The sequence below is a fragment of the Paenibacillus sp. OK076 genome (assembly GCF_900110055.1).
Taxonomy (GTDB): domain Bacteria; phylum Bacillota; class Bacilli; order Paenibacillales; family Paenibacillaceae; genus Paenibacillus.
In genome coordinates this window covers 3,171,752-3,229,422 of record NZ_FOCH01000001.1, presented here as the reverse complement: position 1 = coordinate 3,229,422, position 57,671 = coordinate 3,171,752, and the positions used below count along the sequence as shown (strand labels likewise).

56 protein-coding genes and 1 pseudogene (2 of these 57 running past the window's edge) are annotated in these 57,671 nt (G+C 44.2%); 39 read left to right on the top strand and 18 right to left on the bottom strand.

Annotation, left to right across the window (positions count from 1 at the left end; translation table 11 throughout):
- On the top strand, window positions 1-580 hold the 3' portion of the coding sequence (locus BMY78_RS14180; protein ID WP_090899674.1) for a cation diffusion facilitator family transporter. 323 nt of this gene lie to the left of the window's left edge; the window shows 580 of its 903 coding nt (coding positions 324-903); its start codon lies off the left edge, out of view; its stop codon occupies window positions 578-580.
- A gap of 78 nt (window positions 581-658) precedes the next feature.
- On the opposite strand, the gene BMY78_RS14175 is transcribed toward BMY78_RS14180, so the two are convergent.
- Window positions 659-1,522 carry a helix-turn-helix domain-containing protein gene (locus BMY78_RS14175; RefSeq protein WP_177185739.1) on the bottom strand — a complete coding sequence of 288 codons (864 nt, stop codon included), beginning with the start codon at window positions 1,520-1,522 and terminating at the stop codon, window positions 659-661.
- Between the two features lie 233 nt (window positions 1,523-1,755).
- Here BMY78_RS14175 and BMY78_RS14170 point away from each other — a divergent pair, with 233 nt between their 5' ends.
- The 4 genes from BMY78_RS14170 to BMY78_RS14155 all read left to right on the top strand — a co-directional run bounded on the left by BMY78_RS14170 (window position 1,756) and on the right by BMY78_RS14155 (window position 5,591).
- Window positions 1,756-2,976 carry an MFS transporter gene (locus BMY78_RS14170; RefSeq protein ID WP_090899668.1) on the top strand — a complete coding sequence of 407 codons (1,221 nt, stop codon included), beginning with the start codon at window positions 1,756-1,758 and terminating at the stop codon, window positions 2,974-2,976.
- A gap of 428 nt (window positions 2,977-3,404) precedes the next feature.
- Window positions 3,405-4,613, top strand: a complete 1,209-nt coding sequence (locus BMY78_RS14165; RefSeq protein ID WP_090899665.1) for an MFS transporter — start codon at window positions 3,405-3,407, stop codon at window positions 4,611-4,613.
- A 35-nt stretch (window positions 4,614-4,648) separates the two neighbouring features.
- Entirely contained in the window at window positions 4,649-5,008 is a 360-nt protein-coding gene (locus BMY78_RS14160; protein WP_090899662.1) for a GIY-YIG nuclease family protein, read from the top strand.
- 103 nt (window positions 5,009-5,111) lie between these two features.
- The gene (locus BMY78_RS14155) at window positions 5,112-5,591 is read left to right on the top strand and encodes a DUF6530 family protein (RefSeq protein ID WP_076289188.1); all 480 of its coding nucleotides are present in this window, start codon (window positions 5,112-5,114) and stop codon (window positions 5,589-5,591) included.
- Window positions 5,592-5,685: 94 nt separating this feature from the next.
- On the opposite strand, the gene BMY78_RS14150 is transcribed toward BMY78_RS14155, so the two are convergent.
- The gene (locus BMY78_RS14150) at window positions 5,686-6,099 is read right to left on the bottom strand and encodes a MerR family transcriptional regulator (RefSeq protein WP_076289189.1); all 414 of its coding nucleotides are present in this window, start codon (window positions 6,097-6,099) and stop codon (window positions 5,686-5,688) included.
- A gap of 182 nt (window positions 6,100-6,281) precedes the next feature.
- Here BMY78_RS14150 and BMY78_RS14145 point away from each other — a divergent pair, with 182 nt between their 5' ends.
- Complete coding sequence (locus tag BMY78_RS14145) at window positions 6,282-7,322, top strand: NAD(P)-dependent alcohol dehydrogenase (RefSeq protein WP_090899660.1); 1,041 nt, start codon at window positions 6,282-6,284, stop codon at window positions 7,320-7,322.
- Between the two features lie 148 nt (window positions 7,323-7,470).
- On the opposite strand, the gene BMY78_RS14140 is transcribed toward BMY78_RS14145, so the two are convergent.
- The 6 genes from BMY78_RS14140 to BMY78_RS14115 all read right to left on the bottom strand — a co-directional run bounded on the left by BMY78_RS14140 (window position 7,471) and on the right by BMY78_RS14115 (window position 12,283).
- A complete protein-coding gene (locus BMY78_RS14140; protein WP_090899657.1) occupies window positions 7,471-7,893 on the bottom strand; it encodes a hypothetical protein in 423 nt (140 codons plus the stop codon).
- A 218-nt stretch (window positions 7,894-8,111) separates the two neighbouring features.
- Window positions 8,112-8,507 (bottom strand): cupin domain-containing protein, encoded by a 396-nt coding sequence (locus BMY78_RS14135; RefSeq protein ID WP_090899654.1) that lies wholly within the window; start codon window positions 8,505-8,507, stop codon window positions 8,112-8,114.
- A 21-nt stretch (window positions 8,508-8,528) separates the two neighbouring features.
- Window positions 8,529-8,846 (bottom strand): carboxymuconolactone decarboxylase family protein, encoded by a 318-nt coding sequence (locus BMY78_RS14130; protein WP_090899651.1) that lies wholly within the window; start codon window positions 8,844-8,846, stop codon window positions 8,529-8,531.
- A 356-nt stretch (window positions 8,847-9,202) separates the two neighbouring features.
- Complete coding sequence (locus BMY78_RS14125) at window positions 9,203-10,033, bottom strand: carbohydrate ABC transporter permease (RefSeq protein WP_076289194.1); 831 nt, start codon at window positions 10,031-10,033, stop codon at window positions 9,203-9,205.
- A 1-nt stretch (window position 10,034) separates the two neighbouring features.
- Window positions 10,035-10,907, bottom strand: coding sequence for a carbohydrate ABC transporter permease (locus BMY78_RS14120; RefSeq protein WP_090899648.1), 873 nt, complete (start codon window positions 10,905-10,907; stop codon window positions 10,035-10,037).
- 68 nt (window positions 10,908-10,975) lie between these two features.
- On the bottom strand, window positions 10,976-12,283 hold the full coding sequence (locus BMY78_RS14115) for an ABC transporter substrate-binding protein (protein ID WP_090902447.1): 1,308 nt from the start codon (window positions 12,281-12,283) through the stop codon (window positions 10,976-10,978).
- A 212-nt stretch (window positions 12,284-12,495) separates the two neighbouring features.
- Here BMY78_RS14115 and BMY78_RS14110 point away from each other — a divergent pair, with 212 nt between their 5' ends.
- From BMY78_RS14110 to BMY78_RS14095, 4 genes are all read left to right on the top strand, one after another.
- Window positions 12,496-14,259 (top strand): cache domain-containing sensor histidine kinase, encoded by a 1,764-nt coding sequence (locus tag BMY78_RS14110; RefSeq protein WP_090899645.1) that lies wholly within the window; start codon window positions 12,496-12,498, stop codon window positions 14,257-14,259.
- An 18-nt stretch (window positions 14,260-14,277) separates the two neighbouring features.
- Complete coding sequence (locus tag BMY78_RS14105) at window positions 14,278-15,786, top strand: response regulator transcription factor (RefSeq protein ID WP_090899642.1); 1,509 nt, start codon at window positions 14,278-14,280, stop codon at window positions 15,784-15,786.
- A gap of 185 nt (window positions 15,787-15,971) precedes the next feature.
- Window positions 15,972-16,487, top strand: coding sequence for a spermidine/spermine N(1)-acetyltransferase (locus tag BMY78_RS14100; protein ID WP_090899639.1), 516 nt, complete (start codon window positions 15,972-15,974; stop codon window positions 16,485-16,487).
- Between the two features lie 168 nt (window positions 16,488-16,655).
- On the top strand, window positions 16,656-17,789 hold the full coding sequence (locus BMY78_RS14095) for a serine hydrolase domain-containing protein (protein ID WP_090899636.1): 1,134 nt from the start codon (window positions 16,656-16,658) through the stop codon (window positions 17,787-17,789).
- A gap of 97 nt (window positions 17,790-17,886) precedes the next feature.
- Here the strand turns inward: BMY78_RS14095 and BMY78_RS14090 are convergent, their stop codons facing one another.
- Complete coding sequence (locus tag BMY78_RS14090) at window positions 17,887-18,852, bottom strand: DMT family transporter (RefSeq protein WP_256222112.1); 966 nt, start codon at window positions 18,850-18,852, stop codon at window positions 17,887-17,889.
- 472 nt (window positions 18,853-19,324) lie between these two features.
- On the opposite strand from BMY78_RS14090, the gene ppsA reads away from it, so the two are divergent.
- Window positions 19,325-21,940 carry a phosphoenolpyruvate synthase gene (gene ppsA, locus BMY78_RS14085; RefSeq protein ID WP_090899634.1) on the top strand — a complete coding sequence of 872 codons (2,616 nt, stop codon included), beginning with the start codon at window positions 19,325-19,327 and terminating at the stop codon, window positions 21,938-21,940.
- 70 nt (window positions 21,941-22,010) lie between these two features.
- Here ppsA and BMY78_RS14080 read toward each other — a convergent pair whose 3' ends face one another.
- Entirely contained in the window at window positions 22,011-22,436 is a 426-nt protein-coding gene (locus tag BMY78_RS14080; protein WP_090899631.1) for a MaoC family dehydratase, read from the bottom strand.
- 327 nt (window positions 22,437-22,763) lie between these two features.
- Here BMY78_RS14080 and BMY78_RS14075 point away from each other — a divergent pair, with 327 nt between their 5' ends.
- From BMY78_RS14075 to BMY78_RS33305, 10 genes are all read left to right on the top strand, one after another.
- On the top strand, window positions 22,764-23,753 hold the full coding sequence (locus tag BMY78_RS14075; RefSeq protein ID WP_090899628.1) for a LacI family DNA-binding transcriptional regulator: 990 nt from the start codon (window positions 22,764-22,766) through the stop codon (window positions 23,751-23,753).
- Window positions 23,746-24,627, top strand: a complete 882-nt coding sequence (gene rbsK / locus BMY78_RS14070) for a ribokinase (RefSeq protein WP_090899625.1) — start codon at window positions 23,746-23,748, stop codon at window positions 24,625-24,627. The genes BMY78_RS14075 and rbsK overlap by 8 nt, the downstream gene beginning before the upstream one ends.
- The gene (gene rbsD, locus BMY78_RS14065) at window positions 24,624-25,025 is read left to right on the top strand and encodes a D-ribose pyranase (protein ID WP_090899622.1); all 402 of its coding nucleotides are present in this window, start codon (window positions 24,624-24,626) and stop codon (window positions 25,023-25,025) included. Before rbsK ends, rbsD begins: the two co-directional genes overlap by 4 nt.
- A gap of 15 nt (window positions 25,026-25,040) precedes the next feature.
- A complete protein-coding gene (locus BMY78_RS14060; RefSeq protein WP_090899618.1) occupies window positions 25,041-26,522 on the top strand; it encodes a sugar ABC transporter ATP-binding protein in 1,482 nt (493 codons plus the stop codon).
- Between the two features lies 1 nt (window position 26,523).
- Window positions 26,524-27,495 (top strand): ABC transporter permease subunit, encoded by a 972-nt coding sequence (rbsC, locus tag BMY78_RS14055; RefSeq protein ID WP_090899615.1) that lies wholly within the window; start codon window positions 26,524-26,526, stop codon window positions 27,493-27,495.
- Between the two features lie 14 nt (window positions 27,496-27,509).
- On the top strand, window positions 27,510-28,439 hold the full coding sequence (rbsB, locus tag BMY78_RS14050; protein WP_090899612.1) for a ribose ABC transporter substrate-binding protein RbsB: 930 nt from the start codon (window positions 27,510-27,512) through the stop codon (window positions 28,437-28,439).
- 185 nt (window positions 28,440-28,624) lie between these two features.
- Window positions 28,625-28,993, top strand: a complete 369-nt coding sequence (locus BMY78_RS14045) for a hypothetical protein (protein ID WP_090899609.1) — start codon at window positions 28,625-28,627, stop codon at window positions 28,991-28,993.
- 106 nt (window positions 28,994-29,099) lie between these two features.
- Window positions 29,100-29,672, top strand: coding sequence for a TetR/AcrR family transcriptional regulator (locus tag BMY78_RS14040; protein ID WP_090899606.1), 573 nt, complete (start codon window positions 29,100-29,102; stop codon window positions 29,670-29,672).
- Window positions 29,673-29,983: 311 nt separating this feature from the next.
- Complete coding sequence (locus tag BMY78_RS14035) at window positions 29,984-30,739, top strand: SDR family NAD(P)-dependent oxidoreductase (RefSeq protein WP_090899603.1); 756 nt, start codon at window positions 29,984-29,986, stop codon at window positions 30,737-30,739.
- A 135-nt stretch (window positions 30,740-30,874) separates the two neighbouring features.
- Complete coding sequence (locus BMY78_RS33305) at window positions 30,875-31,003, top strand: DUF6254 family protein (protein ID WP_240343196.1); 129 nt, start codon at window positions 30,875-30,877, stop codon at window positions 31,001-31,003.
- 105 nt (window positions 31,004-31,108) lie between these two features.
- Here BMY78_RS33305 and BMY78_RS14030 read toward each other — a convergent pair whose 3' ends face one another.
- The gene (locus BMY78_RS14030; RefSeq protein ID WP_090899600.1) at window positions 31,109-31,720 is read right to left on the bottom strand and encodes a TetR/AcrR family transcriptional regulator; all 612 of its coding nucleotides are present in this window, start codon (window positions 31,718-31,720) and stop codon (window positions 31,109-31,111) included.
- 177 nt (window positions 31,721-31,897) lie between these two features.
- Here BMY78_RS14030 and BMY78_RS14025 point away from each other — a divergent pair, with 177 nt between their 5' ends.
- The 5 genes from BMY78_RS14025 (at window position 31,898) to eis (ending at window position 37,773) form a co-directional block, all read left to right on the top strand.
- Window positions 31,898-32,635, top strand: coding sequence for an SDR family NAD(P)-dependent oxidoreductase (locus BMY78_RS14025; RefSeq protein ID WP_090899597.1), 738 nt, complete (start codon window positions 31,898-31,900; stop codon window positions 32,633-32,635).
- Between the two features lie 193 nt (window positions 32,636-32,828).
- On the top strand, window positions 32,829-35,408 hold the full coding sequence (locus BMY78_RS14020) for a glycosyl hydrolase (RefSeq protein WP_090899594.1): 2,580 nt from the start codon (window positions 32,829-32,831) through the stop codon (window positions 35,406-35,408).
- A 161-nt stretch (window positions 35,409-35,569) separates the two neighbouring features.
- Window positions 35,570-36,007 (top strand): ribonuclease, encoded by a 438-nt coding sequence (locus BMY78_RS14015; protein WP_090899590.1) that lies wholly within the window; start codon window positions 35,570-35,572, stop codon window positions 36,005-36,007.
- Window positions 36,008-36,022: 15 nt separating this feature from the next.
- The gene (locus tag BMY78_RS14010; RefSeq protein ID WP_090899587.1) at window positions 36,023-36,298 is read left to right on the top strand and encodes a barstar family protein; all 276 of its coding nucleotides are present in this window, start codon (window positions 36,023-36,025) and stop codon (window positions 36,296-36,298) included.
- A 260-nt stretch (window positions 36,299-36,558) separates the two neighbouring features.
- Window positions 36,559-37,773 (top strand): GNAT family N-acetyltransferase, encoded by a 1,215-nt coding sequence (eis, locus tag BMY78_RS14005; RefSeq protein WP_090899585.1) that lies wholly within the window; start codon window positions 36,559-36,561, stop codon window positions 37,771-37,773.
- 195 nt (window positions 37,774-37,968) lie between these two features.
- Here eis and dapA read toward each other — a convergent pair whose 3' ends face one another.
- Window positions 37,969-38,865, bottom strand: a complete 897-nt coding sequence (gene dapA, locus BMY78_RS14000; RefSeq protein WP_090899582.1) for a 4-hydroxy-tetrahydrodipicolinate synthase — start codon at window positions 38,863-38,865, stop codon at window positions 37,969-37,971.
- Window positions 38,866-38,976: 111 nt separating this feature from the next.
- Between dapA and BMY78_RS13995 the strand changes: the two genes are divergently transcribed.
- Complete coding sequence (locus tag BMY78_RS13995; RefSeq protein WP_090902440.1) at window positions 38,977-39,849, top strand: LysR family transcriptional regulator; 873 nt, start codon at window positions 38,977-38,979, stop codon at window positions 39,847-39,849.
- Between the two features lie 40 nt (window positions 39,850-39,889).
- Complete coding sequence (locus tag BMY78_RS13990) at window positions 39,890-40,501, top strand: DUF4304 domain-containing protein (protein WP_090899578.1); 612 nt, start codon at window positions 39,890-39,892, stop codon at window positions 40,499-40,501.
- A 154-nt stretch (window positions 40,502-40,655) separates the two neighbouring features.
- Here BMY78_RS13990 and BMY78_RS13985 read toward each other — a convergent pair whose 3' ends face one another.
- A complete protein-coding gene (locus tag BMY78_RS13985; protein ID WP_090899575.1) occupies window positions 40,656-42,962 on the bottom strand; it encodes an MMPL family transporter in 2,307 nt (768 codons plus the stop codon).
- A 48-nt stretch (window positions 42,963-43,010) separates the two neighbouring features.
- Window positions 43,011-43,634, bottom strand: a complete 624-nt coding sequence (locus BMY78_RS13980; protein ID WP_090899572.1) for a TetR/AcrR family transcriptional regulator — start codon at window positions 43,632-43,634, stop codon at window positions 43,011-43,013.
- Window positions 43,635-43,932: 298 nt separating this feature from the next.
- Between BMY78_RS13980 and BMY78_RS13975 the strand changes: the two genes are divergently transcribed.
- Window positions 43,933-44,502 carry a protein kinase family protein gene (locus BMY78_RS13975; protein WP_339853214.1) on the top strand — a complete coding sequence of 190 codons (570 nt, stop codon included), beginning with the start codon at window positions 43,933-43,935 and terminating at the stop codon, window positions 44,500-44,502.
- A complete protein-coding gene (locus BMY78_RS33750; RefSeq protein WP_371129138.1) occupies window positions 44,394-44,798 on the top strand; it encodes a phosphotransferase in 405 nt (134 codons plus the stop codon). Before BMY78_RS13975 ends, BMY78_RS33750 begins: the two co-directional genes overlap by 109 nt.
- A gap of 30 nt (window positions 44,799-44,828) precedes the next feature.
- On the opposite strand, the pseudogene BMY78_RS13970 reads toward BMY78_RS33750, so the two are convergent.
- The 3 genes and pseudogenes from BMY78_RS13970 to BMY78_RS13965 all read right to left on the bottom strand — a co-directional run.
- Window positions 44,829-45,479 (bottom strand): annotated as a pseudogene (locus BMY78_RS13970) (alpha/beta hydrolase family protein); the annotation flags it as partial.
- A gap of 52 nt (window positions 45,480-45,531) precedes the next feature.
- On the bottom strand, window positions 45,532-45,804 hold the full coding sequence (locus tag BMY78_RS33300) for a hypothetical protein (protein ID WP_256222111.1): 273 nt from the start codon (window positions 45,802-45,804) through the stop codon (window positions 45,532-45,534).
- A gap of 72 nt (window positions 45,805-45,876) precedes the next feature.
- On the bottom strand, window positions 45,877-46,635 hold the full coding sequence (locus BMY78_RS13965) for a helix-turn-helix domain-containing protein (RefSeq protein WP_256222110.1): 759 nt from the start codon (window positions 46,633-46,635) through the stop codon (window positions 45,877-45,879).
- Window positions 46,636-46,771: 136 nt separating this feature from the next.
- Between BMY78_RS13965 and BMY78_RS13960 the strand changes: the two genes are divergently transcribed.
- The 7 genes from BMY78_RS13960 (at window position 46,772) to BMY78_RS13930 (ending at window position 55,585) form a co-directional block, all read left to right on the top strand.
- Entirely contained in the window at window positions 46,772-47,158 is a 387-nt protein-coding gene (locus BMY78_RS13960) for a DUF3888 domain-containing protein (protein WP_090899569.1), read from the top strand.
- A gap of 235 nt (window positions 47,159-47,393) precedes the next feature.
- On the top strand, window positions 47,394-47,663 hold the full coding sequence (locus BMY78_RS13955; RefSeq protein WP_090899566.1) for a CD3324 family protein: 270 nt from the start codon (window positions 47,394-47,396) through the stop codon (window positions 47,661-47,663).
- A 148-nt stretch (window positions 47,664-47,811) separates the two neighbouring features.
- A complete protein-coding gene (locus BMY78_RS13950) occupies window positions 47,812-48,783 on the top strand; it encodes an alpha/beta hydrolase fold domain-containing protein (protein WP_090899563.1) in 972 nt (323 codons plus the stop codon).
- A gap of 368 nt (window positions 48,784-49,151) precedes the next feature.
- On the top strand, window positions 49,152-50,078 hold the full coding sequence (locus BMY78_RS13945) for an AraC family transcriptional regulator (protein WP_090899560.1): 927 nt from the start codon (window positions 49,152-49,154) through the stop codon (window positions 50,076-50,078).
- 95 nt (window positions 50,079-50,173) lie between these two features.
- Window positions 50,174-52,078: a class I mannose-6-phosphate isomerase gene (locus tag BMY78_RS13940; RefSeq protein WP_090899557.1), complete on the top strand. Its 1,905-nt coding sequence runs from the start codon at window positions 50,174-50,176 to the stop codon at window positions 52,076-52,078.
- On the top strand, window positions 52,075-53,043 hold the full coding sequence (locus tag BMY78_RS13935; protein WP_090899554.1) for an ROK family protein: 969 nt from the start codon (window positions 52,075-52,077) through the stop codon (window positions 53,041-53,043). Before BMY78_RS13940 ends, BMY78_RS13935 begins: the two co-directional genes overlap by 4 nt.
- A 25-nt stretch (window positions 53,044-53,068) precedes the next feature.
- The gene (locus tag BMY78_RS13930) at window positions 53,069-55,585 is read left to right on the top strand and encodes a glycoside hydrolase family 38 N-terminal domain-containing protein (RefSeq protein WP_090899551.1); all 2,517 of its coding nucleotides are present in this window, start codon (window positions 53,069-53,071) and stop codon (window positions 55,583-55,585) included.
- A 157-nt stretch (window positions 55,586-55,742) separates the two neighbouring features.
- Here the strand turns inward: BMY78_RS13930 and BMY78_RS13925 are convergent, their stop codons facing one another.
- Entirely contained in the window at window positions 55,743-56,507 is a 765-nt protein-coding gene (locus BMY78_RS13925) for a hypothetical protein (protein WP_090899548.1), read from the bottom strand.
- A gap of 161 nt (window positions 56,508-56,668) precedes the next feature.
- Between BMY78_RS13925 and BMY78_RS13920 the strand changes: the two genes are divergently transcribed.
- Together BMY78_RS13920 and BMY78_RS13915 are read left to right on the top strand one after the other, a co-directional pair.
- Entirely contained in the window at window positions 56,669-57,385 is a 717-nt protein-coding gene (locus BMY78_RS13920) for a response regulator transcription factor (protein ID WP_090899545.1), read from the top strand.
- Between the two features lies 1 nt (window position 57,386).
- On the top strand, window positions 57,387-57,671 hold the start of the coding sequence (locus BMY78_RS13915) for a sensor histidine kinase (RefSeq protein ID WP_090899542.1). It continues 1,176 nt past the right edge of the window; the window shows 285 of its 1,461 coding nt (coding positions 1-285); the start codon lies at window positions 57,387-57,389; its stop codon lies beyond the right edge, outside the window.

Sequence of the window (57,671 nt, the reverse complement as noted above, 5' to 3'; positions counted from 1 at the left end):
ATTTGAGGGGAAAAGCGAATCTCCGGATCTCATCGCAGCCTGGACTGGCATTTTTTGTGCCGTTGTGATGTATCTGGTTTACAGATATAACAAAAGACTTGCTTTGAAAATCAAGAGCCAGGCGGTTATGGCAGCTGCAAAAGACAATATCTCGGATGCCTGGGTTAGCATAGGGATAGTTGTAGGGATTATTGGTTCCCAATTCGGCCTGCCATGGCTCGACCCATTAACAGCTGTAGCGGTGGGCTTTCTAATATGTAAAACCGCCTGGGACATTTTTCGTGAAGCAACACACCATCTTACTGATGGATTTGACGAAGAGCTCATCAAGGAATACAGGAGTACAATTGCCAATGTGGATGGGGTAGAGGCAGTTAAGGATTTAAGAGCACGGAATTATGGTAATAATGCCGTTGTCGATGTGGTCATTCTGGTACGATCGGATTTGGATCTGCAGAAAGCTCATGATATTTCAACAAATGTAGAAGACGAGCTGTTAAAAGAGCATGAGGTGTACACAGTTCATGTTCACGTTGAACCAGACTCTGACGAAGCCTCTAACGAAGCACTTATATTATAAAATAGGAGCGGCACATATGAGAACATGCCAGTAAACATAAACTATGACAGAACAGGTAGCCCTCAGGCTACCTGTTTTTTAGTTGGAAGGGTCACCGAACATATCTTTTTGGTTTCTTTTACGGAAACTTCTCGGAGATTCACCGACCGTTTTGGTAAATAGAATCGTAAAATAATTCGGATTCTCGTACCCGACCAACTTGGAGATTTCCCATACTTTTTTCTTGGTTGAAACCAACAATCGGGTGGCTTCTCCCATTCTTCGCTGAATGAGGTAATGATAGGGGGAGATCCCATAGCAATTTTTATACATATGAATCAAGTAATAGAAGTCGATATGGAATTGGTCAGCCAAGTCTTTCAGCTTAATATTTTGACGATAGTTTGTGTCCAAATAATCTTTGATACTTTCAGCGAGGGTATTACTCCGAACGATCTCATTGGCTGCGCGCTGATGCTGAGACATGCGATCGATAATCAACAGAACGGCATTCAACAGATGATGAGAGATAGAGTTGTATCCTTCTTCCCGGATTGAAAATTCATTGAACATGGTCTGCATTAACGAACGGATCTCTTCGGAATAACGATTGGCACGAACAACTGGATCACTACCAGGAGGAACAACCCAATCGTTGTTGGCACGAGTACCCTCTTTGAACCGAAAGCCGCAATAAAAGGTGGATAAAGGGAATTCCGGGTCCGATCGTTCCTCGTGAAGCGTTCCCTTATTGTATACAAGAACATCTCCCTTTTGAGCCGAGTGCTTTGTCCCATCAATCGTGAACGAGCCCTGACCCTCATTAACATAAATAATCTCATGCAAATCGTCATGCTTATGGGTCGGAAAACTCCAATGGGGATTATCTGCCAACTTCCCTACATAAATAATAAGGCAATCTTGATCTTCATGCAGTCGGTCGGGCTCATGGCGTGTATTCATTAATGTCCTCCCTTCAAGATTCTGTGGTGAAATGACAACATACATAATGTTTTGGATGAAGATCACAACAACCTTGATTGTCGCTTAGCATGTCTGACAGTACAATTTCACTATTCAATAATATGTACTATATATCGAATGGAAGGGATGTGAAAGCAAAATTTGTTAAGAATGGAATCCATTTAAGAAAATGAAACGCTTGCAACATTAGAGAGAATTGTGAGGGCTTATTCTTGACTAGAAAAAGAGAAAATTTACTTATTTTAACACTTACATTGGTTAGCTTTGTATTGGGAACAACCGAATACGTAATTGTAGGCGTATTAAAGGAAATCGAAACCTATATGAAAGTATCGCTGGCTGCCGCAGGTGCGCTCGTATCCGGCTTTGCCATTGCCTATGCGATCGGAACACCGTTTGCCGTTGCGTTCTTGGCCAAAATTCCCCGAAGAAATTCCATTTTAATCGGGTTTGCAGTCGTGTTGGCCTTGAACGTACTTACCATTTTCTCAACGACATTCTATTCCTTGATGGTTATTCGGATCGTTTCAGCCGTAGCATGCGGACTTACGATATCGCTTTCGATCTCAATTGCAAGCGATGCAGTCAACCGGGAACGAAGAGGGGAAGCGATCGCCTGGATACTGGGCGGCTTTTCCATTGCCAATGTGCTTGGCGTTCCGCTTGGCACCTTCATCGGACAGCATCTGAACTGGTCCATGACGTTTGTTGTTACGGCATGCATCGGGGCCGTGCCATTCCTATTCATGTTTCGGATACTTCCAAGGCAAACAACGACCATTGCCGGTTCATTCAGTGATCAGATGGCGCTATTTATGAAGCCGCGCATATTGCTGGCCTGCTTGATTCCGGTTCTTGGAAACAGTTGTATTTTTGTAATCTTTACGTATATTACTCCGCTGCTGGGGCAGTCCATGGGTATACCTGCACGCTGGATTAGCGCTGTACTCCTCATTTACGGTGCCTGCAGCATACTAAGCAATTGGATCGGTGCCAAAATAGCCAAAGGCGATTTCTTGCCCAAGCTCAAGTGGCTTTTCGTCATTCAGGCAGTCATCTTTCTTGGACTCAGCTTCACCGTGTCTCACCAGTGGCTGGGCTTGGCGTTCCTGTTCCTGATCGGTTGCCTGTCGTCATCTATGAGCGCGGCGTCCCAGCTCTATCTGTTCGACGTCTCTGGAGCAATCGCGCCGAATTCCAGACCGTTCGCATCCACGCTGCTGCCCGTGGCGGCAAACGTGGGGATAGCCCTCGGCTCCGGAGTTGGCGGGCTTGCTGTCAATTTAGGTGGTGTGAAGTGGGTGCCACCAGTAGCTGTGATACTAGCTCTGTTGGCTTTTGTGATCACAGCGATCTGCCAGCGATCCATTCAATTGAAGCCAGAGGGAGCCACCGCTCCTAAAGTAGACTACTCGATTCCAAGTACCAATTAGTAACCCCTGAAGTCTGCTTCTTTGGTCAAGAAGTGTGACTTTTCATTTAGTAACCTAATTGTAACGACATAATCATATTTGTTCGAGCACGGAAAGCCGCTAATGTAGCGGCTTTTTTTGTTTTTCAGATACATTTCTTTAACAAAAATTACAGTGTAAATAAGCTAAACAGCGTCTTTCTTCCATGGATCACTTTTTTGTTCAAAAACAGAAGTGAAAAGGAATCATTCGAAAAAAACGGTTGACGAAGGAAGATATCCTGTATAGAATGAAGCCGTAATTTAGTAAATTAGTAATTTAGTAAATTACTAAATAAAAAGTTGGGGAATAGGAGGAATAAAAATGAAAGAAGCAGTTGCTTTATGATGAAATGAATAGTGAACGGATGCGTACGTTAGCAAAAATCTTAAAGGATATGGGGTATTAACATGTTTGCCAATCCATATGTTCGAACAATTATCCTTTCCCGGGTACTCTTGCAGCTCGGAATTTGGATCCGGAATTATGCCGTTCTTCTTTATGTTTCCGAATTGACGCATAATAACCCGGTTGATATATCACTGATTTCGGTAGCGGAATTTTCACCGATCTTTATATTTGGCTTGATTGGTGGTACTTTTGCCGATCGATGGCGACCGAAAAAAACAATGGTATGGAGCGATTTATTATCAGGTTTGTCCGTTGGTATTGTACTGCTAGCGGTCATGAATGGTGGATGGATTGCACTTCTAATTGGATCTTTCGTTTCTGCCAGCTTGTCACAGTTTTCTCAGCCTTCGGCGATGAAACTGTACAAACGCCATGTACCAGCCGAACAATTACAGGGCGTCATGGCCATGTCCCAAACGCTTGTTGCTGTTTTTATGGTTTTGGGGCCGGTCATCGGCACGTTTATTTTCATTAAGTTTGGCATTAGCGTATCCCTCATCCTGACAGCGATCATGTTTCTGGGCTCTTCGCTTGTATTATTATCGCTTCCCCGAGATGTAGAGGAGAAGAAATCAGGGAATAGTGGAGGTTTCGTTAAAGAGCTGACGGATGGCCTGCGTTATATCGGGGCGAATAAAACCTTGAGAACACTTGGATTAACCTTCTCGGCAGTTGGTTTGGCATCAGGACTGACTCAGCCGCTTCAGCTCTTTCTTGTCATTGAAAATTTAGGTCAGGATAAAGAATTCTTACAATGGCTCGTAATGGCAAATGGGGCGGCCATGTTGGTCGGAGGAGCTGTAATTATCGCGATCGCTAAAAAAGTCAAGCCACAGGTATTGCTTTTAGTTGGCTTACTTGTTAATGCCATCTGTACGGTTGGAATGGGTGCATCAACACAAATTTGGTTAACCATTATTCTGCTCGTAATCAGCGGTTTGTTCTTCCCATGTATCCAAGGTGGAATTCAGACGCTTCTTGTGCGGAATACGGAAGGGGCATTTATTGGCCGGGTATCCGGAGCGATCATGCCGATTTTTATGGGAATGATGGTAATTGGCATGCTTACCTCCGGATATCTCAAGGATATGTTTTCCTTGCTTAGTGTATTTATAGCGAGTGGTTTTTTTGTGATAATCGGTGCGTTATTATTGCTACCTATTGTCATTGAAAGAAGAAATAAAGCCGAGGAAACTCCATCATCATGACGGAAAGGGAAATGAAACGATAAGGAGAGAGACACATGGATATGAATAAGCGCAGGGAGCTGCTGGAGGAGTACAAACAGATCAAGACATATATGGGCGTAGCCCAAATTAAAAACAAAATTAACGGTAAGATCTATATCGACAGCTATCCCAACTTGAAAAACAAATGGTTTACTCTGCAGATGCAGCTGGATCAAGGACGATTTGCGAATGCCGAGTTACAAAAAGAATGGAGAGAATTTGGAGAAGAGGCATTCACTTATGAGGTTCTGGAACAGAAGGACATCGATAAGGTGATGGATATGCGTTGGGAACAAAAACAAATCCTGAAGCCGTGGCTTCAGAAGTTACAGCCTTACGGAGACAAGGGCTATAATAGACCTCCAAAGAATTAAATCATCTAAGAGGAAACTGATTTGACTAACGCTTAAAATCAAGATAAGATGAAACCGTCGTTTAGTAAATTAGTAAAAAGGTAAACGGAATGAGGGAATGAAATTGAAAATACCTACAACGTTAAAACATAAACCTGTTGTCGTATCGGATAATTATGAAAAGGTTGACGGCCGGATGGCCGGGAACACCGACGCCAAAGGTCTTTCCCTGGGATTGGCCCAGTGGAACGATAGAGGAAAGGTTGATATTTCAGCCAAGGTATGGAGATACACCGGAGAAAAGTGGTCCAGACAATCCGAGGAACTACCTCTCCATCGCGTGCTGGATTTGTCCATTCTGATCTGTCGGTCTTTGGAACATTTTCGCGAGGCTTATAGATATGAAAATTTATATGACCCAGAGCAGCCTGTCATCGATCGTGTTGGACTGCAAGGGGACGCAATGTCCGTGGAAATCTGTACGGACAATGAGAGAATAAATGAAGATATTAAGCTGTTCAGCCAAGCTCTGAGTGATGACGATGAAATGATCGGCGAGCGTTTGCGTACATTATCCAAGATATTAAAGGATATGGGTTATTAAAAAGGAAACGTCATCCTCAAGTGGATGGAGTAAAAAGAGCCTAGACGTCTACAGATGTTTAGGCTTTTTGTTATGAGTCGAATACAACGCGTAATTAGTTAGCAATGAAATTACCCATTCGATTGCTTTTATGAATCTCTTCCGTTCCAGCATCGAGAGCAGTCCTGTAATAAGCACGTTTATGTTCAATGACTTCCATAGTTTTTCTAAGTTCTTCCATCTGCGCTTCTACACTCGCCTTGCGTTCTGTAAACATGTCATATCGCTCCTGCAAAGTAGAATCCCCCTCGGAACACCATGCAATAAAATCTTTGATATCCTTAATCGGCATCCCGGTAGATTTCAGACACTGAATGATCTTTAAAAAATCGATGTCCGATTCTTTGAAGTTTCGAGCTCCGCCAGGGGTACGTTCTACAAAAGGCATGAGTCCTTCCTTGTCGTAGTAACGCAAGGTATATACGGTTAGATTCAATTCTTTAGCAACTTCGCTAATTGAATATGTCATTTATTTTCCCCTTTTCTTACTAGTATAGACTTCGAGCTAACTCTAGGATTATCTTTTGGGATTCTACCACGCAGTTTGCAGGATGTCAAAGTTTCTAAAAAGGGTTGACTTAGAGTTAACTAGAGGGATTAAGATCGTTTTGCAAGAGAAAAGGAAGAATGACAATCTTAGGAGGTTTTATGATGATAACTGCTAAAGCACGAGCTGTTGATGGTCCGGACCAATCGTTCCGGGCAGCTGAGATTAAACGACGCGATCTTGATTTGCACGATGTCCTGATCGAGATTAAATATGCCGGCATCTGCCACTCTGACATCCATACTGCTCACGGCGAATGGGGTCCCGTAAACTATCCGCTCGTACCTGGACATGAAATCGCAGGAATTGTTACCGATGTAGGAGCCGAGGTTTCAAAGTATAAAGTTGGTGACCGAGTAGGGGTTGGATGCATGGTTGACTCCTGTGGCGAATGTGAAAACTGCCGCCAAGGAGAAGAGCAGTACTGTCTCAAAGGAAATGTTCCCACCTACGCGGGTGTTGATAAATACGGCGAACCTACTCAAGGTGGGTACTCCACTCACATCGTCGTAACCGAGGAGTTCATCGTTCGTATTCCGGACAACATTGAGCTGGATGTCGCTGCACCACTCCTATGTGCAGGTATTACAACATACTCGCCGTTAAATCATTGGGGAGCTGGACCAGGTAAAAAAATAGCGATTGTAGGTATGGGTGGTCTAGGTCACATGGCGGTTAAAATTGCACATGCCATGGGCGCAGAAGTAACCGTCCTGTCACAATCATTGAAGAAAAAAGAGGATGGTTTGCAATTCGGTGCAGATCATTATTATGCCACAAGCGAACCAGAAACGTTTGCCAAACTCGCCGGGTCGTTTGATCTGATTATTAACACGGTCAGTGCAAATATCGACATCAATGCTTACTTCTCACTGCTCACTCTGGATGGCACACTGGTTAATGTAGGTGCTCCTGGGGAGCCGTTGGCAGTAAACGTAATGTCCCTCATCGGTCACCGTCGTTCATTTGCAGGTTCAATGATCGGTGGCATCCGTGAGACTCAGGAAATGCTTGATTTCTGTGCAGAACATAATATCGTTCCTATGATCGAAGTCATTTCAGCTGACCAAATTGACGAAGCATACCAACGTGTATTAGCTTCAGATGTGAAGTACAGATTCGTAATTGACACGAGCACAATTTAAGTTGTTTTTAAGTAGTCAGTAAAGACCTTTACCATGTGCTCTATAACTAGAAAATAGAAAATCCAATCGCTAATAACATGCGATTGGATTTTTTTTCTTTTATGATGAAGGAGACTGTAAGGAAGCACTAGAAAAATGAGCTGTTGTATTAATCAGAAACGATGAATCCATCAAAGTTCTCAGGGCCTACACGGATTGTACCCAGCAAGTTGGAGCTTACGAATGCAGTGTATGTCAATTGAGGGGTAATTGGCGGATTGAAATCGTCCGCAGAGAACGTAATGACCTGAGGCGCCAAAATACTCAAATTAAATGTGGAAGTTGCTGAGTAAATGACCGGGTCAGTGGACAAGGTACCTCTTACAATAGTAATCGTAATTCCGACAAGAGCTAATGGTAATTGTACAGAAACCGTTCCTTTAAATTGAACTCTGGGGTTAGCACCTGCACCTTCGGTCTGAAGACCAATTTGTCCGAACAATTGCGGCGTGTTGATTACCAGAATCGGAATAGCAATCGAGTTAGCCAAACTTGCGTTTTGCGATGTTCTCGCATCAAGAAACGTTGTCATTGAATCTACCTCCTAGTCAGTGGGATAGGATAGTATATTCGTAGGTTACTAGTGTGCTTGGACTTCTGGATATAATCAAAAAAAAGGCATCTTATTCAACTAACGGGCAGAATCGGTTGAAGTGTGTTACTGGATGCGCTTGTAAGAATTACAACTTTACCCGCAATGTTAGATATATTCAATTTCATTCCTTTCATTTAGATACAGATTCTTTCGCCTTAGAGCGCGTTGTACCACTCATCATTCACAGGTTCTAACCATTCCGTTTGTCCAGGTGTCATAGCCAGATGTACAAACCAGCTATCGGCTGTTGCCCCATGCCAGTGCTTAACGTTCGGAGCAATATTTATAACATCTCCGGTTTTGAGCAGTTGTGCGGGTTTACCTTCTTCTTGGTACCAGCCTTCACCACCTGTAATGAGTAATACTTGACCTACAACGTGTGAATGCCAATTATTGCGTGCTCCCGGCGCGAAAGTGACATTTCCAATGCTAGTGTTAAGTGGAGTTTCATCTGTAAAGACCATCTCCAGATATGCGTCTCCAATAAAATTGGCTTCTACTTTTTTTCCCAGCGGGAAGATAGTGCTGTTACTCAAATGTTCGTTTGTCATAATGGTTACCTGCTTTCTATTTTATTTATAAATGTCTTTTGCAATATTGAACGCAGACCATGCCTTAGGCCAGCCCACATAGAAGGAAAGGTGAGTAATCATTTCAGCCACTTCATGACGAGCTATTCCATTTTCCTTTGCTTTATGAAGGTGGGGGGTTAATTGTTCAAAATTTCCGCCGGCAATAAGTGCAGAGAGGGTAATCATACTGCGATCACGACTGGATAATTCTTCTACTCTTGACCATACCTCGCCAAACAGAATATCGTCATTCAACTCTGCAAATTTGGGGGCGAATTCACCCAATATATCTCGTCCAGCAGTTTGTTTTTTTTCCATAGCTACGTGATCCTCCATTCGCTATTCGTTTGAGAATTCTTTAGAATTTCCTTCTACTCGATAAGTCATCCGCAATCCGTTATGTTCCATTTGTTCGACTCTTATCCATTCAAAATGAACGGAGGTGCGAGATAAGCATCGGGCACTATTAATTTACATTCATACAATAATGAACATCTATCTATTATTATATAAGAGAGAAGCGTATAATCAATTGTTAGATTCATTGAATTTGTTCATTAATAAACAGAGAGGTATGTGTTGTAAATAAACGTTAAGAGAGCATGAACAAAAAACGCTTTGGGAGTTGAATCCCCAAAAGCGCCCTAAGTTTATTTCTATTTAAATACCAATGGTCACCCTTTGACTGCTCCCGCAGTAAGTCCGCTAACGATATATTTTTGTCCAAACAAGTAGAGGATAAACACAGGGAGTGAAGTCAGTACAAGATTCGCAAAAATCAAATTCCAATCTCGGCTGTATTTGCCGTAAAAATTATAGATCGAAAGCGGCATCGTCCACGTTGAGCTATTCGTAAGGAAGTACACCGGAATCGTAATATCATTCCATACCGACATAAACACCATGATCGCTACCGTTGCGTTAACGGGCAGAATAAGCGGTGTAACGATACGGAAAAACACGCCGAATACGCTGGCACCTTCGAGAAATGCAACCTCGTCCAGTGCTTTCGGAATGGTTTTGATAAATCCACTGTACAAAAATACGCTAAAAGCGGTATTAAGCGCCGCGTAGATCAGGATGACACTTGATATGCTGCCGTAAAACCCCAAGCCCTGCACAACCCGAATCGTCGTAATGATCGACATTGGTGCAATCAATCCCATGAAGAAATACATATATATTGTGTTTGAAAGTTTGGTGTCCCGGCGTGCCAGAATGAAGGACGCTGCTGAGGAAGCGACAATGTTGATGATGGACGATATTCCCGTAATCCAGATGCTGTTCAGGAATGCTCTGGACAGACCGCCTTCTTCAAATACCCGGACATAGTTTGAGAACTGCCATTTATCCGGCAGACTCAAGGAGAAGCTGAGCACTTCAGCACTTGTTTTGAATGAACCCAGAATTAGAATTACCAGCGGCAACAGAATGAGCAAAGAGGCGAGCAGCAGAAATCCTTCAACAACATAGTTGCGAATAGCGAGTTTGCGAGTATATCCCATGTTATTCCGTAACCTCCTTACGCCGCATGAAGATCAATAGCGGTATAGCAATAATCGTAACGACCACAAACAGAAGTGTGTTGACTGCGGTACCCAGACCCCAGTTTCCTTCACCGAAAGAACGGAGAATGATGGTACCCACAACTTGTGAAGCGTTGCCTGGGCCACCGCCGGTCATGACATACACTTCCGAGAATACTTTAAGCCCGCCAATCAGTGTCAACATCAGATTAATATTGATGGCTGGCAGCAGCAGAGGCAGCGTAATTTTGAAAAAACTTTTCCAGGAGCTTGCTCCGTCAATCTTAGCGGCTTCATAATATTCTTGAGAAATAGATTGCAAACCAGCCAGATAGATGGCCATTTGGAATCCGGCGCTTTGCCAGATGGATACGATCGCAATCGTCCAGATGACAAGGGAAGGATTGGTCAACCAAGCTTGGCTTAATGAATGTAATCCGACTGCTTCCAATACATGATTGATCGTACCTTCTGTACGCAGCATTGGTGTGAACAGGATGCTGATGACCAGAATACTCAGTATGGAAGGGGAGTAGAAAATTGCGCGCAGCAGGTTCTTCGTTTTTAATCTCATGTTTAGCGCCACGGCAAGCAGCAGACCAATAATGTTTTTGCCAGCAACCGTAACAACGGCAAAAATGGCTGTATTTTTAAGCGCCAAAATAAGCGTTTTGTCCGAGAAAATTTTCTCGAAATTATCCCATCCAATAAACTTCAGATCAATCCGATCCAGCCGCCAATCCGTAAAAGAGTAATAGAAAGCAGCAATAGCTGGAACGACAAAAAAGATGGAGTAGATAAGCAGTGCCGGAAATACCATGTAATACGAATATAAATTTTTAGCCCTTTTCATGTCTCACACTCCGTTATGGCTAGGCAGCACATCATTCAGGAATGACATACTGCCCTGTATTTCAATTCTTAGAAACCGGAAACGCCTTTATCCTGCATCAGTTGACTGAACTTCTCATCCCAGGATTTTAATACTTCCTCCGGTGTCAAACCGCCAGCGAATTGATCCTGTAACAGCCTATACAGCTCACTGCGATCAACCAGCATGTAAGCATCGGTGGTTAATACGGTTTTCTTAGGCAGAATGTAATTGTCAACGATATCCTGTTTGTAAGCAGGCAACTCCGGTGTAGTAACATCGCTAAAATTAGATACATATCCTTTGGCATCGACGATCTGTTGAGCAATTTCCTTGGAGGCGATAAAGTCTAGGAACTGTTTGGCTTCGTCCAAATGCTTAGCCTTTTTCGGAATGAACAGCTGTCCTCCAAGCGGACTTGCACCCAGTTTGGCATCATCGGAAGACGGAATCGGGAATACGCCGAGTTCCATGCTTGGATCCTGCTCTGCTACGCCTTCGATTAACCAATCTCCCATAAACATCATGGCGACTTCCTTGTTCAGGAATTTGCCAACGGCCATGTCATAGCTGTCGCTAAGCACATCCGTATTGGTATATCCTTTGGTGTACACTTCATATTGCTGCTCCAAAAACGTTTTAAACTCAGGAATATCGGACCATTTTTTCTTGTTGCTGTTGAGCTCATCGAAAAAAGAAGGATCGTTTTTGGCTACAAAATCGGCAAATGCTGCCGCAGGCCAGATGTTCGCAGCCCAAGCATCTTTATAGGGCATGAATACCGGAGTAATGCCGCCAGCTTTAATTTTTTCACAAATCACCAAAAACTGTTCGTAACTTGTAGGGATGGACAGACCCAGGTCAGCAAAAATCTGTTTGTTGTAAACAACACCTTGCATGCCCGTGTCCTGGCTGACATGGAAGCTGTAGATATGGCCGGCAGCGGAGAGCACATCTTTGTTTACAATTCTGCTGGCCCAGGACTCGTTATCCAGAATTTCAAAATTTCGCTCAAGATTCAGATCCGTAATCGCACTGGCCAAATTGTATTGAATGATGTCGGGCGTTTCATCGACAGCCAGCTTGGTTTGCAGCACGGTCGTTGTTTGCTCAGCCGGAATGAGCTGCAGATTGACAGAAATATTTGTCTGCTTTTCAAACTCATCGAGAATATCCTGCTGGATAAAGGCAGAATCCTGTGAACTCTTCGAAATCGCTAATTCCAGTGTGACCTTGCTGTTCTTATTGCCATTGCTTGCGGACGTGCCGGAATCAGTGCCACCTGATCCGCAAGCGGTCAGTGAAATGGACAACAAGCTTGCCAGTACCATGGATGCTGCTTTTTTTCTTTTATGCATTTTCAACGCAAATCCCCCTCTGAAACATGTAATGAATCCGTTTACAAGTCCAATTATAAAATCCACTTCTTCTCCGGTACATGTCTGTGCTTGAATATTTATGTGTAAAATCCTGAACTTGAAATCGCTATCATTTCATTCAAACCCATGCTACATTAAGACATGATCCAGACGAGTTGTACGGCATGACAAGACAGGAGGCTTCGCGAAGCATGGCTAAACTTATACATAGAGCCACACAATTCAGCTTGCAGACAAAAGTATTTTTGACATTTCTGGCCCTTCTTTTATTCGTGCTGGGCTGTTTTATCGTTTACGTGAACCTGGTCGTTATCCGCCCGCTTACACAAAAAACGGAGGAGGATACACTGATCACGGCCACCAAGGTACGAGAACAGGTTGACCTGTACGTAGAGCAGCAAAACCAGATGTCCCAGCGCATATTGTCCAATAAGGACATCTTCACAACGATGGACAAGAGCTCTTCAGCCCCAAGCAATTATGAACGACTGAACCAGATTCGGAAACTAAAAGATATCATGTTTCAAGCCATTGGCCCCAGCATGAACATCAAGGACATGTCCATTTATGATAAACAAGGTGTGCTGCTCACATCGTATCTGGGTTCAGGTCATCCTCCAACGATTCTGAGTACCCTGACGGAAAAAAGCAGGAGTGGACGAGCGTGGACCGGGAACGGTTTTATCCTGCTTCGAGAGGCAGACACGATCTCATTTCTCCGTACGGTCAACGATCAGAATGGCAAGTTATACGGATATCTTAGTATTCAAATGGATCAAGCTTACATTCAAAATCTCACGGAAGGAATTACAGCAGGAGATGTATTCATTTTGAACAAGCAAGGTGAACAAATGACTGGATCGGAAGCGAGAAAGAACGCTTTGACATGGAAAGAGCCTTTATCCGAAGAAGGACTGGCAGTTGATGAACAAAATAATTACGTTACACATTCTACATCTCACCAGACGGGTTGGATTACTTTTATAATAACGCCGAAAGATTCGGTTTTAGGCTCGATCCGTTCCGTACAAAGCATGTCCATTTTGCTGATTACTGCCTTAATGCTTATTTCTTTCGTGTACATTTTCTTCTCTACACGCAACCTGTTGCTTCCTATTCGCAAGCTTCGCAGCCAGATTTGGCGCATTAACTACAGCAATATGAAACTGAAAGTCGATGATCGGCCTAAAAATAACGACCTGCTGCTATTGAATGAAGCTTTTCAGGACTTGATGGAGCGTTTACAGCAGTCCATTGACCGTGAGAAGAAGGCATTACATGAAGAAGTCACTGCACGGAATTCCGCATTACAAGCTCAGATTGCTCCCCATTTTCTTCATAACGTCCTTTATTTGATCAGTATTGCTGCTCAAGAGGGAAGAACCCGGGTCGTGTCTGATATGTGCAAACATCTGTCAGACAGTTTACGTTATATTGTTTCATCCCCTTATGCACATGTGACGATGACGGAGGAGCTTGAGCATACGAGACATTATTTGTCGTTGGTACAGCAAAAGTATGAAGAGGATTTGGAATGGAGCATCCATGCTGATGATCTGACGAGTGAAATCCGGCTGCCGCGGCTGGTTATTCAGCCTTTCGTTGAAAATTGCATTGAGCATGCTTTCTTCAATACTACGCCTCCCTGGCGTATCCAAATTACCGTAAAGCAGTATAACGGATTATGGGCTCTGGAGATTAAAGACAACGGAGAAGGCTTCCCGCCAAATAAAATAGAAGAGATTTTGTCCAATATTCAGAAGTCCGGCTCCGGAATGAATCAATCCTCCGATCGTCAGACAGCTCTTGGCAACATGGGGATCGTTAATAGCGTCAATCGGCTTAAACTGATGTATAGCAATCGACTTTTATTTAATATGTACAACAGTCATTCTGACGAGGAAAAAGGAGCAACCATTCAAATCATCGGATCGATGACGAGCGATTTTTACTGAGCACAGGAGGGATAGACCATGTACAAAATCATGATTGTTGAGGATAGCAAACCTATATTGCGCAATATTAAAATGCTGTTGGATAAGCTGAACTTTCCCGTTCACGTGGCAGTTACAGCCACGAATGGGGAAGAGGCGCTGGAAGCACTTCGGAAGCAGCCAATCGATCTTTTGTTGACAGACATACGAATGCCCAAGATGGATGGTTTATCACTAATTGAGCAGGCAAAGCTTGCCCAGCCGGAGTTGAAGGTTATTCTAATTAGCGGGTATAGCGATTTTGAATATACACGAAAAGCATTGAATTTACAGGTGTTCGACTATTTGCTGAAGCCCGTCGAACCTGATGCTCTGGAGGAAGTCATGGGCAGAGTTATTAAACATCTCGATCAATCGAGGTCCAGAAACTTTCATGAGCTGCAGGAGATCGTTGATCCCCATAGTTATGCTGAACTTAAGCCAGGAGAACATGCTGCTTTTCTGGCCCCAATGATGATTATTCTGCGCAGACAGCCCTTCACCTCGGAACGGGAACGATGGGGACAAAAGACGTTACAGGCTTCTTTAGAAGAGTTTTTTGCTCCTCGTCCATTTAAAGTGTTTCTAAGTCAAACTCCGCAGCAATTCATCGTTTTTGTAAACAGAGGAATTCTTGATTTGTATTCTTCTGTACATGAATGTCTCGAATCGTTGCGGCGTCATTTGGTTGCACAAGGTATGGACACAACCATTGGTGGGCAGCTGCTATGGTCGGAATCTGTTAATCTGTCGGAGCTTTATCACCACATATCGTCCATTTTATCGATGCATCAGCGATTGAATAATGGATTGGTGCTGGATAGCGGAAATCCCGTCTCCATAGCAAGAACTGAGTCAGGTTGCCTGGATGCTGCATTGGAATCTGCTTTTGTCCACATGATACAAGCTCATCAGAAGGAACAGTTTGTCCTTAAGCTGTCCGAATTGATGAATCAATGGTCAGAGGAAAACGTGCATGTAAAAGAATTGGAACGATTTATCAATTTAGTAATAGATACATTCGCACATTTGCTTGAAGAGCAAGGGGCGGGAATTAGGCTTGGTTTGGAGCTTAGAGCAAAAAAACTGTTTGATGAAGAAACATATGGTGATTTTTGCAGTGAATTAACGGAATGGATTGGACAATGTTTTGATATGCTTCAATCCCATGGTCGGAAAAGCAGAGAAGATCTGTTTGTGCAAATGGATGAGTACATCAAACGGAACAAGTACACCCAGATATCCATCAATGACATTGCAATGAAGTTTCATGTCAGCCCCTCTTACGTTAGCAGAGTCATTAAAAACGCAACACAAGTTACGTTTGTTCAGTATTATACAAACCTTAGAATTAAGGAAGCCTGCAGACTGATGGAATGCCAACCCGAGATGAAGTTTAAGGAGTTATCGGATGTGCTATCATTCAGTGATCAGCATTATTTCTCCAAGGTATTTAAGGAATACACGGGATTCAGTCCCACAGAATACAAAGAAAAATTGCTTAAATAGTCCATTCAAGGAAAAGCACATTAAAATTTCGAAAACGTTTGCTATGTATTTTGATCTGCTTGGTCTCACTATTTTATGTTGCAAACGATACAAATTAGGAGTAGATTAAGATTATAAATTATGTTGTATTTGCGACAAAAAAATATAAGTATGTTGTGGATTCATAGAAGGAGAGATACATCACAATGACAGTTGAAATACGAGCTTGCCGTCGCGAGGATTTACAAAAACTGCAAGAAATAGGTATAGAAACATTCAACGATACATTTAAGGATCAGAATTCCCCTGACAATATGAGAGCTTATCTGGAAAAAGCATTTAACGCTAAACAATTGGAAGATGAACTGTCTAATAGCTGTTCAGACTTCTTTTTCGTCTACTACAATGATGAACTTGCCGGATATCTAAAAGTGAACAGAGATGGCGCCCAATCCGAAAAAATGAGTGATGCTTCACTAGAAATTGAGAGAATTTATATCAGGAAACCATTTCAAAAAAATGGACTGGGTAAATATCTGTTAAATAAAGCCATGGAGACCGCTTTGGAGCACAACAAGAAGCAGGTCTGGCTAGGAGTATGGGAAAAGAATGACAATGCCATTGCTTTTTACAGGAAGATGGGGTTTGTTCAAACGGGCTCTCACTCTTTTTATATGGGGGACGAGGAACAATTCGATTTTATCATGATCAAAACCCTGTAGTAATCGTACCGATCCTAAAAAAATTGTATGAATTGTTTAAAGTTGCTTTCTATTAGATATGGTCAATGCATGTGAATGGTCGTATATTAATACTATGTGGGTTATGTGCATAAACACAGATTCACGATGTGCAATGATAAACGATTCTACATTAAAGGACGGGGAAATATGGACTTTAAACCGCTTGCTTCATTTATTGACCGCATCACATCATGGAGAATTCCGTGGGCAGAGGTCCTTGTGATGCATCAAAATGATACCGTTTTCCGTTACCGCAATGGTTACGCCAATCTGGAGGAGCAAACGCCCATTGGTGATGGGGCGATCTTCAATCTCTACTCCATGACGAAAATTATGACCTGTGTGGCAGCGCTTCAACTTGTAGAGAGAGGGCAAATGCTGCTGAGCGATCCGTTGTCCGACTATCTGCCGGAGTATGCCGAGATGACGGTGAAGAAAACATTATCGAACGGCGAGGTCAGACTGGAAAAAGCGACAAGGGCGATTACGGTACGCGACTTGTTTACGATGACTGCCGGGTTCTCCTATGACATTGGCTCGCCAAGCATTCAGGAAGCTGTGCAAAGCACCAATGGTACATTACCGACAAGAGACTTTGCGAAAGCGCTCGCCAAGGAACCCCTTTTGTTTGAGCCAGGTACGCATTGGAACTATAGCATGTGTCATGATGTGCTCGGAGCTTTGGTGGAGGTTGTGAGTGGCAGACGATTTGGTACATATCTGCAAGAAGAAATTACCGGACCGCTAGGTATGAACGATACGGCATTCGATCTGAACGAGGAACAGAAGACGCGTCTGATTCCACAGTATGCTTACAATGATGAGCTTGAAAAAGCCGTACGCATGGACGGAAACGGGTTCCGGGTAGGCACGGATTTGGAGAGCGGCGGTGCCGGGCTGTTGTCTACCGTTAGCGATTATGCACTGTTCCTAAATGCGCTGACTGGACGCGGGACGAGTCCGCAAGGCGTGCGCATTCTGTCACAGGCTTCAGTGGAGCTTATGCGCACTGACCATCTGAACGATCTGACCCGTGGTGATTACTCATGGGATCATATGGGCGGGTATGGTTACGGGCTGGGTGTACGTACGCATGTCTCCAAGGCGGGCAGCGGTTCGTTAAGCCCGCTTGGTGAATTTGGATGGAGTGGGGCTGCCGGCTGCATGGCCATTATTGATCCAGATTCCGAACTCACTGTCATGTATGCGCAGCATTTGCTCAACAGTCAGGAGCCTTACATTCAGCGCCGTTTGCGTAATGTTGTTTACTCCTGCTTGTAAGACGGAAGTGGAATCTGACGAGTATTCGTACAATAGGAAACAAACAGGGACGCGACCAATGTCGCGCCCCTGTTATTATTTTTTTATTTTTTTTAAACTACGATTCGAGGGTATTTGAGAACTTTCGAGAGCTTACGCGATTAACCATATAAATGCCGATGGACACGAACAGCAATGCGATTAGGTTTTTGAGTTCCATAATCGTTTCTCCCAAAAACAACGCCGATAGCAATGCACCAAACACTGGGATAAGGAAGTTATAGACAGATACTTTTCCCACTTTGTTATATTTCAGAAGCAGATTCCACAAGCAAAATGCAGCTGATGAAAGTAAAACTAAGTAAATCAAGATGCCTGTTGATTCAAGTGTAAAATGCGTAACCCGACCGCCAAGCAGAAGTCCAAGTATGGTGAGTGCCAGTCCGCCGACAAACAGGCTAATTCCGGTAATAACGAGGACGTCGATGGAGCCTGTTAAGTGCTTTGCATAGATGGCCGTAATGGAAAAAATAAGAGCCGCAATAATAACGAAACCTTCACCTGAGAGAGAGAAAGAGAATTCCAGCAGATTGGAGTGAAAATTAACAATAACTACGCCAATGAATCCTAGCAAACAGCCGACTACTTTATTTTTGCTGAGTTTATCATTTTTATATAAAAAATGAGCTAGAACCACACTGAAAAAAGTCGTTGTCGCATTCATGATCGAACCTTTGACACCTGTTGTATTGGCTACACCCACATAAAAAAACATATACTGCAGACCCGTTTGGAACACGCCAAGCAAGATTAAACTTGAAAATTGTTTTCCAGACAGATTAAACTTGCGTTTACTCATGACACGAAACAGGAATAGGAGCAGTAATCCTGCTAAAATAAATCGATAACCCGCAAATACAAATTTTGATGGAATATCTTCCGCCAGGATGTCAAAAGCACTATATCCAAGCTTAATAAACGGGTAGGCACTTCCCCATAACAAGCAACAAATACTTGCAACTAAAGTTACAAATAAAGGATCGCTAAATTTGATCGGTTTCTCCATAGCTTTTATCTCATTCACTTTCAATCTTCTCCTCGCATGATATGTATATGTGTACGGGCTGATCGCACCTCACTGACCATATCACAAACTGCTACTAGCTGTAACAAAAAAATGTAAAGGCTATTCTACAGAAAGAGGCCTTAATCTTTTCAGCCATTGCTACATTGCGGTTCGTATTTTAACGTCTTGAATAAATGCCAATAGAAAAGAAGCCCAACCTCATTTAAGGGTAGGCTGCTTTTCTATTGGCTTTCTACATCTATGACATTGAAGAGGCTTTCACGATAGTATCTAGTGGATCAAAAAAAGAACCGAGGTAATGTTCCTCGGTTCTTTGATATTGTATATGAACAAATACAATGATATAATCAAAACACACTTTTTTAATGTTAATATTCATAATTATCTCATCTTATATTTAAATATTATCATGGCGGTAAACTCTTTGTCAAATGTTTTTTTTCAATTTACTGGTTAGGGGAGATACCGAATGAGTTCCTGGGTTATCGGATTACAGGAAACGGAAAAATTGCAGCTTGCGCTCGCTGGTGGAAAAGGATTCAATCTAGCGAAGTTATCAAAGGTGGAAGGGGTAAAGGTTCCCGATGGATTTTGTGTTACAACCGTCGGATATCAAAAAGCCGTTGAACAAAACGAAACGTATCAAACTTTGCTGGATCAACTATCCTTGTTAAAAGCTGAAGAACGAGAGAAGATTAGTGAAATCAGCAGGAAGATCAGGGAGCTTATAATAGGCGCAGACATTCCTGCCGATGTTGAAAATGAAGTTGCTCATTATCTTTCCACATTTGGAGAGGGTCATGCGTATGCAGTACGTTCCAGTGCGACTGCTGAAGATTTACCACATGCCTCTTTTGCGGGTCAACAAGATACCTACTTAAATATCATCGGGAAAGAAGCAATCATGCACCATATCAGCAAATGTTGGGCTTCCCTGTTTACCGATCGGGCGGTAATCTACCGTATGCAAAATGGATTTGACCATGGTCAGGTTTACTTGTCCGTTATCATTCAAAAGATGATATTCCCAACGGCTTCAGGGATTTTATTTACGGCTGATCCGGTCACATCCAACCGGAAACTGGTATCTATCGACGCCAGTTTTGGACTTGGTGAGGCGCTGGTGTCCGGCCTGGTATCTGCTGATTGTTATAAAGTACGGGAAGGTGAAATTGTCGACAAGACGATAGCCCTCAAAACGTTGGCTATCTATGGACGGAAAGATGGTGGAACGTATACACATCAGATCGATCCCGTGCTGCAAAAGACGCAAACACTTACCGATCAACAAATTATGGAACTGGCACGCATAGGAAGACAGATCGAAGCTCATTTTGGTTTCCCGCAAGATATAGAATGGTGTTTGGCGGATGATACGTTTTATATAGTCCAAAGTCGGCCAATTACAACGTTATACCCGATTCCTGAAGCAAATGACCAGGAAAATCATGTGTACCTCTCTGTTGGTCACCAACAAATGATGACTGATCCTATGAAACCGCTGGGCTTATCCTTCTTTCTGTTAACGACTCCGGCACCCATGCGTATAGCTGGTGGAAGATTGTTTGTTGATATTACGCCTAGGCTGGCTTCGCCTGTCATGAGAGAAAACTTCATAAATACCATGGGACAATCCGATCCGCTCCTTAAGGACGCACTTACAACTGTAGTCAAGCGCCAGAATTTCATAAAATCGATACCAGTTGATCATCCAGCACCAACTCCACCTACTAACAATGAACAGAGCGCGTCTAATGGTTTTCAAGCACATATTGAAAATGAATCAACCATCGTCTCTGATTTGATTAAGAGCAATCAAGCCTCAGTAGAAGAGCTAAAACGTAACATCCAAAACAAGTCTGGATTGGATTTGTTTGATTTTATCCTTGAAGATCTGCAAGAATTGAAGAGATTTCTATCTGACCCACGAAGTTCAAATGTATTTATGACTGCCATGAAGGCTTCAGCATGGATCAATGAAAACATGAAAGAGTGGTTGGGTGAGAACAATGCAGCGGATACGCTGTCTCAATCGGTACCTAACAATATCACTTCCGAAATGGGTCTCGCATTACTGGATGTTGCAGATGTGATTCGTCCTTATCCGGAAGTCATTGCTTATTTACAGCATGTGAAAGAGGATGACTTTATGGATGAACTGGCTAAGGTTGAGGGTGGACAGGAAGCAAGGGACGCTATCCAGGATTATCTGGACAAATACGGCATGAGATGTGCCGGAGAAATCGATCTGACCAGAACCCGTTGGATTGAAAAACCCATTACACTTGTGCCATTGATTCTGGGTAACATCAAAAACTTTGAGCCTAATGCAAGCAAACGGAAATTTGAGCAGGGAAGACAGGAAGCGTTGAAGAAAGAACAAGAAATATTAGATCGGTTGAAGTTATTGCCTGACGGTGAACAAAAAGCCAAGGAAACGAAACGAATGATTGACTTGGTTCGCAACTTCATCGGGTATCGGGAATATCCCAAATACGGCATGATCAATCGTTACTTCGTCTATAAACAGGCTTTATTGAAAGAAGCCGAACGACTTGCACAAGCGGGTGTTATTGCCGAAAAAGAAGATATATATTTTCTCACTTTTGAAGAACTTCGTGAAGTTGTACACACCAATAATCTGGATGAGAAGATCATTACTCAACGAAAAGGTGATTACAAAATCTATGATAAGCTAACGCCACCTCGTGTGCTCACGTCTGATGGTGAAATCATTACAGGTGAGTATAAGCGTGAAAATCTGCCAGCCGATGCTATTATGGGGCTGCCTGTTTCTTCCGGGGTGATCGAGGGCCGAGCACGTGTCATTTTCAATATTGAAGATGCTGATCTGGAAGATGGAGATATACTAGTGACTCCGTATACGGATCCGAGCTGGACACCATTATTTGTTTCTATAAAAGGCCTAGTTACCGAAGTGGGTGGACTGATGACCCATGGAGCTGTAATTGCGCGTGAATATGGCTTGCCAGCGATTGTTGGAGTGGAGAAGGCAACCCATCGAATAAAAGATGGGCAGCGAATTCGGGTACATGGAACCGAAGGATATATCGAAATATTGTGAATAAACGACCGTTGACTGGTATATACATTGCCGGGTGACGGTCGCTGTTTAAAATGACTTATATGTGAATTCAATTACGAATCAGAGCACTTAATTCTGCCTGAAAAACCTTCTCATTATTTTGGTTAAAAGTAGTGAGCAGCACGGTGACAATTCCACCACTACTCCTTCTTGGAGCCAATTCCATCACTTCAGCTAGAACTCTAATTTCATCATCTGGAAACACAGGTTTGATAAACTTTATATTATTCATACCTGTTCCTGCGACAACCTCTTCACCATATATCCCGAGTTCCACCCATAGCTTGAAGGACGTGCTCATCGTCTGCATACCCGAAGCAATGAGGCTGCCGAAGCGGCCTTCTTTGGCTTTGGCCTCATCTATATGCATATATTGAGGATCATAGATTTTTGCAAAATCAATAATATCCTTCTTTGACAATTGAATAGAATTGGTTCTATAGGACTTGCCTATAACATACTCGTTAAATTTCAATGATGTACACCTCCGTATATCTACTCTAATGGATAGGTCGAATGTAAAGCAAGCAGTGCTCAACTTGAACATGTATCTTAATGTTCTATTATAACCATTCCGCGCATTGATTTAGTATCGATGTTTCAGTTCACCCTCGAAGGAAGTTGTTTAATTTTGATTGAATATATAGATTGGTTCAAGGTGACGCTATGGCATAGTGTTACTGCGTTAAGTAGGTCTTTATCTGATGACTAGGATAAATTTCCAGTCATAAAAGGATTGTCAAACTGAAATAAATATGATATTTTCATATCTGTAACCGGTTACACATAGGAGTGAACGTTCATGACAACAATAAAAGATGTAGCTAACTTGGCTGGCGTTTCGGTAGCCACCGTATCCAGGGTCATTAATGAAAGAGGTTATGTTCATGCGGACACTCGCAAGAAAGTGGAGGAAGCGGTTAAGCAACTTAACTTCTCTCCCAATGAGGTGGCCCGCTCTTTATACAAGCGCAAGTCCAAATTGATTGGCCTGCTGTTACCCGATATTGCAAACCCTTACTTTCCGCAGCTTGCACGCGGTGTAGAGGACCGGATGCAGGAGCAGGAATTCAGACTGATTTTCGGAAATAGTGATGAGGATGAACAGAAGGAAAAGGATTACATCCAGACTTTTATCCAGAATAATGTAGTCGGCGTAATCTCTTCAACGAATTACCCTCACTCTTCAATATATGAGAACTTGAAGATCCCCGTGGTGTTTCTTGACAGAACACCTCTGGACAGTCCCTCCGTATATGCGGATGGCAGAGAGGGTGGACGTCTGGCTGCACGGGAGATTATCAATCGCGGAAGCCGCCGAATTACGGTTATGCAGGGGCCGGCACATATCAAACCCGCGCAGGACCGTTTTGAAGGCGCAATCGAGAGCATACGTCAGGCCGGCCTGGATTACCGTGTAATCCAAACGACATCCTTTTCCTTTAACGATGTTGGGTTATGGGCGGACGAGCTTTTTAGCAAGTACGGCGATACAGACGGAGTCATTGCCAGTAATGACATCGCAGCTATGGCGGTACTGCACGAGGCATTGCGCATCGGTAAAAAAGTTCCGGAGGACATGCAGATTATCGGCTTCGACGATATTCCGATGAGCAGCCTGCTATCACCGGCATTGTCGACCATTCGCCAACCGGCATACGAGATGGGAAGAGAAGCTGCCGGTTTGCTTATCAAACTGGTGGAACAAGCTCCAATCGAAAACAAACACATACAGCTTCCGGTCAGTTTCATTGAACGGGGCACAACAAGAAAGGTGAATTCAGATGGCTAAAATATGCGTTATTGGCAGCAGCTCCATGGATCTGGTTGTTACTTCCTCAAGACGGCCTGGGGCGGGTGAAACCGTCCTTGGCGACAGCTTCAAAACAGTTCCTGGCGGCAAAGGAGCAAATCAGGCAGTCGCTGCCGCAAGACTGGGGGCCGACGTTTCCATGATCGGCAGAGTGGGTGATGATGCTTTTGGTACAGCCATTTTAAATAATTTCAAAGCAAATGGTGTAAATACGCAGAATGTGAAACCGGTTACACATATGGAGAGCGGCACAGCTCATATCGTGCTGGCTGAAGGTGATAATAGTATCGTGGTGGTTGAAGCGGCAAATCGCGAAGTTACACCAGCCTATGTTGATGAAGCGGCAGAAGTGATCCAACGTGCAGATATTGTACTGATTCAGCAGGAAATTCCGGAGGAAACCGTTGTTCGTGTCAGCGAGATTTGCGCTCAAAGCGGAACTCCACTGTTATTGAATCCTGCACCTGCAAGGAAAGTACCGGATGAGGTCATTGACAAAGCTGCTTATATCACGCCGAACGAGCATGAGGCCGAGATATTGTTTCAGGGCATGACTCCGGCTGAGGCGCTGCGCAAATATCCAAACAAGTTGTTTATTACGGAGGGCAGCAACGGGGTTCGATATTTTGACGGCGAACAGGAGATCGTTGTACCTACTTATAAAGTGGAACCAGTGGATACAACCGGAGCGGGTGATACGTTCAACGCCGCATTTGCAGTCGCTCTAGCGGAAGGGAAACCGTTACAAGACAGCATTAGATTCGCCAACCGGGCTGCATCGCTATCCGTGACCAAGTTCGGCGCACAAGGAGGCATGCCAACACGGGGTGAAGTGGAGGCAAGCCTGAAATGAAGAAGCAGGGAATATTGAACAGTCACATCTCCAAGGTGTTATCTGATCTGGGTCATACGGACATGATTGTCATCGCGGATGCTGGCCTTCCGGTTCCAGACGGTGTACTCAAAATCGATTTGTCCCTGAAACTGGGGACACCCAGTTTTCAAGAGGTCGTGGAGCTTATTGCGGACGATATGGTCGTTGAGAAAGTGATTCTGGCAGCAGAGATCCAAGCAGGGAATCCAGAAGCTTTGCAATTTATGACCGAGAAATTTGGCGATGGAGCAATTGACGTTTCCATCAGTCATGAACAATTCAAGGCGTTGACCCGGAATGCCAAAGTCGTCATTCGTACGGGCGAAGCTACGCCGTATGCCAATTGCATCTTACAATCGGGCGTCATTTTCGGTTAAAAGGGGGACGGTATCATGCTTATTCAGATGCAAGACATATATAAAGCGTTTGGCACCAACCAAGTGCTAAGCGGGGTAGATTTCGAACTGAAAGAAGGCGAGGTTCATGCCTTGATGGGAGAGAACGGGGCCGGCAAATCCACGTTAATGAACATTTTGATTGGTCTTCACGGGCGTGATCAGGGAACCATTTCTATTGACGGTAAAGAAACCTATTTTGCCAATCCGAAGGAAGCCGAGAAGATGGGACTTGCTTTTATCCACCAAGAGTTGAACGTTTGGCCGGAAATGACGGTGCTTGATAATCTCTTCATCGGTAAGGAAATAACTTCATCTATAGGGTTGCTAAATACAAGACAAATGAAAGCGCTTGCCACCGAGCAGTTTGCCAAGCTTTCCGTGCAGATCCCGCTGGATCGTCCTGCCGGGGAATGTTCTGTCGGACAGCAGCAAATGATTGAAATTGCCAAGGCACTCATGACCGATGCTAAAGTCATCATTATGGATGAGCCCACGGCGGCGCTTACGGAGCGGGAGATTCAGAAGTTGTTCGGCGTGATCACTTCGCTTAAGAAAAATGGTGTTTCCATCGTATATATCTCGCACCGGATGGAGGAGATTTTCACCATTTGCGACCGGATTACAATCATGCGTGACGGCAAAACGGTAGACACCAAGACGATTCCGGAGACCAGTTTTGACGAAGTGGTGCGGAAGATGGTTGGACGGGAACTCACGGAACGATATCCGGCACGAAATCCTTCGTACGGTGAAGTAGTCCTTGAAGTACGGGACGCAAGCAGCAAAGGATTGTTCCAGAATATCAGCTTTACGGTGAGAGCAGGCGAGATTCTCGGGTTCTCCGGATTGATGGGTTCGGGACGGACAGAGATCATGCGGGCAATCTTCGGTCTGGAATCTCTGGATGGTGGCGAGATCATGATTCGAGGCAAAAAGGTTCATATTCGGAAGCCAGCGGATGCGGTTAAACATGGAATTGGATTTATTACGGAAGACCGCAAGGATGAAGGCTTGGTGCTTGATTTCTCCATTCGTGAGAATATGGCTTTACCCAATCTGTTCAGCTTCTCAAGTAAAGGGTTCATCTCGACTCAGAAAGAACAGGAATTTGTGGATACGCTCATCAAACGTTTGCAAATCAAGACACAATCCTCTGAGACGGCAGCACGAAACCTGTCAGGGGGCAACCAGCAGAAGGTGGTTATCGCCAAATGGGTCGGCATTGGCCCAAGTGTACTTATCCTGGATGAGCCAACACGAGGCGTGGACGTTGGAGCCAAACGAGAAATTTATCAGTTGATGAACGAGCTGACTGACCGCGGGGTTGCCATCATTATGGTATCTTCCGAGCTGCCTGAAGTGCTCGGCATGAGCGATCGAATCGCGGTAGTGCATGAGGGACACATTAGCGGTGAACTGGCAAAAGAAGAGGCAACACAGGAAAACATTATGACATTGGCTACAGGGGGACAATGATATGACAACTTTGCAGGAAAACCAACCCGCCAAAAGCGGCTTCCGTCTAACGAATCTGACACAGAAATTAGGTCCGTTGCTCGGACTGATCATTTTGATTATCATCGTATCGGTATTGAATCCAAGCTTTTTGGAACCGCTTAACATCTTGAATCTATTGCGTCAGGTTTCGATTAACGCGTTGATTGCTTTTGGCATGACATTTGTCATTCTGACTGGCGGCATCGACTTGTCGGTTGGCTCCATTCTGGCGTTATCTAGCGCCTTTGTAGCCAATATGATGCTGTCCGGCCTGGACCCGATTCTGTCAATCATTATTGGTGTTGCGCTCGGCGGAGTCATGGGTATGGTGAACGGGCTGATGATAACGAAGGGCAAGATGGCTCCGTTTATTGCTACATTAGCAACGATGACGGTGTTCCGGGGATTAACGCTGGTATATACAAACGGTAATCCGATAACCGGATTGGGCGATAGCCTGCTGTTCCAACTGTTCGGTCGTGGTTATATGCTAGGCATACCGGTTCCAGCAATCACAATGCTCATTACATTCGTAATATTGTGGACGATTTTGCATAAAACAGCTTTCGGTCGTAAAACGTACGCACTTGGGGGCAATGAGAAAGCGTCCATTATCTCAGGTATTAAAGTGCATCGCGTAAAAATCATGATTTATTCCCTGGTAGGTATGCTGTCAGCGCTGGCAGGCGCAATCCTGACCTCCCGTCTGAATTCTGCGCAGCCTACGGCAGGGACTTCATATGAACTGGACGCCATCGCAGCTGTTGTTCTGGGTGGAACAAGCCTGTCAGGTGGTAGAGGACGGATCGTCGGCACACTGATTGGGGTCCTGATTATCGGCGTGCTGAACAATGGTTTGAACCTGCTCGGAGTAAACTCGTTTTATCAAATGGTTGTAAAAGGTGTCGTTATTGCCATCGCTGTCCTGCTGGACCGCAAGAAAACGGCTTAAGGAGAGAAGCGAACATGAAAAAACTAACCATATTGCTTGTAAGCGTAATGATGATCGTTCTGGCAGGATGCTCTCTGGAGCCTCCGGGTTGGGCTAAGCCCGACTCTGCCGGAAGCAATGGACAGAAAAAAATCGGCCTGTCGGTCTCCACGTTGAATAATCCATTCTTTGTTTCCCTTAAGGACGGAGTCGTTGCAGAAGCCAAAAAACAAGGAATTCAGGTCATTGTGGTTGATGCTCAAAATGATTCAGCCAAACAAACGAATGATGTGGACGACCTGATTCAACAGGGCGTGGATGCCCTTCTGATTAACCCTGCGGATTCCGCGGCAATCTCTACGGCTGTACAATCGGCTAATAGTGTGGGTATTCCTGTGATTACACTTGACCGTTCGGCCGACAAAGGCGACGTGGCCGCATTGGTCGCATCCGATAACGTCAAAGGTGGGCAAATGGCGGCGGAATATTTCGTAGAACATCTTGGCGAAGGAGCAAAGGTGATCGAACTTGAGGGTGTACCCGGAGCCTCTGCAACAAGAGAGCGGGGGAAAGGTTTTCACGAGATTGCTGATCAAAAACTCAATGTGGTTGCAAAGCAGTCTGCCGATTTCGATCGTTCCAAAGGTTTGAATGTCATGGAGAATCTGCTGCAGGGCAATCCTGATGTACAGGCGGTATTTGCCCATAACGACGAGATGGCGCTGGGCGCGATTGAAGCAATTCAAAGTTCTGGTAAAGACATTCCCGTAATTGGATTTGACGGCAACGATGATGCGATCAAATCCATTAAAGACGGAAAGCTGACGGCAACAGTCGCTCAACAGCCAGTACTAATTGGCCAGCTGGCGGTGCAAGCTGCTTTGGATGTGCTGGATGGCAAGCAGGTAGAGAAATCAATTCCGGCTGAATTGAAGCTGGTGACCAAGGAAAACGCGAACAATTAATTTAACCAATACATCCCGTTCTGGACATTATGTCTAGGGCGGGATTTTCATTTTATCCATCTGCTATGGTGGAGAAGACAGTTAACATTGAAACCTGCATTAGTTTGTGCCCGTTATAATATTGATCACATCTCGCGGGGCATGTAAATTAGTTTTATGCATGAGAAAAGGAGAGGTAGCGCTACATGGAAAATGTATCAGAAGAAGAAAAATTGCTATCCATTCAAGCTTTCCAATCGACCATACGCAAATCCGAAAACGCCTTGACTAATTTGACTCAGAAAGGGAATAACACTACTTTATTAAATAAACGACTCAATGCCTTAAACATTGGTTTGGCAATGCTGGAAACGGTTTGGAATCAAGAAGCTCATCAGTACACCAAGGAAGAGTTAGCAGAAGCTCGAAATGTTCTGAATGGTTTATTCCCGTCACTTGAGAACAGTTATAGTAAGTCGAGAGCGGGCAGCCCTCAAAAGACGCTTTTAAGAAGAAGAATTAAAGCATTCGAATTAGCTGTTCAGGCCATGGATGATCATCTTGCGAATAAATAAAAAAAATCTTCTTTTGCACATGTCATCCCTGTAATCTGTCCACTTGTTCAATTCCAGTTTGCCGATGGTTCACTTCATTGTATAATGATTATTCGAGGTGATGAGGATGGCAAGATCCAAAGAATTTGAAGTTAATGAAGTATTAGATAAAGCAATACAATTGTTCTGGACCCAAGGATATGAGAAAACATCAATGCAAGATTTGGTTGGATATATGGGCATTCACCGCAGAAGTATCTATGATACATTCGGGGATAAGCATGCTCTCTTTATGAAAGCTCTTGAACGATATGAAACGAAGCAGACCAACAAAATGAGGTTTCTAATTGGTACCCAAAAACCAATCAAAGAGATTATTCGGGCATTGTTTGAGTCAACAATAAGAAATGAAGGACAACCTATAGGCTGTTTTCTTGTAAACTCAGGCGTGGAACTGGGCGTGTTGGATCCTGAAGTTGCATCCTTGGTTAATGAGAGTTACTTGCGAACAGAGGAATTCTTGAGAAACCTTATTCTGGAAGGCCAGCAAAAGGGTGAAATCAAGGCTGACGTTGACCCTGTAGTTATTTCTCATTATTTGATGAATGCATGGGTGGGGATACGTACGTTGGTTAAGACCACTACGGATCAGCAAAAGTTAAAAAATATTGTGGATATGACACTATCCGTTTTAGATTGAACGCGGAGTTCCAACATGGAAGGCAAAGAGGGCGTTGCCTCCATGGAGGCTGGTTTGTTTTAGTGATACAGGTTCTTGTCCAGTTACGTTATGGAGAACTTGTATCGCATGTCTGGCAAAACTCATAGTTCCCTGTTCCAACATCATGATATAGTCGTCAGAAAATAATTCTTTACTGTTCGTTCTAGAAATGCTATTCTAAATAGCAAGTTAGATCTAACTGTTTTTTTGTAATATTGAGAATGAACGTTCTAAAATGTTTTTTGAAAGCTTATCTATACTAAAATACATGTTGAGAAGGAGAAAATAGGATGAAGTATACAGTTATTACAGGTGCAAGTTCAGGAATTGGATATGAGACTGCATTGGCGTTTGCTGCACGAGGCAAAAATTTAATCTTGGTCGCTAGAAGATTGGACAAATTAGAAGAACTCAAATTAGCCATTCAGAAAATTGATGCTACAGTACATGTTATTGTGCATACAAGTGATCTATCGGATACAACTCAGGCATACACACTTTATAACACGCTGAAGGAATACCATATTGAGACTTGGATTAACAATGCGGGGCTCGGTGAAGGTTCTTTTGTAGCAGAACAGAATCTGGAGAAAGTTGAAACGATGCTGCGTGTGAACATAGAGTCCCTGACGATCCTTTCTACACTCTATGTGCGAGATTATGCAGACGTTGAGGGAACTCAGTTAATTAACGTTGCATCCGCACTTGGATATGCCATTGCTGTTGGAAGTGTTGCGTATTCGGCATCGAAATATTACGTTAGTGCTTTCACAGAAGGGCTTGCCAAAGAACTTGAAATAAAAGGTGCAAAACTAAAAGCAAAAGTACTGGCTCCAGCTATTACGGAAACGGAATTTGTGAAGAAATCATTAGATACAGAAGATTTTGATTACAAAGCTAACATGTCTAAATACCACACCGCCAAAGAAATGGCAGGCTTCATGTTAGATCTATATGATAATAACGAAGTCGTAGGGATTGTAGACCTGAACTACAATTTTAATCTGAGAAGCCCAATCTATCCAATCATAGGAGATTTGCATTAATATGCCATAATGGTGGTGAGCATAATGTAACGGAACCCTTCAGGGATTCAGCTTCCATTTATGAATGAAAATAATTGATAAATGACATCATAAAGAAGTAGTATAATTCTAATTTTCCAGAGGAGGTAATCTTTTATGGCTCGCCAGAAAAAAAGGCAGGAAGCTGCTTGGAAGTCACGAAAGCAAGAACAGCATCCTCATGGTAAAATCAAATCGCTTAAGCAATTATCAAGCGAATATGATGAGAAACATACTACGATTTAAACAAATGACTGCCTGTGAAGTTTGCGGGCAGTTGTCACTACAACTGCCGCACATATTACCATATAAAGTCGCTAATTTAGCGGCTATTTTTATTTTAATTTATAATCAATCCAACTTGTTCCCCACATAATGAAAAGATTGAATGTGTGTTTTAGACAGTTCGATCACATTATAGATAAACGCCTCCCGTGATTCACGAAATCCGCTTAATATCCAATTGTTCAATATTCCAAAAAAGCCGTACGCTGTATAGTACTTAAAATACTCCATGTTAACAGGCATATCGTTGATCGTCTCGAAAATAAACTGCTCCTCATAGATTTTCAGGATTGTCTGTGGGAAGCCAGTATGCAGACCTGGTAACGTGTCATCATATCGAATCAGTTCGAAGAAGTCTCGGTTCTCATAGACATAATCGACGATTTGAAAGGATTCCGGATTTAGCTTGGTGGTGTAGACCTTTTGACCGTGAGAATAAGGCTTGCCTACGGCGAACCTTAGACCCTCGAGCTTCGTATTCAACAATTCTTCAGCGAGCACGAATTTATCTTGATAGTGTAAATAAAATGTACTGCGATTGTAACACGCCTGATCAACGATATCTTTGACAGAGATGGCATGATAGCCTTTTTTCTTAATGAGCTGGATCAGAGCGGTTTTAAGATGCTCCTCGGTTCGATTGCGCTGTTGAGATTTCAAAAATTGTTCATCATTCATTCATAAAAACTCCTATTAAAATAGACATGAATTCACCAAGTGTCTATGTAGTCAACACATCACTGTATCTTAATGATTGGATTGTTACAATTTTAAGCATACAATTATATTTGTAAACATCATATAGCACATATGCGAATAGGTGCTATTCAAAATAGTATACTGGAGGAATAAGTCATGGGCAAACTTCAAGACAAAGTAGCAGTTATTACGGGAGGGGCATCCGGAATCGGCGCAGCGACAGCACGCTTATTCGTTTCCGAAGGAGCAAAAGTGGTCTTGGTAGACCTGAATGAAGAAAAAGGAAAGGCGTTTGAGCAAGAACTGAAATCGCTTCAGGCTGACGCCCTTTTTATTAAAGCGAACATCACGAGTGAACAAGAGGTTACTGAGATCTTCAAAAAAACCGTTGAGGTTTTCGGTAAAGTGGACATCGTATTTAACAATGCAGGAATCGGGCGTGTTCATCCAACGCATGAGCTTGACTATGCTGAATGGCGCAATACGGTGAATGTAGATCTGGACGGTGTATTCTTGGTCGCGCGTGAATCGATCCGAGAAATGCTCAAAATTGGTGGAGGGACGATCGTCAACACGGCTTCCATGTACGGATGGGTTGGTTCACCTGGTTCGGCAGCCTACAATGCAGCAAAAGGTGGCGTTGTGAACCTGACTCGTTCGCTCGCGCTGGAGTATGCTGAGAAAAATATTCGGGTGAACGCACTTTGCCCAGGTTTCATCGATACACCGATTATTCCAGAAGAGAGCAAGCAGGCCCTTTCTGCGGCAACACCAATGAAGCGGCTTGGTCAAGCAGATGAAATGGCCAAAGCCGTACTGTTCCTAGCTAGCGACGATTCATCCTATATGACAGGAAATAGCCTGATCGTGGATGGAGGATACACAGCCCAATAAGAGGGTTAAATTTTCTCGAAAATCAATGGATTCGCATATGGATTAACAGATTGAAAGCCGCAAAATTGCGGCTTTTTTTCGTCCATATATTTGCAAAAATTGATACATATGCTATGTTTACAATGAAAGCGCCATCATGAGTAAACAGAGGAATCATTCTTTATCATATTTTAACATGGGAAGGAAGATGATAATGAAGATTTTGCTCAAAAAGACAGGCGTATTAATGCTGGCATTGACTCTGCTTCTTGGATTGATGACAGTACCCGTTCATGCAGATTCACCGCTTTTCACGATCGAAAGCGAAAACGCTTTACTTTCCTCTGATCTTCAAGTAACAACAGAAATTTACGGACAACCCAAGCCTGGATTTTCTGGAAGTGGATTTGTCTGGATGCAGAATTCCGGCACGATAACCTTCACTGTGACTGTCCCGGAAACGGGCATGTATGCAATTTCCACCCGATACATGCAGGAGCTAAGTGCTGACGGCCGACTTCAATATCTATCCGTTAATGGCGTTACCAAAGGCTCGTATATGCTGCCATACACAACAACTTGGTCTGATTTTAATTTTGGTTACCACAAGCTGAACCAGGGAAGTAACACGATACAGTTAAAGGCTGGTTGGGGATTCGCTTATTTTGACACCTTCACGGTGGATTATGCCCATCTTGATCCCCTGGATGTTCAGCCTGTCCTTACTGACTCCCAAGCCACACCGGAAACACAGCTTCTGATGAATTATTTAACGGAGGTTTATGGCAATCATATTATCTCTGGCCAGCAGGAGATATACGGTGGTGGAAACGATGGCAATACGGAGCTGGAGTTTGATTGGATTCATAATTTAACCGGGAAGTATCCAGCTATCCGAGGATTTGATTTTATGAACTATAATCCGCTCTACGGATGGGAAGACGGCACGACCGATCGAATGATCGATTGGGTGAATAACCGCAATGGAATTGCGACAGCTTCCTGGCATATCAACGTGCCCCGAAATTTCACAACCTACCAGCTTGGGGATCATGTGGATTGGAAGGAGGCTACGTATAAACCAACAGAAACGAATTTTAATACAGCTAACGCCGTAATTCCTGGTACAAAAGAATATCAATACGTAATGAGTACGATTGATGATCTGGCGGAACAACTGCTGATTCTGCAAGATAACAATGTGCCCGTTCTTTTCCGGCCTTATCATGAGGCGGAGGGCAACGGCGGTCTGAATGGGGAAGGCGCCTGGTTCTGGTGGGCTTCCGCAGGTGCAGATGTGTACAAACAGCTGTGGGATATGCTCTACACTGAACTTACAGAGACGTACGGTTTGCACAACTTGATTTGGACTTACAACAGCTACGTATATAACACTTCTCCTGCATGGTATCCTGGCGACGATCAGGTGGATATTGTCGGTTATGATAAATACAATACGATCTACAACCGCTATGACGGTTTGTCCGGCGTACCGAATGAGGATGCCATTACCTCGATCTTCTATCAACTGGTTGATTTAACGGACGGCAAGAAAATGGTGGCCATGACGGAGAATGACACCGTCCCAAGTGTACAGAATCTGACAGAGGAAAAATCGGGATGGCTCTACTTCTGCCCATGGTATGGCGAGCATCTCATGAGTTCAGCCTTTAATTATCCAGCAACTCTGAAAACGCTTTATCAAAGCGATTATGTCATTACGCTGGATGAACTGCCTAATTTGAAGGTTAACAATCCTACATCCAATGCGTCCCTCACACCTACAACCGTTGAATTTGACAAACACACGCCCAATCCAAGCGACAAGGCCATAACCGTGAACTTTAACGGTAATACGTTAACCGGTCTACGGATAGGTACCTCACCATTGACTGCAAATCAGGATTATACGTTAAGCGGAAGCTCGTTGCTGCTGAAAAAAGAATTTTTGGCCGGACTATCGGTCGGCGAACATTCCATCGTGTTTGATTTTAATCAAGGGCAGGATCCTGTATTAAAAGTTAAAATTGTCGATTCAACACCAAGCACAAGTGCTGTGATTTCGCCCGTGAATGCAGCATTTGATAAAGCAGCGAATCTAGCGCAGGATATTTCCTTAACGCTTACCTTAAACGGAAAACAGCTTACTAGCATAACGAATGGGAATTATACACTTGTATCGGGCCAGGATTATACGGCATCAAGCACTGCCATCGTTCTGCACAAATCCTATCTCTCCACGCTGCCGTTAAGTCAGAATACGATAACATTTCATTTTAACGGAGGAAATAACGCTGTTCTTACGGTAAACGTAGTGGACAGCAGTGTTACTGCACCCTCTGGGGCTTTGACAATCCAAGCCTTTAACGGCAATACAAGTACGTCTACCAACGGAATCTCACCTAAATTCAAAGTGGTCAATACCGGTAATTCGGCGATTCAGTTGAGTGATGTAAAACTCCGGTATTACTATACGATTGACGGGGAAGAAGCGCAGAGTTTCTGGTCTGACTGGGCCAGTATCGGAAGTGCAAATGTAACCAGCAAATTCGTTAAATTGGCAACACCAGTTGCCGGAGCGGATTATGCTTTGGAGGTTGGTTTTACGAGTGCTGCCGGAACGCTTAATGCCGGACAAAGCGCTGAAATTCAAGCACGTTTCTCCAAAAATAACTGGTCTAATTACAACCAGACTAACGATTATTCGTTTAAGGCATCTAGTACTCAGTTTGCAAACCATGAACAGGTTACCGGGTATATCAATGGTCAACTGGCTTGGGGAATTGAGCCGTAAGGATGCAAGCATAATAAAGGTTGGAGCTGGGATCATCCCTGCTCCAACCTTTTTGTGTTGAGATGGCCGAAAGCCGTGAGAAACGAATATAAAGAGGAGTATACAGAAGGAACATGTTATGATAGAGAGGATGCTAATTTTTCAGAAGGAGATCAAAATCAATGGTTGTAAAAAAATGGTTAGGTGCTTTACTTTTTATTCTGGCAACCCTCCTGTTTACAGGCTGCTCACTCGATACGGTTTCATTAAACGGCTCATCTCAAGAGAATGCAACTCTAACGCAATTTGATGAAGTAGCCAAGTATATTTCGGAGCATAATGAACTTCCGGAAAATTATATAACCAAGAAAGAAGCTAGAGAATTAGGATGGGAGCCTAGTAAAGGTAATTTGGAAAAAGTGGCTCCAGGCAAAAGCATTGGCGGTGACGTATTTCAAAATCGAGAAGGGCTGTTGCCCAAGAAAAAGGGAAGAACTTGGTACGAAGCAGATATTAACTATTCGGGAGGAACACGGGGGAGTGATCGGATTTTATATTCCAATGATGGATTAATCTATAAAACAACCGATCATTACCGTACGTTTGAGCAAATTGAATAGGGGAAGGGTGATCATATGAAAACAGTAGTCATCAATGGAAAGGACATTCATGGAAAAGAACAATTACATGACGTCCTTCAGACCAGTCTTGAATTAGGTCAAACGTATGGGCGGAATTTGGACGCATTATGGGATTGCCTGACTGGATTTGTCCCGATGCCACTTACCATTCAGTGGATTAATTTTGATGCAAGCCGAAATTTGCTTGGAGAGTACGCAGATCAGTTGCTGGACCTGATGCATGAAGCGGAAGAAGAGCTGGGAGGATTTACATTGGAATTAAGAGATTGAACAATTTCTGAATCGGATCATGGTTTGTGACGAATGAACACAACAAAAGCGTGATTGAAAAATGAAATTTTAAGCAATTAAGCAATTAAGCATTTAAGCATTTAACCATTTAACTTTTAAAAGTTAAATGGTTTTTTTTATTTGTTTAAGAAAATTTCACAGAAGCACTTGAAAAAGAACAAACCTGATCAAGGCTGCTCCAGCATTATTCTGAAGCAATTGGTAAATAATATAATTAAAACTAAGGGAGAATAACCGGCATGCATCGTAAGCAAAATTTAAAGATGAAAAAGGTTGATTTATCACATTTAGAACAATATAGTCAGCTGTTACGTTATGTATTTCAGGTTACTCATAATGATCTTCACAAACATGGCTGGAAAGAAAGCGAAATTCTCCATGAAAAGTCACCTGTCCTACAACAAGCAGATGTTCTTGGATGGTTCGATGGCGAAAAACTGATTTCTCAGGTATCCATATATCCATTTGAGGTTCGAATATTTAACCAAACATACGCTATGGGGGGGGTCACTGGTGTGGGGACTTTTCCGGAATATTCGGGTCAGGGCTTAATGAATAAACTGCTGCTGCAAGCTCTCACCAATATGCGTGCAAAGAAACAATCCATTTCGTACTTGTATCCTTATTCCATACCGTATTATCGCCGTAAGGGATGGGAGATCATTTCTGATAAAATCGTGTTTGAGGTTCAAGACTTCCAATTGCCCAAAAACAAACCTGTTCCTGGCGATGTGGCACGTGTAGAACCGGACAGCGAAGATGTGAAGGTGGCTTATGAACGCTTTTCAATGCAAACCCATGGAGCCATGCTGCGGAAAGAACTGGCGTGGAGTGAGTACTGGCGGTGGGATTCAGATGATTTAACTGCAGCTGTCTATTATGGTGAAGACGGACAACCGGATGGCTACATTTTATATTGGATTGAAGAAGAAGTGTTCCACGTCAAAGATATGATCTTCATTCACGAAGAAGCACGAAGTGGACTATGGAATTTCATTAGTGCGCATTTTTCAATGATATCTAAAGTGGTAGGCAATATTCATACCGATGAACAGCTTGCTTTTTTGCTGGAGGATGCGGATATTAAGGAAACCATTTCACCTTACTTTATGGCACGGATCGTGGACATTGAGCAATTTATTTCAAAATATCCGTTCAAACCCGCAGCGATGGATAGAGAGTGGACCTTTACTTTGCAAGATCCGTTGCTTGCATGGAATCAAGGCACATTTACTCTAAACATTGAACCGAATGGAAGCGGAAGAGTAATTCGGAGCCAAAATCGACGTAGTGAAGACAGCATAAATATCCAAACCATGACGACCATGTTGTTAGGCTATAAACGTCCTGAGTATTTGCATAAGATTGGCCGGATTAAATGTGATCCAGAAACGCTTGATTTGTTAGAAGATGCTATTGAGCAGCAGGCACCATACTTTTCGGATTACTTTTAATATTCAATGTAGTGATCGGCATCCCCTGATGAATGGTGAATTAGCTGTATCTAGTTCTACAATGTGGAGATCTGTGTTTAAAATTAAAACAACCAGTATCGATGTATCGATACTGGTTGTTTTTTTATTTCCAATCGATGATGTCAAATTATCAGACTGGATGTATTCATAAATCGTAGCCAGATCTATGCTTGTTTAAGAAGGTACAACCATCTCTGCGAGTGTATTCGACAATCTTTGTTTTGCTTGTTCCGATGCGGCAGTCAGCGGCAGACGCAGTTTTGCGGAGGCGATCAGCTGTTGCTGAGCAAGCCACCATTTGATCGAGGCTGGAGCAGGTTCTGCAAACACGTCACTAATTAGCGGCTGCAGCTGCTTAAAGCTGTCTCTTGACCCATTCACGTCACCAGATGCAAAGCGTTGATACACATCCACATACCGCTGGGTATGAATATTGGCAGAGGCCACCATCCCGCCTGCGGCACCTTGACACAGCATCGCATGCAAATACGCGTCCTCGCCGCAAAGTACAGGCTTCGTCTCATATTGGGTTAGCGCCAGCAGCAGATCCAAACCGCCAGTGCTGTCCTTCAAGCCAATAACCCCATCCAAATCTAAGACTTTTCTCATCGTATCCAAGGTCATGCGACTACCGGTTCGAGCCGGAATCTCATAGACTAGAATTGGCAATCCCGTCCGGGACGCGTTGGAAAAATGCTCTAGAATTCCTTCTTGCGTCGGTCTATTGTAATAAGGAGTGACCACCATAGCAGCATCTGCTCCTAATTCAGCGGCCATTTCGGTCCGATGAACCGTCGAATAGGTATCATTGGTTCCTGTTCCCACGACGAGGGGGATGGATTTGTTCAGACTTGTCAAAATCTCTTTCGTTACTTCCACCATCTGTTTTACTTCATCCCAGGAGACAGTTGGAGATTCTCCTGTCGTACCGTTTACAACCAGTCCCTGAATGTCGTGTTTGGCAAGATGAGTAACATATTTGCGATACGATTCAATGTCGAGCTTGCTGTCATCCGAAAAAGGGGCAATTACCGGTATATAAATTCCTTGAACATGTTGTTCATTCATCATAATCAACTACCTCTTCCCGTTATATTGAAACTAATGTAACATAGGAATCAGCATCACAGTTACCTATAACAAATGATCGTTGTCATCAATATTTTCGATGAGGTGAGCAAGTTGGATTTAATCTATCTTCAGACGTTTAGAGAGGTCGCCATTCGCGAGAGCTTCACCAGAGCTGCAGAAGTGCTGGGTTATGCACAATCCAGTGTGACTACGCAAATTCAGAAGCTGGAAAAAGCATATCAGGTCAAACTGTTTGAACGCTACAGCAATAACAAGATTCGTCTGACTTCTGCCGGGGAAGAGCTGTTCAAGCTTGCCGGACAGATGTTGGAATTGTTTGAGCAGTCCAAGGAAAAAATGGCGAAGCAGGGTGGCGGCTCCTTAACAATCGGTACGATGGACTCTATCGCTTCTTACTTTTTACCTCCATATATGCAAGCCACCCGTAAGGAATACCCGGAACTGAACATACGATTGCATACGAATCGTGAGGGGTTGATTTTGCATCAGGTTAGGGAGGGTGAAGCCGATATCGGGCTTATTCTCGCAGATGATTCGAGCGATCCGGCATTGCAGTGGATTACTATTCGCCAAGAACCGCTTTTGCTGATCGTGCATCCACAGCATCCGCTGATCGCCAAAACGCAGATTGAATTGAATGATCTAAAGGATATGGAATGGATCATGCCTGAAGATACCTGTAATTACAGGCAGCTGCTTGAAAGAGTGCTTCGCGCAAATTCAATTCCTTATCGAATCGGTCTGGAACTTGGCAATCCGGAAGCGATCAAAAGAAGTATTAAGTCAGGTGAGGGCATTTCGATTCTGCCGCAAATGGCTGTAATGGAGGAAATCGAGCGGGGGGAGCTGAAAGCCCTACCCCTTGAACATGCAGAGCTTCAACTTGAAATTCAGCTCGTTCTTCATCCGAAGAAATGGGTATCCAACGCACTGCACGATTTTATGGAAAGCTTGAAGAAGTAAAGCACTAACTATATGGACCCGGTTAAGAAAAGGAGGGATTATGTTGCAGCAGCTCTTTAACGCTCTGATTAAGCAGGATGTAAAGCCGTTTCTTTCCAATTACGGTTATACAAAGAAGGGTTTGAATTTCAGTAGAAAAGCAGAGGAGCTTATCTACATGTTCAATTTCCAAAAATCCTCTGGAAATTCGGCAGACAATGTCATGTTTTATGTGAACTGTGGCATTTATTCAGCGGAGTTGGCGCAAATCCAGTCGAAAGAGATTTTGACTGCACCCCATGAATCCGAGTGTCATTTCAGAGCAAGAATCGGGGAAATTGCCCGGGCCGTTCCGGATCGATTCGCTGTTACTCCCGATACAAATAGGGATGATTTAATAAAAATGCTGCTACCCGGGTTGGAAGATGTGATTCACTTATATGATACGATGACCAGTGCCAGATCCATTGTGGATTATTACATATCGGGCCCATTTTTGCATCTGGGTGAAGAGAGTTTTCATCTACTTCTGAAATCCGGGGATGTAACAGCCGCTAACCATTATTTGAAGGCTTTGCATGGAAAGTATGGAGCAGAACATCGATGGACCATATTTGAAAATAAATACAAGGCCATATTCGATACATATGGAGTGAAATTCGATATGTTATAAGCTTGGACATGAAGGACTGCATGGAATCATTTTTTTTAACGGAAAATAAACAAAACGAAAGCCCATTGACCGAACTGGTCAACGGGCTTTTTTGTACGATCTTTAACACTTGACGATGTTGAATGAAAGCGAAGCTTATTAATTACATTCCAGATCAAGATTTGGAGTTGGAATGATCTTTAGCATTAAGTGTAGCAATCAGTTTCTCGCCCTCAACGTCCAGATTTGGTAGAATGCGATCCAGCCATTTTGGAAGTGACCAAGCCTTGTCACCGAAAATAGCCATGATGGCAGGAACCAATCCCATCCGAATGATGAAAGCATCAATCAGAATGCCTACAGCTAATGTGAAACCAATCTGTTTGATCATGACGTCATCTGTGAAGATAAACCCAGCAAATACCGAAACCATGATCACCGCTGCGGCAACAACCACGCGACTTACCTGGTTATAACCATGAACAACAGACTCAGTTCCTCTATGACCGTGTACGTATGATTCCCGCATCGAGCTGACAAGGAAGACCTGATAGTCCATTGCCAAGCCATACAGGATACCTGTCACGATGATCGGCATAAAGCTCAGCAGCGGGCCACCGGTGTCGAAACCAAAGAGCGAATGGAGCCAGCCCCACTGGAATACAGCAGTAGTGATCCCGAACGTTGCCAGAATGCTAAGAAGGAAGCCGATCGTTGCTTTAATTGGAACAATAATCGAACGAAATACCAAAAGCAGGATGATCAGCGACAGCAGGATAATAATTCCCACATAGATCGGGAATAGCTGTGCCAATTTGGATGACATATCAATGTTAACGGCGGTGAGTCCGGTAACACCAATCTTAACGTCATTCATCTTTGCCACGCTTGATTCAGCAGATCGCAGCTCAGTCACCAGATCCTTGGTGATTTTATCGTTGGGACCCGTTTCAGGAATAAGACTAAAGATAGCCAGATCTTCTGTCATGCCTAGTGGTGTCACCTGTGCAACGTTATTTTGGCTTTGAAGTTCCTTCATGAGATTGCCCAAGAGTTCCGGAGTCACCTGAGCGGAAGAGTTATTAGGTTCTGCGACCAGAATAAGTGGTCCGTTAAATCCTTCTCCGAAGCCTTCGGATATGGCGTCATAACTTTGTCTTGCTGTGGTGTCCAGATTTGCTGAAGAAGCTCCCGGGATGCCCATTTCCATTTTTGTTATAGGTGTGGCCGCTGCCCCAAGAAGTACGACAATGGCAATAATTGTGATCCAACGATACTTGATAACGAATTTAACCCATCTGTGAGCGATCCCACGGTCAGCCGCTTTAGGATGTTTTGTGCTTTTCTCGCGTGCTTTAGGGGAACAGATGCGTTCACCCACCAATCCAAGTAAAGCGGGCAATAGAGTAAGGGCAACAAATACATTAATAAGAACGGTAGCTGCGGCAACTAAAGCCATCGTAGATAAGAATGTGAGACCGATGACAAGCATACCGCACAGTGCAATAATGACGGTTAATCCTGCAAAAAATACTGCGCTGCCCGAAGTTCCAATGGCTCTTGCTGTCGCCTCTTGTGCGCTCAAACGTTGATCAATAATCATTCGCCGCTGGCGATTGACAATGAATAGAGCATAATCGATTCCGACGGCCAGACCAACCATTAGAGCCAGAACGGAAGTGACACTTGGCATTTCTATAAACTTGGAGATTGAGAACGCTCCACCTACTCCAATGGCAACGCCGAGGAGTGCAGTGACCAGAGGCAGACCTGCCGCAACGACGGAACCCAGGGTGATTAGCAAAACAATAACAGCAATGATCAGTCCGATAATCTCTGCCGATCCGACACCGATCGCTACCGTTTTGAGCGTTTCGCCTGGTAGCACGGTGATGTTGGTTCCTTGCTGGGCAGTCATCACAGAGTCAATTACAGAATCAAATACATCTTGAGTAATTGCAGACTGCTCAATGGTGAACTGAAATTGGAACAGAGCAATTTTGCCGTCAGAAGAGAGAAGGACACCAGGTACAGGAACGCCATCCACCATAAGAGGACCATAGGGGGGAGGAGAGGCTGTAGTGGATTGCTGCATATTGGCAGCCTGAGCCATGTCGGCAGATGCACCCGAACTGCTAGCTTCAGCTGCATAATCCGCAGGATTAAGCACATCGTTCAATCCGTAAACTTCACTGACAGCTTTCATTATTGCAGTCAAACGTTCAGGTGTATCCAAACGCTCGCTGTCAGGTGCTTTGAACACAACACTTCCTTGGCCGCCGGAGGCCGCTGGTAATTCTTTAGCTAATTGATCCAAGACTTTCTGTGATTCAGTGCCTTCAATTTTCATTTCAGAACTGATATGAACACCATTGATACTGATCATAGAAACGACAATACCCAGAATCAATACCCAACCAATGATGAAATACCCGGGTTTGCGAAAAGCGGTTTTCCCCACTCTGTATAATAATGTAGACATATATCTATTTTACACTCCCTCTATGGTGAATATAAATTGCTTAGCTCATCAGAATCCTTTGCGCAAATAACTAAACATAGTTTCTAAAAACTCATCGAATGCTACCGCTTCAGTGCTTGGATGGTCATTCTTCTTTTGTCCCGGGAGCAGCACATTAAGTCTTCCGTCAATTAAAGGAAGAATGATCCCGTAAACTGCGTTTATAAGAAGATAAGTATATACCTCGTCATCATTTCCGTTAGACAAGTCTAACAATGTTTCTTGAGCTTTCGTCTGCATCTGGTGCACTACCCCGAGGAAATGCGGTTCCAAGACAGGATATTTTTGGGAAAGCAACAAAAGTTCACGCAATCTTCCTATGAGATCCGCTGTAAGCTGCATCTGGATGAGTTGATACAGAACGTCAAGCAATGAGGTATTTGGGGGAATCTGGGTGAGCAAATTCTCGAACTCAGTCGTGTTATGAACAGCTGTAGCTCCCCTCGCAACTGCTTCTTCCTTGCATGTGAAATAGTTTGCGAAAGTTCTTCTGGAGTAACCGGCTTTTTGCACGATATCTTCAACAACAAAGCCGTCCAGACCGTGTTCAAGTGCAAGTTCAAATGCTGCAATCGCTAGAGATTGCTCTGTCGCTTCTTTTTTTAAATGTCGCAAAGTTGGTTTGGTCATCATTTTCCGCTATGCGTACACCTCCAACATGGTTGTTACTTGGGGGAAGCAATCGTAATTTGTTGACTTCATTTTGGGTTCACACGACTCCTTTCTCAGGATCATCTTAACTTAAATTTGCCCTTTAGGCAAATTTGCTCAAAGGGAAATTTTGTGCCTGCACCATATACGTAAAAACGTCGACCTTTGTTCAGGTTGAAGGTCCTAGTTTCGAAATGTATTATGGAATGACAGAGCATTAAATCAGCGTGCTGCATCAAACAGGCTCGCTTATTAGAAAGCCAAATAAAGGAGGTGCCGCATGAGTTCCATTCTAAACGTTATAGAAAAGCTAAAGTTGAACGTTTTGAATATTGAAGATGTTCCCGAATCATTTAGTTCGGATGTATATAAACTTGGTCTTGCTAGTGGAGAAGACGTTTATGTAAAGATTCCATTTAACAAGGATAAGCTTTTTCGTGAATTTCAGATGCTTGAAACATTGAAGGATGTCTTACCTGTTCCTAAGGTATTGGACATTTGGTATGGGGATGAAATTACTACGGGGGCGTTGCTTCTTTCGGCAATTCAAGGTGTGCCTTGTACAGAAAATATGGATGAAAAGCTGTATTTTCAAATGGGTGTTTATCATGCAATGCTTCATGAGGTAAAAACGCCAGGATACGGTTACCATTCAACCAACGGGTTTATTTTTCTTGACCAAAATAATTGGCGTCTACATATCAGTGGAAAGAGCCCTGCAAAGAGCTCCTCGATCCAGCATTGTATGAACGATGCATTCTTCATTTTGACGGCGTTTTCTCTGCTTTACCTGATCCTGACGGACCCTGTTTTGTACATATGGATTTTCGACCTGGAAATATATTGGTGAATAGCAACAAGGTCGTTGGTATTATTGATTTCGAAAGTGCTCGTGGTGGTTCCTCTGAAATAGATTTCACTAAAATCAATAGATATATTTGGGAAGTTAACCCGAGAACAAAATCCCCGTACGTTGAATGTTATCAAACCATTCGGACCATGTTAAATCTCGAAATCGTATTGCCATTCTATAATTTTTATGATGCTTTTAGCGCCGTGGTTTGGTGTAAAAACAGAGGCGTTGAAAAAAATCAATCGTTCCTTCAGGAAAATATAGAAGTTTTGAAGAAATCAGTAGGTCATTGAATAAACGTTCAACAGGTTTGGCCGGTTTTCCTAAACGGAAAGAATCCATTCGGCAATGTCATGTATCACTTTTTTATCTACATGTTGTGCAACTTTGTACTCTTTTTTCATTTTTAATATCTCTCCATAAACAGCTGGCATGAATAAATGATTTAAGTTGGGGTAAAGTTTAAACGTTACATGTGGCTTTTCACCCAATAAGTCTTTGTAAGCCTGAAAATCTTTGTCTACGGATACATGAAAATCTTGATCTCCTTGCAAAATGAGCACGGGTTTATCTAATACGTTAAGGTAATTAATGGAGGGATGTTCTCCCATCTCTTTGAAGTAGAAGGCTCTAGAATATTTCCCCAAAATCACAGTTGATTTCGCTTCTTCATCACTTAATGTATAAATTTTATCAAATTTAGCTGATAGCGCTCCTATTTGTTTCTTCGCAATCATTTTCAAAAACATATTCAATGAGTCTAAAACATCGTTGTTTTGATCCATCAGAATCTCTTCTAACTTCCGTGGAGACCCACCCATAATAATGATGCCAGCAAAATGTCCACCTTCTGCATCAATTCGTGGAGCTAACATCCCGCCTAAACTATGACCTATAATGAATATTTGGTTGGTATCAATACGTGGGTCATTGCGTAATAAATCTGCTGCGAGGATAGCATCTTCAATCGTTTCTTCTTTAACGGATAATCCGGTATCGTATTCCCAAAACCTCCGATCAGCATGTTTATTCTATAAACCTATTCATTTTTTGAACTAGTCGTTGATATTCGGGTAATTCATGTAACGAATCGAACGCTGGATTCAGCAGAACATCCCTCATCATGCTATTCTTGATAACTTGCTCGCTGCGTGGGGCGGAGACGTCGAAATCTTTCAGCCACGGATCAATCAGGTCAAAAAAGGGATCACCACGAAGCTCAAAAGGGAAGAATCCTTCCACGCAGGTATCCACATATTTTTCAAGAAATTCAATTGATTTCTCAAGGAATTTGTTCACGCAATATAGATGAGCCCCTAGTGCGTAAAGCAAGACGACATTGTTCGGATTTAGCCGCTCCATATTAAAGATTCATGCAAAATCGGACGCTCTCATAAAAGCTGCTTCGGCTTTTTCGACATTATTAATATTTAATTGAAGGACGTTCAGCAGCCCTTGAAAGACTGCCATACTGTGCTGATACAGTTCAGCCTGCAAGGTTTCTTTGGCTTTGTCGATGTTGCCCATAAGCTGATATGCCTGTGAAATTAACTGGCCCTTTGGCATCATAGGCCGAACAGTCTCCCCAAGCAAATCTAACGCCCGCTGCGGGTCCCTTAGTGCCAGACAACAAATCGACTGGTACAAAACCGCCTCGTTGGAAAGCTGCATATCGCCACTTTCGCCCTGAATCCGTTCACACAGGGTCACGGTTTCGTTAAGAAGAGTCTCTTTTTGCTCTTGTGTTGTCGCCAGCATGAAGTGATTGGTGTACAGCTTAACCATTTGCAATAAAAGCGGAAAGCAGGCGTAATATTTTTTGATGACCGCCCTACATTCAGTGATTACTTCTTCAAAAGGGAAGGCTGCAAAATTATTGGCCAGTCGGGTGTACAGCTTTGCGATGTCCGACTGCTCCATTTGCGGCGAATAACCCATCAATTCATCAATGCTAATGTTAAAATAGGTCGCAAGCCGTGGCAGAAAAGTGATGTCAGGATAGCTTTGTCCCGTTTCCCACTTGGAAACGGACGCTTTGGAAACACCGATAAATGCAGCAACTGCATCCTGTGTTAATCCTTTTTCTCTGCGTTTTGCTACAAGAATCGATGCAAGATTAATTTCGTTCATCAACGTCACCTCTGCTTATGATTATACGGTTTATAAAATCAACTCCCAAGCGACTTGTCGTTGACTTATGTTAAAAAAATCAACTATTGGGAAACTTGATAGGAGAAGGGTCAAATCTCGCTAAGGAGCAGAACATATGAGGAAAGTATCCAACATCTTTGTTCGTTGTATTGTTTTTTGTATTCTAATGCTAAATCTAAGCGGTCTAGCCTATGCAGAACCTGACACAGTGAATGAGGAGCAATTTAAACCTTTATCTTTAACGTTACTTAATCCGTCCATACAGCTGGCGATTACTAAGTATTATCAAGAAATTCAGAAGCCGCAGCCAAGTTATGGTTTGTATGATATGAAGGTTCTGGAACTACAAAGGAAATCGCCTGGAGGTTATGCCTTTCGAGTGGTTGTTGAAGTCAGCACTTACTATGGTCCACACAATCCTCCAAATGCGAAGGAGTTCATTACATTCGATATCGATACGGGTAAAGTTAAGTTAATTCAATATATCCATAGGAGCGACTAACTTTTGATCATGAGATGGTTCGAAGTAATTATATTTATGCTATACTGGCAACGTAAAAGGGAGGTGCTTTACTGATGGAGAATCTGTTAAGATTGTCTGTGACTCGCTTCACTTGTGCAAAGCCAGTATTGGAGAAGCGTTACTTTGCATGGGGTTAAATCTTTTCTAACGCTAAATAAGCTTATCTAATATTGTGGCTTTGCACCTTATTTTCAAAAATAAGGAGTGAAGCAGAGTGAAATATACAAACGCTAAAAAAATATTGCCCGAAAAGTTAATAATAATGATTCAAGAGTATGTCCAGGGAGAAGTGATTTACATTCCGAAACAGGAAAAGGAATATAACCATTGGGGAAGCTTGAGTGGCGGAAGGCAGTGGTTAGATCACCGAAATGCCAATATTAGACAAGCTTTTAAGAAAAATAGCAGCATTGAACAGCTTGCTAAGGACTACTTTCTCTCTATCGAAACCATTAAGAAAATTGTTTATTCCAAAAATAAGTAGTACACGGCACTGATGAAGAAACTCATCAGTGCTTTTTTAGGTCAAAAACGATTCTAACTTATTGTTTTCATTTAAATAGCTTATTGCGTTCTTTACAATAGGATTAGGCAGAAGAGGAGTCGATTAAGAGAGCGAGGAAACGGTGAATATGAATGAACCAAAAAGCAGAAGCAGACATCTGATCGATCAGGAGATAATAGATGCGATTGAATTAATTCCAACCACCGATCTTTCCGCTGCCACACTAATGGAAGCACGGAAAAGTCAAACAAAAATGATGCCGCAAATCGATGTAACACAGTTGTTTCCGGTCACATTCGAAGAATGGGCAGTACCAAGTTATTTTGGTGGTCCTGATATTCGTATAGAAATTATTAAACCCCGCCAACCAAAGTACAGTAAGATGCCGTTATATTATTCGATTCACGGTGGGGGAATGGTTATGGGCAGTCCAGTCGGTGAACGCCAAAGCAATGCGGCACTGGCTGTGCAACATGGTTTTTGCTGTGTATCGGTTTACTATCGGCTAGCGCCAGAACATATCCAGCCAAGTCAATTACAGGATTGTTATTCAGGCTTGAAATGGTGTATTGAACATGCCGAGGAATTAGGGATAGATACTAAGAAAGTTGCACTTGCTGGCAGCAGTGCTGGTGGTGGTTTAGCGGCGGGGTTAGCCCTGTACATTCGCGACCAGAAGGAATTCGACATCCATCATCTAAGATTGCGCAGCCCAATGCTTGATGACCGTACAAGTATTTTGCCAGACCATCCTTATGCCGGCGAGTTTGTTTGGACCAAAAAAAGCAATTATTTCGGCTGGAAATCAGTCTTAGGTCACGAACCCGGACAAAAGGAAACAAATGAGTATTACGTGCCAGCGCGTGCCAAATCTCTTGCCGGTTTACCACCCACTTATATGAGCATAGGCAGCGTTGATCTGTTCATAGACGAAACCTTATTATTTGCCAAACAACTAGCTTTTGACGGTGTATTGATCGAATTGCAAGTACTTCCTGGATATCATCATTTGGCTCCAATGTTTCCGAATGCACATTTTTCTCAAATAGGTGCCACCTCTAGTGAGTATGCCTTGTTGAAAGCTCTGGAGTTACTTTGATTATAAGACTAATTTAGAAGTAGCTTCGAGTGTAGAGACAACAGGGCGGCAAAAAGTACAGATGACATGAGTTAGCGTGTTGAACGATAAAAAGTCGCATTGATGCGGCTTTTTTTTGATTTGTCGTGAGGCACGGACCTAACCTTTAGCCGTCCAACCATAGTTTAGATAATTGTGCATTCAGATTTGTAACTTGTGTATTTAAATTTAATTCCCTCAATAGTGCGAGTGTTCTGGCTGTCCGTTTGGCTTCAGAGTATTTCCTGAAAATGGCTGAACATCATTAATACTCAAAAAGGCAGGCCGATTTCCGGTTTGCCATTTTGCTATGCAAACGTATAATGAAAGCTTGAAGGGAGCGGACTGCCATGACCATCGAAGCCAGCTTTCGCCGGGCCAATCACATATGCAATCGTTATATTACTAAGGTAGAGCAAACAGGGCTTTCATTGTCCATTTTGTATTGGGGATTCATGCCCGACCATTTTGATAATGCCTTCCATCGACATTCCTTTTTTGAGGCTTGTTATGTGGTAGACGGTGAAGGAAGCTACATAGAACAAAACCAGCATTATGCTTTAAATAAAGGAACAGCATTTCTATCTCTTCCAGGCGTATGGCATCAAATTCGCAGTCAGACCGGACTGACACTTTCTTATGTGGCTTTCGAACTGGATGAGGCCAATACAGATGTTTATTATACTGAATCCTTCCGTCGTCTTGCTGAGCTTGGGCAAAGCGTAGCCCAGCAAGCGAACCTTACGCCGACTGGCCATTTATGGCAAGCGCTCATTACTTCTTTCGACCAGCCTGGGGCAACTCTTCCTCTTGCTGTAAAGCAAATTTCCGCTTCTCTGCTATTATCGATAGCAGATTTGCACGTTCCGACTCGAACAGACTCGGCCGACACGGTAGAGCAGCCCGTGGAACCAAATACGTTGTTCCGCCAGGCCAAACGGTACATTGATGATAATTTGATCAATGAGCTTACACTTATGACGGTGTCAAGGCACCTCCACATTTCGTCCCGCCATCTGACCCGGTTGTTCCAGGAAAATTTGGGGCAGTCCTTTGTCCACTACATTCAGGAACGACGTGTTCAGCAAGCCACTGGGCTCCTGTTAAATGAACAGACACCAATTAAAGACATCGCACTCCAGTGCGGGTTCCAATCCGTACATTATTTTACCCGGATATTCACCCGTGAGCTTGGTGTTTCCCCGGCCAAATTCCGACGCAATCAGTTTGCCGAAGGCCGCTCTGGAAAAATGCACTACCCACCCCGAATGTCCTGATCGTACAAAAACACAGCTTGATCGTTTAAAGACAGCACCTCCAACTCCCTATACAATGATGAACATAAATCGATATAGAGTTGGAGGTTTTAAATATGCCCCGAATAACCCCTTTGGCCTTTCAAAACAACCCCGTTAATTTCATCCGGATTCAGCCCGACCAAGAGATCGAATCGGGGATCTGGAATGGATATGAAGAATGGCTTGATCAAATTTGGCCCGAATGTGTACAGAATGATATGCTTCCTTTTTATATGGTCATTGACGGTACGCATGGCGCCGCATTCAGCGAATGTCTGGAATTACTTCGGTCGCGCTGCCAGCTAGAGAGCAGGGTTTTAATTGAAATAGACAGCGCTGATTATTTAAAGTCTTCTGCAGATTTGCTTCAGCAGTTTCACCCTTATCTGACGGATAACCGTGCTTTTGGCGTTGTGGCCTCGGACGTCAGCGTTAAGGATTATTTCCGGCCACATGCACAGTCGGTCTGGCTCAGTGATGTAGACGATCAACTTCGATTTTATCATTCCGCTGAACATGCAGAGGCCCAGTCGCCAAACGTAGAGCAGTTAGCTCCCATCGTTGTGACCTATGGGCCAGGCTCTGGCTTCCTTTCTACAGCATCAGGTTTAGCGAACGTTTCTCTGTTTTGCGACTTATCCAGAGAGGCACAGCAGAAACTGCATCAGCAGGGGATGGGTTCTTTGGGGTTAGGCCCTTGCCGGGATACGGTCGAAACCTATAAACAGGCCTTGTTTCTGGAGTGGCCCGTCTGGGAGGAATATCGCAAACGTCACTTGTATGACTTTGACTACTACGTGGATGCGAACAACCGGGAACGACCCGTTTTGGTCACCGTCCGCATGCTGCGCCTACTATTGGCTTCAGCAGCCCGGCAGCCTTTTCGAGTAAAGCCCTTTTTTGCACCGGGGATTTGGGGCGGACAGTATTTAAAAGAACTATGCGACCTGCCTAAGGATTGGAATAACTGCGCATGGGGGTTTGAACCTATCGCACCGGAGAACACGCTATTAATCGGTTATCGGGATTTTATAGTGGAGCTTCCTTTCCCGCTGCTGCTGTCCGCTCATCCAGAAGCAATTATGGGCGAGCGCAATGTGCAGCTGTTTGGCGACTATTTTCCAATCCGGTTTGATTATCTCGATACGATCGACGGGGATCATCTGTCTTTGCAGGTCCACCCCCAGCAGGCTTACATCGAGCAGACCTTTAACGAGACGATGACGCAGCAGGAATCCTATTACATTATGGAGCAGAAGGAAGGCGCTAAACCTTTTGTGGGATTAGGCTTCACGGAGGGAACAACCGGAGAGGAGATGCTTCAGGCGGTTGAATTCGCCCATACTACGGGAAAACCGCTGAAGATCCCAGAATTTGTGAACATTTGGAATGCGAATAAGGGTGATCTGTTTCTGATCCCGCCAGGAGCCGTACATTTTTCGGGCAAAAACAATCTGGTGCTGGAGATCTCTTCGACAACCTGGTGGTTTACCTTCAAAATATACGACCATTTGCGGCTGGATAGAGACGGGCGGCCGCGTCCGATCAACGGTGATCATGCCAGAGCCAACATGCAGGAACTGTTTGACACGGATTACGTTCAGAAGCATTTGATAGCGGTTCCAAAAGAAAGCCGTGTACAGGGAGACAGCAGGGAAGAGCTGCTGGGCGAACGGGAGGATCTGCTTTTTCAGATCAAAAGATTAAAGCTGGACGGAGAGTGGATCGACGATACGGCTGGAGAGTTTGTTATGTTCAACCTCGTAGAAGGCGATCGTGTGCGTCTGACCCCGCTGGATGATGAGGCAGCGGCTGTGGAGTGGGGGTATGCCGAGGCGTATATCGTTCCTGCTTCCGTCGGAGGTTTCCGCCTGGAGTCTCTGGGTGAACGATCGTGCACTCTGATCCGGGCACAGGTATCGCCAGACTGGAGCATGCCTCTGCTTCCGCATCACTGGAAATCTGGTGAGCATCTATGAAACCTGACGTCACGATTGCTATTGATGCCGGGGGGACCTTTTTGAAGGGTGCCGTTGTACTAAGTGACGGGAATCTTCTGCCACAACTTTATGTCAAAAGGTCATCGCACTCCGACAGTAGCGCGTATGAAATTGCCTCCAATCTGGCTGGCGTGATCCAGGAGCTTGCTGCTGCATACGTCGCCTACATGGAGAGGCTAAGTACCGATAAAGGGACCCGGGTCACTTTTGCCAATTTTCACATCGGTTTTGCTTTCCCCGGCCCTTTTGAATACGACACAGGTGTTTCCCGTATCCAGGGATTGAATAAATACGGGCAGCTTTATGAATTCAATCTAAAAACACTGCTGCGGTGTGAATTAACGGCGCTTGCAGCGGAGCCCACTGCTCCTACATGGATGACCCGGCTTGCTGCCGCAGATATTCGTTTTGGCAATGATGCTGCCTTGTTCGCTCTGGGGGTCAGCAGGCTTTATCCTCAGGAAAGATTGCTTTGCCTTACATTGGGAACGGGCCTCGGCTCCGCTTTTGTTGAGAATCGGTCTATTGTCAGCGGAAAATGGGGAATTCCCGACTCAGGCATGTTGTATGCCGAGCAATATAACGGAGGAACCGTGGATGATCTGTTCGGAAGCCGAGGCATTTTGGCCTTGGCAGATAGCCATGCTGCTCGAAGGCAGGGAGAGGATGTGTACCAACTGGCGATAGCGGCTAGACAGGGGATTTCCTCCGCCATCCGTGTATGGCAGCTTTACGGCCAGCGGCTTGGGGAAATGCTGCGTCCGTACGTGGCAGAGTTTCGCCCCGCTCGTCTGATCCTGGGGGGACAAATTGCCGAAACCCTTGATTTATTTGGCGGCGCGCTTTCGGAAGCGCTCTTGCCCGAGAGGATCGCTCAGCATAATGAGAAACATTTGCAGGAGCATGTGTTCCACGGGATTTTCCAGCTCGTAAAAGGTACCTAATCCACCAACAAAGGAGAAAATAACGATGACACTCGAACAACAAATTAAACAGGCCGCCATCCCGACGCTTGATCGGAAATGGAAAATATACGTCATTCACCATTCCCATACTGACATTGGTTATACCGACCGGCAGGAGAAGATTGAACAATATCATATCGATTTTATCCGTCAGGCGCTGCGTATTGTTAATGATGCTCATAACGGTGTAAGCCCCGAGTGGAAAGGGTTCCGTTGGACCTGTGAGACCTTCTGGGCTGTGGAGCAATTCCTGAAGCAGGCTCAAGACGAGGAAAAAGTTGCATTTGCCGATGCCGTGCGGCGTGGCGATATCGAGCTCTCCGGCACATATTTGAATATGACCGAGCTGCCCGACCTACAGCTGCTGAACAAAATACACAGCAAGGCTCAGACATATGCCGAATCTATCGGTCACCCAATAGACAGTGCGATGACAGCGGATATCAACGGCTACAGCTGGGGATATGCCGATAGCCTGCTGAATAACGGAATCGGACATTTATTCAGCTGTATACATACTCATCACGGCATGTATGCGTTGGGCCGCAAGCAGTCCCCTTTCTGGTGGGAAGCTCCAAGTGGGGAACGCCTGCTGGTCTGGAATGGAGACCACTACATGCTTGGCAACGAGCTTGGCTTCTGCCCTGGTGCGCTTGGCAAATACATGATTCGTGATGAATTCGGCCACAGACTTGTGGAACCGGGGAACATTCATGATCAAATTGCCAATATTCGTATCCACCGATACTTGGCCCAGCTTGAGGCCGAGCAGTATCCGTATGATTTCGTGCCAATGATGCTGTCCGGATTGCCCACAGACAACGGATCGCCCAATAGCGCAATCATGGAATGGATTGAGGCGTGGAACCGTCAAAACGGTGAGGAAATTTCCGTGGAGATGAGTACGTTGAGCGGCTTTTTTGCCCGCTTGAAGGAGGAAGGGACGGATGATCTGCCTGTGCATAAAGGGGATTGGCCGGACTGGTGGTCGGACGGTGTAAGCTCCACACCGATGCACACCCAGATTTACCGTGATGCACAGCGGACACTTCGCAAGGTGGAAAAGCTCGACCCTGAACAGAAAAGTGTTAGTCTCCAGGAAATCGAGGCTGTAGAGCAGGCGCTTACTCTTTATGCCGAACACACTTGGGGGTATCACTCCTCTGTGTATGAACCGTGGCACAAAAATGTACAGATGCTTGAGGTTCGCAAGACAGCTCACGCTGCAGAGGCAAGCAGGCTTGCTTACCGCGCGCTGGATCAGGTGCTGCTTGCCGATAATGCCGCCACCTTGTACCCGGGGCGTCCTTATCGCTTCAAGGTTACGAACGTGTCGGAGCGGGAGGTAACGGAGTTGGTTCAGTTGAAGCTTGAAGGATGGGAACCGGATGAGCTATTGAACGGAGTAGAAGTAATCCGGGAGGACACAGGACAGGTGCTGATCCAGCAGTCAAGTCACCCGCAGACGATTATTGCAGAGCTTAAGCTCCAAGGCATGGAGAGCTGCATACTGATCCTGCGCCCACTCCTGGCAGCCCAGAATACTCTTCTTTCCTTAACGTCAACCTCCAATTCGAAGCTGATCGGCGCTGACCAGGTGTACGATATGGAGGATATGTATTCCTTAACGACAGGCGGACAGCAAGCGCCGGTCTCCGTTTGCCAAACGGGGCTGGAGTCACCTTATGTACGCTTGACTTGGTCGAAAGAGCGCGGCATCGTGTCGTGGATCGATAAGGAGACAGGACGCGAACTGCTGAAAGCGGATGATCTGTATGGGGCGTTTACACCCATCTATGAGGTGACCAATCCAGCGAATCCTGCGAATGCTTCTCAGGTATGGAGCGTCCGTTCCAAAATGGGACGCAACCGTAAAGGCCTTAACGTGGAGCGTTCGGTTGGTCAGCTCATCTCTGTGCGCACGGTGGATAATGGACCGTTGTATGCTACCGTTGAGCTTGGTTATCAGCTCAAGGGCATCGCCTATTTTTCACTGCATTTGCAGATCTATACCCGTCAAAACCGGATGGATATTTCGGCGCGGTTCCATAAAGAGAGCATCTGGAATCCGGAGAACGTTTATCTGGCCCTGCCGTTCACCGCGGGAGGCACCGGGCCAGTTACCCTGTTTGCCGACAAGCCAGGAGGCCTCGTTCGCCCTTGGAAGGATCAGATTCCGGGAACTTGCCTGGATTATTCCGCTGTACAGTCGGGCATTGCCTGGCAGGATCATGACCGCAGCCTGCTGCTTGCCGTCCCGGATACGCCGCTTATGCAATGGGGGACGCTGGATTACGGAACAAGAAAGGTCCACACCCAGCAAGCACCTGACGCCCAACCAGAAGTCTATGCCTGGCTGATGACGAATTATTGGGAAACGAATTTCAAAGCGACCTTGGGCGGCTTCTATGAGTTTCAATATCATATTTCGGCGGGTGGCAGACTTCCGGTTGAAGATATGGCCGCAGCTCTGCATGCGTTGAACGAACCATTTGTGGTTACCCGGGTTAATGAAAAATAAAGATAACACATAGCAGATATAAACTTATGGTCGATAAAACAACAACCAGCAGGCTTCCACATGGAGGCCTGCTGGTTGTTGGCGTTTCGGTCTTTTAGTTCGCGTAAGATTACGTGTTTTTGCTTAATGATGTTGTTAAAGCTGAAATGTATTAAACCTACTCTTGAGCTGCCTCCAGCTCAGCAATTTGCGCTTTGTATTGCTTCAGAAGGTCGGCTAGGGAAGTCTTGATTGCAGCTTCATCCTTAGCTGTTACGGCCTTATTCAAATTCGCTTGGGCTGAGAAGAATGCACTGGCAGCTGTAGTACCGCTAAATTGAAGACTTTGAGCATCCGCTATAACCGCACTTGTTGTTCCGGTTGTTTTTTCGTCAAGATTCAGAGGGCTGAGGGCAATTGCCACTCCAGGTTCTGCGTTCTCAACGAATCCTTTCAGATCCGAACTGTTTGTGGTAATGGAAAAAGACAAGGTGTTCAAATTTTCGGAATTAGGTATTTTTTCGGCTTTTACACTCTCAACTGAGGGTAGCTTGCCTTCCTCAACCTTCAAGGCCTGCATTTCTTTGATCTCACCTGGTTTGGCGTTTTCGGATACTTTCTTCCATTCGTTAGAGTCTACATCAACAGCAACCAAAGTGGCCATTACTTGGGATGTAGAGTTTTGTGAAAGCAGTTTATTGTAACGGGCCAACGTTTTTTTCCATTCGCTTACTGTTTCTGGCGCGTACTTTTTGGCGAGCTCCACTGGATTAGCCAATGTAAAGGCCGCAATGGCGGATTTTGCTTCTTTCAAGGTAGCTGTTCCGTTTGTAACAGCATTTGCGTTAGCGGCACTGTCGGCATTCGCGACAATCGGTGCGGAGATCGCAGTGAGCAGCAGGGCGGACAGGGCAACATTTCTGAATTTGAAACTGTAGTTCATTTCGTAACACTCCTTATGATTTGGTTTGTCTTACAGTTATCAATTTACCGAAGGAGTGTGGCACAATATTGGTGTAATTGTGGAAAAACAATGGCAAAGCTCTTCCCATATAAATACCTTTGGTATACTCACTATAGAGAAAAGTACAGGAGGCCCCGTTCATGAATAACGATTACCTCATCGCGGTTGTAGACGATGACGAGAATATACGTACGCTGATTCAAGCTTATTTGCACAAGCAGAACTATCGAACGATAGGCCTCGCTAATGCCGAGGATGCCTGGTCTTTATATAGAATAAGTCCACCGAGTATGTGGGTGATGGATATTATGCTGCCCGGAATGGATGGCTATGAATTGTGCAAACGCATCCGTAGTGAAGGAGAGGTTCCCATTATTATGATCTCGGCGAAGGATAATGAAGTGGACAAAATACTTGGCCTTGAGCTCGGCAGTGACGATTATCTAGTGAAGCCGTTCAGCCCCCGTGAGCTGGTAGCCCGCATCAAGCGGCAGCTGGAACGTTGGATTAGACTTACCGGTGCGGAAGAAAGAGCTGTTGTAAGCGAAGCTGTGACGCCACGAATCGATACCGGAGAGCTTCAATTAATGTTGGAAGAGAGGCGGGCCATATGGCGAGGGGAAGAAGTGGACCTGACCAGCAAAGAGTTCACCATGCTCAAGGTACTGGCTGAACATCCGAATCGAGCGTTTACGAGGGACGAGCTGCTCAGTTTTGTCTGGGGAGAAGATTATTTTGGCAGTGACCGTGCCGTGGATCATTTGATTAAGCGGATTCGCAAAAAGATGGAGGAACTTCCCGTCGAATCGGTATGGGGACACGGGTATCGCATGCGTACAGATCGGAGTGAAGTTTAATATGAAACTAGTCCATCAGATTAACCTTGCGTTCGGATTGTCACTGATTCTGATCCTCTCCGTCACGGCCGTTTTACTTCATTATGTGCTTCTGGATCATTTCATTGGAACAGAGAAGAATGATCTCAAGACGTTAAGTACAGCAATGTCCGCTTCAATAACGACGGGGGATATCAAAATGAGTCCTGTACTTACCACTGGATCTGCTGTCACGATGCCTAATTCGAATATGACGGGTATGCAGTCTGTCCAGTTGGTAACAGGAGAAGTTACGAGTGCTCCTTCA

Excerpts from the sequence above, each read along its gene's own strand:
- BMY78_RS14175 (WP_177185739.1), bottom strand. The coding sequence starts at position 1,522 with ATGAATACACGCCATGAGCCCGACCGACTGCATGAAGATCAAGATTGC.
- BMY78_RS14165 (WP_090899665.1), top strand. The coding sequence starts at position 3,405 with ATGTTTGCCAATCCATATGTTCGAACAATTATCCTTTCCCGGGTACTC.
- BMY78_RS14160 (WP_090899662.1), top strand. The coding sequence starts at position 4,649 with ATGGATATGAATAAGCGCAGGGAGCTGCTGGAGGAGTACAAACAGATC.
- BMY78_RS14150 (WP_076289189.1), bottom strand. The coding sequence starts at position 6,099 with ATGACATATTCAATTAGCGAAGTTGCTAAAGAATTGAATCTAACCGTA.
- BMY78_RS14145 (WP_090899660.1), top strand. The coding sequence starts at position 6,282 with ATGATAACTGCTAAAGCACGAGCTGTTGATGGTCCGGACCAATCGTTC.
- BMY78_RS14140 (WP_090899657.1), bottom strand. The coding sequence starts at position 7,893 with ATGACAACGTTTCTTGATGCGAGAACATCGCAAAACGCAAGTTTGGCT.
- BMY78_RS14135 (WP_090899654.1), bottom strand. The coding sequence starts at position 8,507 with ATGACAAACGAACATTTGAGTAACAGCACTATCTTCCCGCTGGGAAAA.
- BMY78_RS14130 (WP_090899651.1), bottom strand. The coding sequence starts at position 8,846 with ATGGAAAAAAAACAAACTGCTGGACGAGATATATTGGGTGAATTCGCC.
- BMY78_RS14125 (WP_076289194.1), bottom strand. The coding sequence starts at position 10,033 with ATGGGATATACTCGCAAACTCGCTATTCGCAACTATGTTGTTGAAGGA.
- BMY78_RS14120 (WP_090899648.1), bottom strand. The coding sequence starts at position 10,907 with ATGAAAAGGGCTAAAAATTTATATTCGTATTACATGGTATTTCCGGCA.
- BMY78_RS14115 (WP_090902447.1), bottom strand. The coding sequence starts at position 12,283 with ATGCATAAAAGAAAAAAAGCAGCATCCATGGTACTGGCAAGCTTGTTG.
- BMY78_RS14110 (WP_090899645.1), top strand. The coding sequence starts at position 12,496 with ATGGCTAAACTTATACATAGAGCCACACAATTCAGCTTGCAGACAAAA.
- BMY78_RS14105 (WP_090899642.1), top strand. The coding sequence starts at position 14,278 with ATGTACAAAATCATGATTGTTGAGGATAGCAAACCTATATTGCGCAAT.
- BMY78_RS14100 (WP_090899639.1), top strand. The coding sequence starts at position 15,972 with ATGACAGTTGAAATACGAGCTTGCCGTCGCGAGGATTTACAAAAACTG.
- BMY78_RS14095 (WP_090899636.1), top strand. The coding sequence starts at position 16,656 with ATGGACTTTAAACCGCTTGCTTCATTTATTGACCGCATCACATCATGG.
- ppsA (WP_090899634.1), top strand. The coding sequence starts at position 19,325 with ATGAGTTCCTGGGTTATCGGATTACAGGAAACGGAAAAATTGCAGCTT.
- BMY78_RS14075 (WP_090899628.1), top strand. The coding sequence starts at position 22,764 with ATGACAACAATAAAAGATGTAGCTAACTTGGCTGGCGTTTCGGTAGCC.
- rbsK (WP_090899625.1), top strand. The coding sequence starts at position 23,746 with ATGGCTAAAATATGCGTTATTGGCAGCAGCTCCATGGATCTGGTTGTT.
- rbsD (WP_090899622.1), top strand. The coding sequence starts at position 24,624 with ATGAAGAAGCAGGGAATATTGAACAGTCACATCTCCAAGGTGTTATCT.
- BMY78_RS14060 (WP_090899618.1), top strand. The coding sequence starts at position 25,041 with ATGCTTATTCAGATGCAAGACATATATAAAGCGTTTGGCACCAACCAA.
- rbsC (WP_090899615.1), top strand. The coding sequence starts at position 26,524 with ATGACAACTTTGCAGGAAAACCAACCCGCCAAAAGCGGCTTCCGTCTA.
- rbsB (WP_090899612.1), top strand. The coding sequence starts at position 27,510 with ATGAAAAAACTAACCATATTGCTTGTAAGCGTAATGATGATCGTTCTG.
- BMY78_RS14045 (WP_090899609.1), top strand. The coding sequence starts at position 28,625 with ATGGAAAATGTATCAGAAGAAGAAAAATTGCTATCCATTCAAGCTTTC.
- BMY78_RS14040 (WP_090899606.1), top strand. The coding sequence starts at position 29,100 with ATGGCAAGATCCAAAGAATTTGAAGTTAATGAAGTATTAGATAAAGCA.
- BMY78_RS14035 (WP_090899603.1), top strand. The coding sequence starts at position 29,984 with ATGAAGTATACAGTTATTACAGGTGCAAGTTCAGGAATTGGATATGAG.
- BMY78_RS33305 (WP_240343196.1), top strand. The coding sequence starts at position 30,875 with ATGGCTCGCCAGAAAAAAAGGCAGGAAGCTGCTTGGAAGTCACGAAAG.
- BMY78_RS14030 (WP_090899600.1), bottom strand. The coding sequence starts at position 31,720 with ATGAATGATGAACAATTTTTGAAATCTCAACAGCGCAATCGAACCGAG.
- BMY78_RS14025 (WP_090899597.1), top strand. The coding sequence starts at position 31,898 with ATGGGCAAACTTCAAGACAAAGTAGCAGTTATTACGGGAGGGGCATCC.
- BMY78_RS14020 (WP_090899594.1), top strand. The coding sequence starts at position 32,829 with ATGAAGATTTTGCTCAAAAAGACAGGCGTATTAATGCTGGCATTGACT.
- BMY78_RS14015 (WP_090899590.1), top strand. The coding sequence starts at position 35,570 with ATGGTTGTAAAAAAATGGTTAGGTGCTTTACTTTTTATTCTGGCAACC.
- BMY78_RS14010 (WP_090899587.1), top strand. The coding sequence starts at position 36,023 with ATGAAAACAGTAGTCATCAATGGAAAGGACATTCATGGAAAAGAACAA.
- eis (WP_090899585.1), top strand. The coding sequence starts at position 36,559 with ATGCATCGTAAGCAAAATTTAAAGATGAAAAAGGTTGATTTATCACAT.
- dapA (WP_090899582.1), bottom strand. The coding sequence starts at position 38,865 with ATGATGAATGAACAACATGTTCAAGGAATTTATATACCGGTAATTGCC.
- BMY78_RS13990 (WP_090899578.1), top strand. The coding sequence starts at position 39,890 with ATGTTGCAGCAGCTCTTTAACGCTCTGATTAAGCAGGATGTAAAGCCG.
- BMY78_RS13985 (WP_090899575.1), bottom strand. The coding sequence starts at position 42,962 with ATGTCTACATTATTATACAGAGTGGGGAAAACCGCTTTTCGCAAACCC.
- BMY78_RS13980 (WP_090899572.1), bottom strand. The coding sequence starts at position 43,634 with ATGATGACCAAACCAACTTTGCGACATTTAAAAAAAGAAGCGACAGAG.
- BMY78_RS13975 (WP_339853214.1), top strand. The coding sequence starts at position 43,933 with ATGAGTTCCATTCTAAACGTTATAGAAAAGCTAAAGTTGAACGTTTTG.
- BMY78_RS13965 (WP_256222110.1), bottom strand. The coding sequence starts at position 46,635 with ATGAACGAAATTAATCTTGCATCGATTCTTGTAGCAAAACGCAGAGAA.
- BMY78_RS13960 (WP_090899569.1), top strand. The coding sequence starts at position 46,772 with ATGAGGAAAGTATCCAACATCTTTGTTCGTTGTATTGTTTTTTGTATT.
- BMY78_RS13950 (WP_090899563.1), top strand. The coding sequence starts at position 47,812 with ATGAATGAACCAAAAAGCAGAAGCAGACATCTGATCGATCAGGAGATA.
- BMY78_RS13945 (WP_090899560.1), top strand. The coding sequence starts at position 49,152 with ATGACCATCGAAGCCAGCTTTCGCCGGGCCAATCACATATGCAATCGT.
- BMY78_RS13940 (WP_090899557.1), top strand. The coding sequence starts at position 50,174 with ATGCCCCGAATAACCCCTTTGGCCTTTCAAAACAACCCCGTTAATTTC.
- BMY78_RS13935 (WP_090899554.1), top strand. The coding sequence starts at position 52,075 with ATGAAACCTGACGTCACGATTGCTATTGATGCCGGGGGGACCTTTTTG.
- BMY78_RS13930 (WP_090899551.1), top strand. The coding sequence starts at position 53,069 with ATGACACTCGAACAACAAATTAAACAGGCCGCCATCCCGACGCTTGAT.
- BMY78_RS13925 (WP_090899548.1), bottom strand. The coding sequence starts at position 56,507 with ATGAACTACAGTTTCAAATTCAGAAATGTTGCCCTGTCCGCCCTGCTG.
- BMY78_RS13920 (WP_090899545.1), top strand. The coding sequence starts at position 56,669 with ATGAATAACGATTACCTCATCGCGGTTGTAGACGATGACGAGAATATA.